General features: G+C 62.6%; 56 protein-coding genes (2 of these 56 only partly in view). 21 read left to right on the top strand and 35 right to left on the bottom strand.

Annotation, left to right across the window (positions count from 1 at the left end):
- From NNA36_RS01065 to trpS, 11 genes are all read right to left on the bottom strand, one after another.
- Nucleotides 1-346, bottom strand: the 5' portion of a protein-coding gene (locus NNA36_RS01065; RefSeq protein WP_255103437.1) for a molecular chaperone GroEL. The gene continues 11 nt to the left of window position 1, outside the view; only the first 346 of its 357 coding nucleotides appear in the window; the start codon lies at nt 344-346; its stop codon lies beyond the left edge, outside the window.
- Nucleotides 347-442: 96 nt separating this feature from the next.
- The gene (locus tag NNA36_RS01060; RefSeq protein WP_255103435.1) at nt 443-1438 is read right to left on the bottom strand and encodes a BMP family protein; all 996 of its coding nucleotides are present in this window, start codon (nt 1436-1438) and stop codon (nt 443-445) included.
- Between the two features lie 160 nt (nt 1439-1598).
- On the bottom strand, nt 1599-2012 hold the full coding sequence (locus NNA36_RS01055) for a GNAT family N-acetyltransferase (RefSeq protein WP_255103433.1): 414 nt from the start codon (nt 2010-2012) through the stop codon (nt 1599-1601).
- The gene (tsaB, locus tag NNA36_RS01050; protein ID WP_255103431.1) at nt 2009-2581 is read right to left on the bottom strand and encodes a tRNA (adenosine(37)-N6)-threonylcarbamoyltransferase complex dimerization subunit type 1 TsaB; all 573 of its coding nucleotides are present in this window, start codon (nt 2579-2581) and stop codon (nt 2009-2011) included. Before tsaB ends, NNA36_RS01055 begins: the two co-directional genes overlap by 4 nt.
- Before the next feature lie 12 nt (nt 2582-2593).
- Entirely contained in the window at nt 2594-2971 is a 378-nt protein-coding gene (locus NNA36_RS01045) for a GFA family protein (protein WP_255103429.1), read from the bottom strand.
- Nucleotides 2972-3035: 64 nt separating this feature from the next.
- Complete coding sequence (locus NNA36_RS01040) at nt 3036-3599, bottom strand: NifU family protein (RefSeq protein ID WP_255103427.1); 564 nt, start codon at nt 3597-3599, stop codon at nt 3036-3038.
- A gap of 76 nt (nt 3600-3675) precedes the next feature.
- Complete coding sequence (locus NNA36_RS01035) at nt 3676-4266, bottom strand: 2-hydroxychromene-2-carboxylate isomerase (RefSeq protein ID WP_255103425.1); 591 nt, start codon at nt 4264-4266, stop codon at nt 3676-3678.
- On the bottom strand, nt 4263-4718 hold the full coding sequence (locus NNA36_RS01030; protein WP_255103423.1) for a universal stress protein: 456 nt from the start codon (nt 4716-4718) through the stop codon (nt 4263-4265). Before NNA36_RS01030 ends, NNA36_RS01035 begins: the two co-directional genes overlap by 4 nt.
- A 91-nt stretch (nt 4719-4809) precedes the next feature.
- Nucleotides 4810-5676 (bottom strand): branched-chain amino acid aminotransferase, encoded by an 867-nt coding sequence (locus NNA36_RS01025; RefSeq protein ID WP_255103421.1) that lies wholly within the window; start codon nt 5674-5676, stop codon nt 4810-4812.
- Nucleotides 5677-5831: 155 nt separating this feature from the next.
- Nucleotides 5832-7715 carry a PhoX family phosphatase gene (locus NNA36_RS01020; protein ID WP_255103420.1) on the bottom strand — a complete coding sequence of 628 codons (1884 nt, stop codon included), beginning with the start codon at nt 7713-7715 and terminating at the stop codon, nt 5832-5834.
- Nucleotides 7716-7940: 225 nt separating this feature from the next.
- Nucleotides 7941-8978, bottom strand: a complete 1038-nt coding sequence (gene trpS / locus NNA36_RS01015; RefSeq protein WP_255103418.1) for a tryptophan--tRNA ligase — start codon at nt 8976-8978, stop codon at nt 7941-7943.
- Between the two features lie 74 nt (nt 8979-9052).
- On the opposite strand from trpS, the gene NNA36_RS01010 reads away from it, so the two are divergent.
- Nucleotides 9053-9739, top strand: coding sequence for a rhomboid family intramembrane serine protease (locus NNA36_RS01010; protein ID WP_255103416.1), 687 nt, complete (start codon nt 9053-9055; stop codon nt 9737-9739).
- Here the strand turns inward: NNA36_RS01010 and murJ are convergent.
- Genes murJ through NNA36_RS00995 form a run of 3 tightly spaced genes read right to left on the bottom strand, consistent with a single transcriptional unit; the run spans nt 9736 to nt 15210 of the window.
- On the bottom strand, nt 9736-11280 hold the full coding sequence (gene murJ / locus NNA36_RS01005) for a murein biosynthesis integral membrane protein MurJ (protein ID WP_255103415.1): 1545 nt from the start codon (nt 11278-11280) through the stop codon (nt 9736-9738). The genes NNA36_RS01010 and murJ overlap by 4 nt on opposite strands.
- Nucleotides 11277-14087 (bottom strand): [protein-PII] uridylyltransferase, encoded by a 2811-nt coding sequence (locus NNA36_RS01000; protein WP_255103412.1) that lies wholly within the window; start codon nt 14085-14087, stop codon nt 11277-11279. The genes murJ and NNA36_RS01000 overlap by 4 nt, the downstream gene beginning before the upstream one ends.
- Nucleotides 14047-15210 (bottom strand): penicillin-binding protein activator, encoded by a 1164-nt coding sequence (locus tag NNA36_RS00995; protein WP_255103410.1) that lies wholly within the window; start codon nt 15208-15210, stop codon nt 14047-14049. The genes NNA36_RS01000 and NNA36_RS00995 overlap by 41 nt, the downstream gene beginning before the upstream one ends.
- An 87-nt stretch (nt 15211-15297) precedes the next feature.
- On the opposite strand from NNA36_RS00995, the gene rsmI reads away from it, so the two are divergent.
- The 4 genes from rsmI (at nt 15298) to NNA36_RS00975 (ending at nt 18495) form a co-directional block, all read left to right on the top strand.
- Nucleotides 15298-16155 carry a 16S rRNA (cytidine(1402)-2'-O)-methyltransferase gene (rsmI, locus tag NNA36_RS00990; RefSeq protein WP_255103408.1) on the top strand — a complete coding sequence of 286 codons (858 nt, stop codon included), beginning with the start codon at nt 15298-15300 and terminating at the stop codon, nt 16153-16155.
- A 12-nt stretch (nt 16156-16167) separates the two neighbouring features.
- A complete protein-coding gene (locus tag NNA36_RS00985) occupies nt 16168-16584 on the top strand; it encodes a YraN family protein (protein WP_255103407.1) in 417 nt (138 codons plus the stop codon).
- Between the two features lie 64 nt (nt 16585-16648).
- Entirely contained in the window at nt 16649-17584 is a 936-nt protein-coding gene (gene gshB, locus NNA36_RS00980) for a glutathione synthase (RefSeq protein WP_255103406.1), read from the top strand.
- A complete protein-coding gene (locus NNA36_RS00975; protein ID WP_255103405.1) occupies nt 17581-18495 on the top strand; it encodes an alpha/beta hydrolase in 915 nt (304 codons plus the stop codon). Before gshB ends, NNA36_RS00975 begins: the two co-directional genes overlap by 4 nt.
- Here the strand turns inward: NNA36_RS00975 and NNA36_RS00970 are convergent.
- The 4 genes from NNA36_RS00970 to cobU all read right to left on the bottom strand — a co-directional run bounded on the left by NNA36_RS00970 (nt 18461) and on the right by cobU (nt 22083).
- Entirely contained in the window at nt 18461-19975 is a 1515-nt protein-coding gene (locus tag NNA36_RS00970) for a YifB family Mg chelatase-like AAA ATPase (protein WP_255103404.1), read from the bottom strand. The two genes, NNA36_RS00975 and NNA36_RS00970, sit on opposite strands and share 35 nt — an antisense overlap.
- An 80-nt stretch (nt 19976-20055) precedes the next feature.
- A complete protein-coding gene (locus NNA36_RS00965; RefSeq protein WP_255103402.1) occupies nt 20056-20931 on the bottom strand; it encodes a glutathione S-transferase in 876 nt (291 codons plus the stop codon).
- A gap of 58 nt (nt 20932-20989) precedes the next feature.
- Nucleotides 20990-21565 carry a histidine phosphatase family protein gene (locus tag NNA36_RS00960; RefSeq protein ID WP_255103400.1) on the bottom strand — a complete coding sequence of 192 codons (576 nt, stop codon included), beginning with the start codon at nt 21563-21565 and terminating at the stop codon, nt 20990-20992.
- Nucleotides 21562-22083 (bottom strand): bifunctional adenosylcobinamide kinase/adenosylcobinamide-phosphate guanylyltransferase, encoded by a 522-nt coding sequence (gene cobU / locus NNA36_RS00955; protein ID WP_255103399.1) that lies wholly within the window; start codon nt 22081-22083, stop codon nt 21562-21564. The genes NNA36_RS00960 and cobU overlap by 4 nt, the downstream gene beginning before the upstream one ends.
- A 79-nt stretch (nt 22084-22162) precedes the next feature.
- Between cobU and NNA36_RS00950 the strand changes: the two genes are divergently transcribed.
- From NNA36_RS00950 to NNA36_RS00930, 5 genes are all read left to right on the top strand, one after another.
- Nucleotides 22163-23041: an RNA polymerase factor sigma-32 gene (locus NNA36_RS00950; RefSeq protein ID WP_255103397.1), complete on the top strand. Its 879-nt coding sequence runs from the start codon at nt 22163-22165 to the stop codon at nt 23039-23041.
- Entirely contained in the window at nt 23038-23856 is an 819-nt protein-coding gene (locus tag NNA36_RS00945; protein WP_255103395.1) for a ChaN family lipoprotein, read from the top strand. Before NNA36_RS00950 ends, NNA36_RS00945 begins: the two co-directional genes overlap by 4 nt.
- Nucleotides 23857-23920: 64 nt before the next feature.
- The gene (coaBC, locus tag NNA36_RS00940; RefSeq protein WP_255103393.1) at nt 23921-25114 is read left to right on the top strand and encodes a bifunctional phosphopantothenoylcysteine decarboxylase/phosphopantothenate--cysteine ligase CoaBC; all 1194 of its coding nucleotides are present in this window, start codon (nt 23921-23923) and stop codon (nt 25112-25114) included.
- Nucleotides 25115-25162: 48 nt separating this feature from the next.
- The gene (dut, locus tag NNA36_RS00935) at nt 25163-25609 is read left to right on the top strand and encodes a dUTP diphosphatase (protein WP_255103391.1); all 447 of its coding nucleotides are present in this window, start codon (nt 25163-25165) and stop codon (nt 25607-25609) included.
- On the top strand, nt 25609-26661 hold the full coding sequence (locus NNA36_RS00930; RefSeq protein WP_255103389.1) for a molybdopterin-synthase adenylyltransferase MoeB: 1053 nt from the start codon (nt 25609-25611) through the stop codon (nt 26659-26661). Before dut ends, NNA36_RS00930 begins: the two co-directional genes overlap by 1 nt.
- Before the next feature lie 63 nt (nt 26662-26724).
- On the opposite strand, the gene NNA36_RS00925 is transcribed toward NNA36_RS00930, so the two are convergent.
- Nucleotides 26725-27936 (bottom strand): PLP-dependent aspartate aminotransferase family protein, encoded by a 1212-nt coding sequence (locus NNA36_RS00925; RefSeq protein ID WP_255103387.1) that lies wholly within the window; start codon nt 27934-27936, stop codon nt 26725-26727.
- 136 nt (nt 27937-28072) lie between these two features.
- On the opposite strand from NNA36_RS00925, the gene NNA36_RS00920 reads away from it, so the two are divergent.
- Complete coding sequence (locus NNA36_RS00920) at nt 28073-30085, top strand: M3 family metallopeptidase (protein ID WP_255103385.1); 2013 nt, start codon at nt 28073-28075, stop codon at nt 30083-30085.
- A gap of 111 nt (nt 30086-30196) precedes the next feature.
- Here the strand turns inward: NNA36_RS00920 and NNA36_RS00915 are convergent, their stop codons facing one another.
- Complete coding sequence (locus tag NNA36_RS00915) at nt 30197-31249, bottom strand: calcium-binding protein (protein ID WP_255103383.1); 1053 nt, start codon at nt 31247-31249, stop codon at nt 30197-30199.
- 296 nt (nt 31250-31545) lie between these two features.
- Between NNA36_RS00915 and NNA36_RS00910 the strand changes: the two genes are divergently transcribed.
- On the top strand, nt 31546-32925 hold the full coding sequence (locus tag NNA36_RS00910; RefSeq protein ID WP_255103381.1) for a DUF3179 domain-containing (seleno)protein: 1380 nt from the start codon (nt 31546-31548) through the stop codon (nt 32923-32925).
- A 3-nt stretch (nt 32926-32928) separates the two neighbouring features.
- Here the strand turns inward: NNA36_RS00910 and NNA36_RS00905 are convergent, their stop codons facing one another.
- The 11 genes from NNA36_RS00905 to NNA36_RS00855 form a co-directional block, all read right to left on the bottom strand.
- The gene (locus NNA36_RS00905; RefSeq protein WP_255103379.1) at nt 32929-34098 is read right to left on the bottom strand and encodes a thiolase family protein; all 1170 of its coding nucleotides are present in this window, start codon (nt 34096-34098) and stop codon (nt 32929-32931) included.
- Entirely contained in the window at nt 34079-35584 is a 1506-nt protein-coding gene (locus NNA36_RS00900) for an AMP-binding protein (RefSeq protein ID WP_255103376.1), read from the bottom strand. The genes NNA36_RS00905 and NNA36_RS00900 overlap by 20 nt, the downstream gene beginning before the upstream one ends.
- 10 nt (nt 35585-35594) lie before the next feature.
- Nucleotides 35595-36131, bottom strand: coding sequence for a biotin transporter BioY (locus NNA36_RS00895; RefSeq protein WP_255103375.1), 537 nt, complete (start codon nt 36129-36131; stop codon nt 35595-35597).
- Between the two features lie 102 nt (nt 36132-36233).
- Nucleotides 36234-36830 carry an energy-coupling factor transporter transmembrane protein EcfT gene (locus NNA36_RS00890; RefSeq protein ID WP_255103372.1) on the bottom strand — a complete coding sequence of 199 codons (597 nt, stop codon included), beginning with the start codon at nt 36828-36830 and terminating at the stop codon, nt 36234-36236.
- On the bottom strand, nt 36830-37504 hold the full coding sequence (locus NNA36_RS00885) for an energy-coupling factor ABC transporter ATP-binding protein (RefSeq protein WP_255103370.1): 675 nt from the start codon (nt 37502-37504) through the stop codon (nt 36830-36832). Before NNA36_RS00885 ends, NNA36_RS00890 begins: the two co-directional genes overlap by 1 nt.
- A gap of 123 nt (nt 37505-37627) precedes the next feature.
- Entirely contained in the window at nt 37628-39055 is a 1428-nt protein-coding gene (locus NNA36_RS00880; RefSeq protein WP_255103368.1) for a TRAP transporter large permease, read from the bottom strand.
- The gene (locus tag NNA36_RS00875; protein WP_255103366.1) at nt 39048-39683 is read right to left on the bottom strand and encodes a TRAP transporter small permease subunit; all 636 of its coding nucleotides are present in this window, start codon (nt 39681-39683) and stop codon (nt 39048-39050) included. Before NNA36_RS00875 ends, NNA36_RS00880 begins: the two co-directional genes overlap by 8 nt.
- Before the next feature lie 70 nt (nt 39684-39753).
- A complete protein-coding gene (locus NNA36_RS00870; RefSeq protein ID WP_255103364.1) occupies nt 39754-40770 on the bottom strand; it encodes a C4-dicarboxylate TRAP transporter substrate-binding protein in 1017 nt (338 codons plus the stop codon).
- A 92-nt stretch (nt 40771-40862) separates the two neighbouring features.
- Nucleotides 40863-41087 carry a hypothetical protein gene (locus NNA36_RS00865; RefSeq protein ID WP_255103363.1) on the bottom strand — a complete coding sequence of 75 codons (225 nt, stop codon included), beginning with the start codon at nt 41085-41087 and terminating at the stop codon, nt 40863-40865.
- A gap of 204 nt (nt 41088-41291) precedes the next feature.
- Complete coding sequence (locus tag NNA36_RS00860) at nt 41292-41966, bottom strand: hypothetical protein (RefSeq protein ID WP_255103361.1); 675 nt, start codon at nt 41964-41966, stop codon at nt 41292-41294.
- A 77-nt stretch (nt 41967-42043) separates the two neighbouring features.
- Nucleotides 42044-42208 (bottom strand): hypothetical protein, encoded by a 165-nt coding sequence (locus NNA36_RS00855; protein WP_255103359.1) that lies wholly within the window; start codon nt 42206-42208, stop codon nt 42044-42046.
- Between the two features lie 258 nt (nt 42209-42466).
- Here NNA36_RS00855 and NNA36_RS00850 point away from each other — a divergent pair, with 258 nt between their 5' ends.
- Together NNA36_RS00850 and rpe are read left to right on the top strand one after the other, a co-directional pair.
- Nucleotides 42467-42637, top strand: a complete 171-nt coding sequence (locus tag NNA36_RS00850) for a hypothetical protein (protein ID WP_255103357.1) — start codon at nt 42467-42469, stop codon at nt 42635-42637.
- Nucleotides 42634-43323, top strand: a complete 690-nt coding sequence (rpe, locus tag NNA36_RS00845) for a ribulose-phosphate 3-epimerase (protein ID WP_255103355.1) — start codon at nt 42634-42636, stop codon at nt 43321-43323. Before NNA36_RS00850 ends, rpe begins: the two co-directional genes overlap by 4 nt.
- A gap of 70 nt (nt 43324-43393) precedes the next feature.
- Here rpe and NNA36_RS00840 read toward each other — a convergent pair whose 3' ends face one another.
- Nucleotides 43394-43894, bottom strand: a complete 501-nt coding sequence (locus NNA36_RS00840) for an SH3 domain-containing protein (RefSeq protein ID WP_255103353.1) — start codon at nt 43892-43894, stop codon at nt 43394-43396.
- A gap of 120 nt (nt 43895-44014) precedes the next feature.
- Here NNA36_RS00840 and NNA36_RS00835 point away from each other — a divergent pair, with 120 nt between their 5' ends.
- The 5 genes from NNA36_RS00835 (at nt 44015) to NNA36_RS00815 (ending at nt 50477) form a co-directional block, all read left to right on the top strand.
- Nucleotides 44015-45001, top strand: a complete 987-nt coding sequence (locus NNA36_RS00835; RefSeq protein ID WP_255103352.1) for a D-glycerate dehydrogenase — start codon at nt 44015-44017, stop codon at nt 44999-45001.
- Nucleotides 45002-45079: 78 nt separating this feature from the next.
- Nucleotides 45080-46852, top strand: a complete 1773-nt coding sequence (gene ggt, locus NNA36_RS00830) for a gamma-glutamyltransferase (RefSeq protein ID WP_255103351.1) — start codon at nt 45080-45082, stop codon at nt 46850-46852.
- A 56-nt stretch (nt 46853-46908) separates the two neighbouring features.
- On the top strand, nt 46909-48315 hold the full coding sequence (locus NNA36_RS00825) for an FAD-binding oxidoreductase (protein ID WP_255103350.1): 1407 nt from the start codon (nt 46909-46911) through the stop codon (nt 48313-48315).
- 18 nt (nt 48316-48333) lie between these two features.
- The gene (locus NNA36_RS00820; RefSeq protein WP_255103348.1) at nt 48334-49737 is read left to right on the top strand and encodes an MATE family efflux transporter; all 1404 of its coding nucleotides are present in this window, start codon (nt 48334-48336) and stop codon (nt 49735-49737) included.
- 71 nt (nt 49738-49808) lie between these two features.
- Entirely contained in the window at nt 49809-50477 is a 669-nt protein-coding gene (locus tag NNA36_RS00815; RefSeq protein ID WP_255103347.1) for a GIY-YIG nuclease family protein, read from the top strand.
- On the opposite strand, the gene panB is transcribed toward NNA36_RS00815, so the two are convergent.
- Nucleotides 50478-51287: a 3-methyl-2-oxobutanoate hydroxymethyltransferase gene (panB, locus tag NNA36_RS00810; RefSeq protein WP_255103346.1), complete on the bottom strand. Its 810-nt coding sequence runs from the start codon at nt 51285-51287 to the stop codon at nt 50478-50480. It lies immediately after the preceding gene.
- On the bottom strand, nt 51284-52129 hold the full coding sequence (gene panC, locus NNA36_RS00805) for a pantoate--beta-alanine ligase (protein WP_255103345.1): 846 nt from the start codon (nt 52127-52129) through the stop codon (nt 51284-51286). The genes panB and panC overlap by 4 nt, the downstream gene beginning before the upstream one ends.
- A gap of 186 nt (nt 52130-52315) precedes the next feature.
- On the opposite strand from panC, the gene NNA36_RS00800 reads away from it, so the two are divergent.
- The gene (locus NNA36_RS00800; protein ID WP_255103343.1) at nt 52316-52459 is read left to right on the top strand and encodes a hypothetical protein; all 144 of its coding nucleotides are present in this window, start codon (nt 52316-52318) and stop codon (nt 52457-52459) included.
- Between the two features lie 145 nt (nt 52460-52604).
- Nucleotides 52605-55112 carry an FAD-dependent oxidoreductase gene (locus NNA36_RS00795; protein ID WP_255103342.1) on the top strand — a complete coding sequence of 836 codons (2508 nt, stop codon included), beginning with the start codon at nt 52605-52607 and terminating at the stop codon, nt 55110-55112.
- Between the two features lie 81 nt (nt 55113-55193).
- Here the strand turns inward: NNA36_RS00795 and NNA36_RS00790 are convergent, their stop codons facing one another.
- Nucleotides 55194-55450 carry the 3' portion of a DUF937 domain-containing protein gene (locus tag NNA36_RS00790; RefSeq protein ID WP_255103341.1) on the bottom strand. 331 nt of this gene lie beyond the right edge of the window, so only the last 257 of its 588 coding nucleotides appear in the window; its start codon lies off the right edge, out of view — the gene reads right to left on this strand; its stop codon occupies nt 55194-55196.

The following is a 55450-nucleotide window of genomic DNA, read 5'->3' as shown; positions in this document are numbered from 1 at the left end:
CTCCCAAACCGACGAAGCCGATCAGGCGCGCGGGGCGGTCTTCGGCATCGCATTCGATGAAGTACTGGCCAAGCTGCACGGTGCCGTCCGCCATGCGGAATTCGACGGTGGCGCGGTGATGGCCTTGGGTTGTGCTTTGGGACACGACCGCAGCGGTCGCGCCGGGGGCGTATTGCGTATACATGCCGACATAGTCAACCAGTGCCGCGAGGGAAGTGATCGGCTCGGGCGTGCGCGGGTCGAGGTAGTGGATGTCGGGGGATAGGCTTTGGCCGAGGGCCGCCGCGCGGGCGTCTGCATCTGTCAGGCCCCAGGCGGAAAAGAAACTGGCAATCGCGTCTGACATCTGTGTCCTTTCGCGGGGTCGCGAGGGCGATGAACCCTTTTGACCGAATGGGCGGCCCGATGAGGCCGCCCACGGTATTTCAACTCATCAGGCTGATCAGAACTGGAGAACCGAGCAGCTTTCGTTGTCTGCGTAGTTCTCGACCTTGATCTCGCCGCTGATGATGCCTGCGGTCGCCATGTCGACGGCCTTGGTCATGTCAGCGGTGACCAGAGGTGCGTTGTTGTCGTCCATTGCAACGCCAACGCCCTGGGCCGCGAGGTTCAAGTTCTGGAAGCCGGGAGCGAGGTCTGCGCCGTCCTTGAGGGCGTTGTAAACCGCGACGTCAACGCGCTTGAGCATCGAAGTCAGGACTTTGCCCGGGTGCAGGTGGTTCTGGTTGCTGTCCACGCCGATCGACAGGATGCCTTCGTCGGCTGCGGTTTGCAGAACACCAACGCCGGTGCCGCCTGCTGCAGCGTAAACCACGTCAGCGCCCTGTGCGATCTGCGCCTTGGTCAGTTCCGAGCCTTTAACCGGGTCGTTCCATGCCGCTGGGGTGGTGCCGGTCATGTTGGCAACGATGGTGGCGTCAGGGTTGACCGATTTCACGCCCTGGGCATAGCCGCAGGCGAATTTGCGGATCAGCGGGATGTCCATGCCGCCGATAAAGCCGACGGTGCCCGACTTGGAAGCCTTGGCGGCCATGACGCCAGCCAGGAACGAGCCTTCATGCTCGGCAAAGGAGATGGTCTGAACGTTGGGCAGGTTGGCCCAGCCGTCGATGTTCACGAACTTGGTGTCCGGGTAATCGGGAGCGACTTCCTCGATCGGGGTGGTCATGGCAAAGCCCATGGTCACGATCGGGTTGGCGCCTGCCTCGGCGAAACGGCGCAGGGCCTGTTCGCGCTGGGCTTCGGACTGAAGCTCGATCTCTAGGTATTTGCCACCGGTTTCATTCGCCCAACGCTCGGCGCCGTTGAAGCCCGCTTCGTTGAAGGATTTGTCGAATTTGCCGCCGAGGTCGAAAATCACCGCCGGTTCGGCCATTGCGGCGCCAGCAGTCAGCGCCATAGCAGCAGCGGCGCCGATGAATTTGTGCATTAGGGTCATGTGTCTCTCCCAAACGTTGAAGTGGCTGGTCATTGCGTTGCCAGCCTTTCGAATTGGACTGATCCTGTCAGATCACATGCCAGTAAGGCCGCAGGGATGCGGGGTGGTCAAGGCGGATTCGACCATTTGGACAAGATTCAGCAACATTTGATGGATGACGCTAGGGAAGCCGCTTGCCCATGACGCGCGCGTCGATCCGGCTGCCGTCGGGGCGCTGGTAGTAGCCGCTGCGGATCGCGCGATCCTCGTAACCTGCGGATTGGTAGAGCGCGATGGCCGGCGCATTGTCAGCGGCCACTTCGAGAAAGGCTTCGGTGGCAGCGAGGGTTTGGGCCTGGGTTTCGAAGGCAGTGAGCCAGTGGCGGCCGCGGCCCTGACGGCGGACGTCGGGGTGGGTGGCGATGGTAAGGAGTTCGGCTTCGCCCGCGATCACGCGGCCCAGAGCAAATCCGGTTGTGTCACCGACCACAAAGCAGAAGGGCGAGGCCAGGAGATCGGCGAATTCCTGTTCTGACCAGGGGCGCGACTGTGTGAAGGCGGCAGCATGCAGGGCTGCGAGCTGGGCCGGGGTCATGGCAGGATGGTTGGCGCCGGATCGCGCGGCGGGGCGGCATCGGCGGCCTTGATGTAAAGCGGGGCCGGACGGGTCGGGGTCTCTGCGTGGCGCAGGAGGGCGACGCGGGCGATATTCTCGGCAAGCAGTGCTGGTGCGGGGGGCATGAGGACGGGTAGGTCGGTCTCAAGCGTCTGAAGCAGGGCCGGGGCGGCATCGGGGAGGATGGCATAGACCTGATCGCGCGGGGCAGGGACGGTGGGGACGTGCGGATCCGGCTGGCCAAACGATGTTGCGTCGAAAGTGGAGACGCCCACGGCGGGGATGTTCAGGGCCAGCGCCAGTCCGCGTGCCGCCGAGACGGAAATACGGATGCCGGTGAAATTGCCGGGGCCGACGCCGACGCCGATTGCGGTGAGGTCTGCCCATTCAAAGCCCGCTTCGGCAAGGGTTTCTTCGAGAAGCGGCATCAGGCGTTCGGCCTGACCGCGCGCCATGTCTTCGGTTTTCTGCGCGACGACGGTCTCGTCTTGCAGGAGCGCGGCCGTGCAATGGGGGCCGGAGGTGTCGAAACCAAGGATCAGCGTCACGGGGGCGGTCTTTCAGTCAGCGGCGTTCAGGGTGTTTCGGCCAGAGGCCGAGACGCGTTCGAGGGTGTCTTCGATGAGCAGCCATGGATAGGTGGAATCGGCGTGGCAATGGATGCGGGGCGGCAGGCGGTCGGCCTGATCAATCAGGCCAAGCGGTACGTAAACCTGATCGGGGAGGTAGTCAAAGGTTGCCATCAGCGGCGAGCCGCAGGACGGGCAGTTCCACCGCGTGACGCCCGCGGTGTGGGAGACGCCGGGGCCCTGGTTCGGGGTGGCGGACAGATCGGCGGCGCGAAAGGCAGCGAAGGCACCGACGGGCGCGCCGGTCCAGCGGCGGCAATCCGAGCAGTGGCAATAGGCCACCGTCAGGGGAGCTGTGTCCGAATGCAAAGAGACGGCGCCGCAATAGCACCGTCCCGTAAAGGCCGTATCGGCCGAAGGCGTCGGGGGGCCGTCAGACGGCAACCGGGCGTACCTCGGTCACTTCGGGGATATAGTGGCGCAGAAGGTTCTCGATCCCCATTTTCAGGGTGAGGGTCGAGGAGGGGCAGCCCGCGCAGGCCCCCTGCATGTGCAGGTAGACAACGCCGCGATCGAAACCGTGGAAGGTGATGTCACCGCCATCCTGTGCCACTGCGGGGCGGACGCGGGTATCAAGAAGTTCCTTGATCTGGACAACGATCTCACCGTCGGGGCCGTCGTGATCGGCGTGGCCGGAAGGGGCGATTGCCTCGCCTGCCATGACCGGCTGACCGGATTGGAAGTGCTCCATGATCGCGCCGAGGATGGCCGGTTTGATGTGGTCCCACTCGACGTTGTCGGCCTTGGTCACGGTGACAAAGTCATTGCCAAAGAAAACGCCGGTCACGCCGTTGACGGCAAACACGCGGCTGGCCAGCGGCGAGGCGCTTGCGCCTTCGGCAGAAGGAAAGTCCGCGGTGCCTGTTTCCAGCACGGTCTGGCCGGGCAGGAACTTGAGTGTTGCGGGGTTCGGTGTGGATTCGGTTTGAATGAACATGTGGGCACCTGCTTTCGAAGTTACATCGGATATGCGCCTTGGGGGGCCGTTAGTCAAGGTTTGGAATGGTTCTAAATCAGTGCCGGAGTGCGTGGTCCAAAGCCTGATCAAGACGGTCGTCGCCCCAGAACAGTTCCTTGCCGACGGTAAAGCTGGGCGCACCGAAGATGCCAAGGGAGATGGCCATATCGGTCTGATCGCGCAGGGCCTGTTTGACCTCGGGGCTTTGGGCCCGTTCGATGAGCGACAGAGGAAGGCCCGCGGTTTCGAGGCATTTCTTCAATGTGGCGGGGGCCGAGATGTCGGCGCCTTCGGCAAATTGCGCGGTGTAGACGGCGCGGCAGAATGCCGGCATGTCAGCGCCCGCGGCAATCGCGAGGCGGGCGGCGTTCAGCCCGTTTTGCGGGAAGGTGTCTGGCCGTTGGAGGGGCAAGCCACGCGCGGCACAGAGGCGTTCCATGTCGCGCCACATGTATCGGCCCTTGGCGGGATAGAGGTTGAAGGGCGAGGTGGTCCAGCCCTGCGCGGCGAAAATCGGGCCAAGCAGGAAGGGCCGCCAGCGCAGGGTGATGCCGCGCTCACGGGCCATGTCTTCGATCCGCATCGTCGTGAGATAGGAATAGGTCGAGGCGAATTCGAACCAGTAGTCCAGCGCGGGCGCGCTCATGTGATGGCTTCGAGCCGTTCCTTTGAGAGATCGCCGGGCACCACGGTGATCGGGATCGGAAGGCTGCCGGAGTTGCGGGACATCTGGGTCACCAGCGGGCCGGGACCTTTCTTGTCGGTCCCTGCGCCAAGCACCAGAACCCCGATGTCTTTGTCTTCTGAAATCTGGTCGAGGATTTCGCGTACCGCCTCGCCTTCGCGAATGACCAGTTCGGGATCAACACCCTGCTTGTCGCGCATCCATTTGGCGAAAACTTCGAAATGCGCGTGAATGCGTTCGCGGGCTTCTTCGCGCATCACCTCGCCAACGCTCATCCAGTGATTGAACTCGTCCGGCGGAATGATCGACAGGATCTGCACACCGCCCTGCGTATGGGCCGCACGCATCGCCGCGAAGCGCATTGCGTTCAGGCATTCGCGACTGTCGTCCAGAACAACGAGGAATTTACGCATCATCAGTCTCCCTTGCGGCGATCATGGCCGATGGTTTGGGCGGTGGCAATGAAAGAAGATAAGTCCAGGCCGGGTTTGCCGTTGCGCGGGATCAGGCGGAATGCGCCCAGTCCCAATAAAGCTCGCGCACACGGCGCGTGACCGGACCCACCTGATACTGGCGATCATCAAAGGCGGTGACAGGGGTGACCTTGGACATGTTGCCGGAAAGGAAAACCTCGTCCGCGTCTTCGAAGTCTTCAAAGGACAGGATGGCCTCGTGGACGGCCATGCCATCGGCCTTCATGTTGGCGATGTGGCGGGCGCGGGTGATGCCGGCAAGGAAAGTGCCGTTGGGGATGGGGGTGAAGACCTCGCCATCTTTGACCATGAAGACATTGGCGGTGGCGGATTCGGCGACATTACCCATGGCATCGGCCACCAGCGCATTGCCAAATCCCTTGGAGCGGGCCTCGACCAGCATCCGGGCATTGTTGGGATAGAGGCAGCCCGCCTTGGCGTTCACCACCGCATTGTCGAGGGTCGGGCGGCGAAAACGGGTGCGGGTGAGCGTTGTGGTCGCCTCGGCCGTGGCCATCGGCACGGCCTCGAGGGAAATGGCAAAGCCGGTGGCATCGGCTGTCGGGGCAATCGCGCTCTTGGTCATGTCGCCATCGATGCCCCAGTACATCGGGCGAATATAGACGGCCTCGTCCGCATGAAATCCTTCGAGACCTTCGCGAGTGATCTCCAGCATCGCCTCGACATCCATCGTGGGGGTCAGCATGAGCGCTTCGGCCGAACGATTCACGCGGGCCAGGTGCGCATCGAGATCAGGTGTGATGCCTTCGAAGAAGCGGGCGCCGTCAAACACCGTGGTGCCCAGCCATGCGCCGTGGTCGGCCGCGTTCATCACAGGAACATCGCCGTCGTGCCAGGTGCCGTTGAAATAGGTTCGGATGGTTTTGCTGATGGCCATGATCTGATCTCCCTCACTCGCTCGGGCGGATGCTAGACCCGGGAGGCGGGAAGGTCCATCCCCGGAAAGCGGCAAATGGAAAGCCCCCGACCGGGGGAGGTCGGGGGCGAAAAGTTTGGTTCTGAAAAGGATCTTTGGGGTAATCCGGGTTGCCCTTAGCCGATCAGGCCACCATCGGTGCGACGGATGGCGAAAACACCCGAACGCGGCACGCTGGTGCCACCGCGCGGGAAGTGGGAATTGCCCTTTTCGCCCGGGTGCTGGATGCCGACAAACATGGTGCGGCGATCCGGCGACCAGCAGATGCCGGTGACTTCGCACTCTTTCGGGCCAACCATGAAGCGGCGGATTTCGCCGGTCACCGTGTCCCCGCAGAGCATCTGGTTGTTGCCCATGCCGGCAAAGTCGCCTTCGTTGGAGTATTTGCCATCGGTCTGGATCCACAGCAGGCCGGTTTCGTCAAAGGCCATGCCGTCGGGCGAGTTGAACATGTTGCCCGCGTTGATGTTTTCAGAGCCGGCATAGGCGTCGTCGTGGACCTCCGGGTTGCCCGCCAGCGCAAACAGGTTCCAGGCAAAGCCGGGGGCGCTGTGGTCTTCGTTGTCGGGCATCCAGCGGGCGATCTGGCCATAGTTGTTGCCAACCCGCGGGTTCGGGCCGTTGGCCGGGGTGTCGTCGCCACCCTTGTTCGGCTTCTTGCCGCGGTTCTTGTTGTTGGTGAGCGCGACATAGGCTTCGGCCTTGGTCGGGTTCACCGCAACCCACTCGGGGCGGTCCATGGTGGTGGCACCGACCTTGGAAGCGGCCTGGCGGGTGTGGATGCGGATTTCCGCGTCGGACATGCCGGTGGTTTCCGGGGTCAGGGCCAGCCATTCGCCGCGCATGTCGTCGTGGAACTTGGCCACGAAGAGATCGCCGCTCTCAAGCAGGTCCGAGTTGTCGCCGGTGGCCGCGTAGGTGCCATGCGAGACGAACCTGTACAGAAACTCGCCACGCTCGTCGTCGCCGAGGTAGACAACCGCCTTGCCGTTTGCCGCGATGACAACGGCGGCGTTCTCGTGTTTGAAACGGCCAAGAGCGGTGCGCTTTTTCGGGGTCGAGGTGGGATCAAAGGGATCGATCTCGACGACATAGCCGGCGCGGTTGGGTTCGTTGGGGTTTTTCGAGACGTCGAAACGCTCGTCAATCTTGGCCCAGCCATAGCCCCAGTCTTTCGACGACACGCCGTAACGCTTGAGTTCGGCGCTGACCTCGTGGGCCTCGTCTGCGGCAGAGAAGTATCCGTTGAAGTTTTCCTCGCAGGTCAGGTAGGTGCCCCAGGGGGTTTCGCCGTTGCCGCAGTTGTTCCAGGTGCCAAGGGTCTTGGTGCCGCTCGGGTCGGCCGCGGTTTTCAGGAGGTCATGGCCAGCGGCGGGGCCTGTCAGGTCCATCTCGGTCCGGGGGGTGATGCGGCGGTTCAACTCGCTGTCGAGGACCACCTGCCAGGCGCCCTTTTCGTCGCGGGCCACTTCGAAGACCGAAACACCATGGGCCATCATGCCCTTTTCGATGTCGTCGCCGGTTTCAGGTTTGCCCTCGGGGCGGTTGCCCCAGATGATCTTGCGGTTGGTGTATTCATTGTTGATGGCCATGACGGTGCGGCCGTTGCGGGTGAAGATCGACATGCCGTCGTTGTTGTCCCCAAAGGCGCGGGCCTGGGTTGCGGCGGTGCCGCGGGTCACATCGTCAAACCCTTCGACGCCGCTCCACAGCGGATCGCCCCATTGCACCACCGGCTCCCATTCGAAGCCTTCCGGCACGGTGATGGTGTCGTCGGTGTTGGCGGCCACCTGGGCAAAGCCGAAACGGTCCCCGGCCTGTGCCTCGCGGGTCAGGGCGGTGGTGCCGACAAGGAAGGTGCCAAGGCCAAAGGTCATGACCCCGCCAAGAAAGCCGCGGCGCGACAGCGCAGTGTCGACGATCCGGTCGAATTCGGTTTCTTCCGGGCGCGGGTTCAGCAGTTCGTCATGTTCGTCAAACGAAAGATCTTCGTGGTCCATCTCTGGCTCCCTGTTCAGGTGGCTATCAGCCTAGTGCGTTCAGAGCGCAAAGCTAGGGGAGGAGAGATACAGATTCGTGACGGAGATATGTCGGCTATGTAACCGGGTGCCGTTAGGCAGGATGCCTCCGGCGGGAGTATTTGGGGTGCATTGAAGAGAGGGGCCTGGCTTCAATGCACCGAAAATACTCTGGGGGGGGCGGGGGGCGAGCCCCCCGCGTTGAGATCAGGCACCGACCATGCCGACGATTTCATAGGTTTTCTTGAGGATCGGTGCGGCGATAGCGCGGGCGCGGGTGGCCCCGGCATCGAGGATCTTGTCGATCTCGTCCTGCTCCTGCATCAGGCGGGCCATCTCGGTCGAGATCGGGGCCAGTTTGTCGACCGCGAGCTCGGACAGCATCGGTTTGAACTCCGAGAACTGCTTGCCGCCAACCTCGGCGAGGACCGCATCGACCGTGGTGTCGGCGAGCGCCGCATAGATGTTGACCAGGTTGCGTGCTTCGGGACGGTCTTCCAGGCCCTTGGCTTCGGAAGGCAGGCCGTCGGGATCGGTCTTGGCCTTGCGGATCTTCTTGGCGATGGTTTCGGCGTCATCGGTCATGTTGATGCGTGAGGCATCCGAAGGATCGGATTTCGACATCTTCTTGGAGCCGTCGCGCAGCGACATCACGCGGGTGGCCGCGCCTTCGATGACCGGTTCGGTTTCCGGGAAGAAATCGACCTTGTAGTCGTGGTTGAACTTGATCGCGATGTCGCGGGTCAGTTCGAGGTGCTGTTTCTGGTCTTCCCCGACCGGCACATGGGTGGCGTGGTAGACAAGGATGTCGGCGGCCATCAGCGCAGGGTAGGCAAACAGGCCCAGCGAGGCGTTCTGCTGGTTCTTGCCGGCCTTGTCCTTCCATTGGGTCATGCGCTGCATCCAGCCCATGCGGGCGACGCAGTTGAAGATCCATGCCAGTTGCGCGTGTTCCGACACCTGGCTCTGGTTGAAGAGGATGGATTTGGCCGGGTCGATGCCCGCCGCGATGAAGCCTGCGCAGAGTTCGCGGGTGGCGTGGCGCAGCTTGTCGGGGTCTTGCCAGACGGTGATCGCGTGCAGGTCGACCATGCAATAGACGGTTTCGAAGTCACCTGCGTCCTGCATGGTGACGAACCGCTTCATGGCGCCGAGGTAATTGCCCAGCGTCAGGCCACCCGAGGGTTGAATCCCGGAAAAGACGCGTGGGGTAAAGTTGGAGGACGTTTGGACCGCCTCGTTCATGATGGATACTCCGTCTGGATTTATGTGTGGTGTTGCCTTACCGATGGGGCAAATTCCCGTCAAGGAGAGGCAGAATGCAGAAGCAGGAGAACCAGAGCCCGATCAACCCGCTGCCGCCGGTGGTGGTGGCGTTGTTCTTTGTCATCATCGGGATCGAGCTGATCTTTACGGCGGGCGCGCGCGGCTATGCCGGTGGGCACGAGGGGGTTGGCTGGCGGCTTGCGGCCTTGCAGCGCTATGCTTTTTCGGACGACATTTTTGAGTGGATGCTGGGCAACGGGATATGGCCGTTTGAACATGTGATCCGCACGGTGACCTATTTGTTTGTGCACCAAAACCTGACACACGCGGCCTTTGCCGGGGTCATGCTTCTGGCGCTGGGCAAGATGGTGGGCGAGGTGTTTTCGCCGGTCGCGACGCTGGCGGTCTTCGTGGTGTCGGGCATCTGCGGGGCGCTGGCCTTTACGGTCCTGCTTGAGGAATCAGCGCCTCTGATCGGGGCCTATCCCGGGGTTTACGGGCTGATCGGGGCCTTTACCTTTCTGTTGTGGACGCGGCTGGGGCAGCTTGGAGAAAACCAGGCGCGGGCCTTCAGCCTGATCGGGCTTCTTGTCGGCATCCAGTTGCTGTTCGGGCTGATCTTTGGCGGCAACCGCGACTGGGTGGCGGATGTGGCCGGGTTCGGAGCCGGGTTCCTGATGTCGTTTGTCTTTGTGCCGGGCGGCTGGCAGCGCATCCTGAGCCGGATGCGCCGGGATTAAACCTCGCGGCGGGCGGCTTTCTTGAAGTCCGACAGGTTGAAAGCGCCGATCAGCTGGCCAACGGCGAAATAGGTGACGGCGCCGGCGAGGATCAGGAGCGCCAGCGCGAGGTAGCGCCAGCCGTCGGTGCCAAGCATCGGGCCGAGGACAAGGGTTGCACCCCAAAGTGCCGCGCCCATGACGCCAGAGGCAACCACGATCCGCGGCATGCGGCGGCGGAAGCGTTCGTCGAAGCGCGCGACATAGCCCATCGGGCGGGCGCCGACGGCCAGCATCAGAACCATCACCCAACCGGCAAGCGTGGTTGCGACGGCGGGGGCGAGCCAGTCGATGACAGGGGCAAGGCCGATGGCGACGATGGCGTTCACGACCATTGCCCAGAGCGCATAGCGGAAGGGGCTTTTGGTGTCTTCGCGGGCAAAGAACAGCGGTTGCAGCACTTTTTGCAGGACGAAAGCGGGCAGGCCAAGGCCGTAGATGGCGACAGCCACGGCGATGGCGGCGCTGTCATCGGCGGTGGCTTGGCCGCGCTCGAACAGGACCGAGACCAGCGGCAGCGGGATCACCACAAGCGCCACGGCGCAGGGGATGGTGAGGGCCAGCGCGATTTCCCCGGCGCGGGAAAAGGCGGTGCGCGATCCGGCTTCGTCGCCGGCCTTGAGGCGGCGGGAGAGATCAGGCAGGAGCACGATGCCGACGGCGATGCCGACCACGCCAAGGGGCAGTTGATAAAGCCGGTCGGCGGTGTAGAGCCAGCCGACGGCGCGGTCAAAGTATGAGGCGACCTGTTGGCCGACAAGCAGGTTGATCTGGACCACGCCACCGGCGAGGGCGGCGGGCAGGGCCACGACCACCAGCCGTTTCATGTCTGGTGACCAGCGCGGGCGTTGCAGGCGCATCGGGAAGCCCGCCCGCGCGGCGGCAATCGCCACCAGCAGCAGCTGGGCGACACCGGCGACGGGGATCATCCAGATCAGGGTGCGGGCGACATCCCCGCCGATCCAAGCGGAAATCGCCAGACCACTGACCAGGAGAACGTTTAGAAGGACCGGTGCGGCGGCGGCGGCGGCAAAGCGTCCGGTGGCGTTCAGCACGCCGGACAGGAGGGCGGCCAGCGAGATGAATAGGATGTAGGGAAAGGCGATGCGGCCGAATTCGACCGAGAGGGCGAACTGGTCCTGACCGGCAAAGCCGGAGGCCAGCCCCCAGACCAGCCAGGGCATGACCGCCTGCGCCAGAAGCGTCAGAAGGATCAGCACGGTGGCGAGGCCGGAAAAGGCCTCGCGGGCAAAGCCGAGGGCGTCTTCGTCGCCTTCCAGCCGCTTGGAGAACATGGGCACAAAGGCCATGTTGAACGCCCCTTCGGCAAAGAAGCGGCGGAACATGTTGGGCAGGCGGAAGGCCACGACATAGGCCTCATACAGTGGGCCGGTGCCGAGAAAGGCGAGAATCATCGCGTCACGCACGAAGCCGAGGACGCGGCTGGCCATTGTCCAGCCGCCAACCGTCAGGAAGCCGCGCATGAGCCGGATCGGCTTCACGACGTGGCCCTTTCAGCGCCGCGCTCGATGGCCTCGCGCAGCTTTGTCTCAAGGGTGCGCTGCTTGCTGTCGGCGTGGAACTTCAGGCCGAACATGTCCTTGACGTAGAAGCTGTCGACCACCTGTTCACCGAAGGTCGCGATCACGGCCGAGGCAATGTAGACATTGCTGTTGGCCAGCGTGCGGGTGAGATCGAACAGAAGGCCGGGGCGGTCGCGGGTGTCGACCTCGATGATGGTGTAGATTTCCGAGCCTTCGTTGTCGAAGGTGATCGTGGTAGGCACCTTGAAGGCGCGTTCGCGTTTCTTGATCACATCGCGCGACTTCATGGCCTCGGTTGCGATCACTTCGCCCTTGAGGGTTTTGTGGATCATCTGCTCAAGACGTTTCAGGCGGCTGGCCTCGTAGGGTTTGCCCTCAGCGTCCTGTACCCAGAAGGCCGCAGTTGCATAGCCGTCTTTCGAGGTGAAGGTGCGGGCATCGACAATATTGGCCCCGACAAGGGCAAGCGCGCCGCACATGCGGCTGAAGATGCCGGGGTGATCGGCCATCGCGAAACAGGCGCGAGTGGCGTCGCGGTCTTCGTCGGGGTGCAGGTCGATGCGGATTTCATCGTCTCCGATGTCGCGCAGCAGGTTGGCAAAGACCACATGGGCCGTGACGTGCAGGCCCTGCCAGTAGGGATCATAGTGACGGCCGGTTTCCTTCTTGAGGTCTTTTGCAGGCCAGTCCGCCAGTTCGGCACGCAGGTTCTTCTTGGCGGCCGCACCGCGGTGTTCGCGGGTCATGGCCTCCATGCCGTTTTCAAGAACCGTCTGGGTCTGGCCGTGCAGCGCCCGCAGCAGCGCGGCTTTCCAGTTGTTCCATGTGTCCGGACCAACGCCCCGAATGTCGCAGACGGTGAGAACGGTCAGCAGGTTCAGGCGGTCGACGGTTTTCACCGCCTTGGCAAAGTCGCGCACGGTGCGTGGGTCAGCGATGTCTCGTTTCTGGGCGGTGTCGGACATCAGCAGGTGATAGCGCACCAGCCATTCCACAGTGTCGCAATCGCTTTTGCTCAGGCCAAGGCGCGGGGCAACCTTGCGGGTGATCTGGGCGCCAAGGATGGAATGGTCGATGTCACGCCCCTTGCCGATGTCATGCAGCAGCATGGCGACCATGAGGATCTTGCGGTTCACACCCTTCTTGATGATCTCGGAGGAGAGCGGCAGTTCGACCTGCAGTTCCTCGCGTTCGATCTGGGCATAGTTCGAGATCACCTGAATGGTGTGTTCGTCCACCGTGTAAGAGTGGTACATGTTGAACTGCATCATCGCCACGATCGGTTCGAATTCGGGGATGAAGGCCGACAGGACACCCAGTTCGTTCATGCGGCGCAGCGCACGCTCGGGGTTGCCGTGTTTCAGGAGCAGATCAAGGAAAATGCGCTGGGCTTCCTTGTTGGCGCGGAAGTCATCGTCGATCAGATGCAGGTTCGCCGTGACCAGACGCATGGCGTCGGGGTGGATGAGCAGACCAGTGCGCAGGCCCTCTTCGAAAAGTCGCAGCAGGTTGAGCTTGTCGGACAGGAAGGTCGTGTCGTCGGCGATGGCCAGACGGTTGTGGATTTCCTTGTAGCCCGCCTTGATGCGGGGGCGGCGGCGGAAGATGCGTTCGTAAAGCGGCGCGGCCTTGCGGTGGTCGGCCTCGAGTTTCGTCAGCAGGATGCGGGTCATGTCGCCGACGCTGGTGGCGTGACGGAAATAGTCCTGCATGAAGTGTTCCACGGCACGCCGGCCACCCTTGTCGGTATAGCCCATGCGTTCGGCCACCTCGACCTGCATGTCAAAGCTGAGTTGTTCGACAGGGCGGTTGGCGATGATGTGGAGATGGGCGCGCACGGCCCAGATGAAATTCTCGGCGCGTTCAAAGCGTTTGTATTCGTCTTCGCGGAACAGGTCCTGATCAAGCAGGTCGCGGGCGCTTTGGACGTGGTAGGCGTATTTGGCGATCCAGAACAGCGATTGCAGGTCGCGCAGACCGCCCTTGCCTTCTTTCACGTTGGGCTCAACGACATAGCGTTCGCCCTGTTTCTTGTGGCGCTCGTCGCGTTCGTTGAGCTTGGCTTCGATGAATTCGCGTTCAGTGCCCTTGAACAGATCATTCTCGAGGCGATTGCCCAGTTCTTCGGACAGGGGTGCGTGGCCGCGCAGGAAGCGGTGTTCAAGGAGCGCGGTGCGGATGGTGAAGTCTTCTTCGCCAAGACGCAGGCAGTCTTTCACCGTGCGGGACGCATGCCCGACCTTCAGGCGCAGGTCCCACAGGATGTAGAGCATGGATTCAATGACGCTCTCGGCCCAGGCGGTGATCTTGTAGGGGGTCAGGAACAGCAGGTCGACATCGGAATGCGGCGCCATCTCACCGCGGCCATAGCCGCCGACGGCAAAGAGCGCAAGACGTTCGCCTTCGGTCGGATTGTTGAGCGGGTGCAGGTGCTCGGTCGCGACGTGGTGCGCGGCGCCGACAAGACAATCGGTGAGCCAGGTATAGGCGCGCGTCATCGGGCGTGCCTCGAAGGGTTTTGCCGTGAAGGCATCCTTGATGGCGGCGTTGCCCGACTTGCGGGCCGCCATCAGGATTTTGACCACCTCGTTGCGGTAGGAACGATCATCTGCGGCCTCTTCGCGGGCGGCGGCGATCGCGTCCAGAACGGCGGTGCGGTCAAAAATGTCGTCTGCCGGGCAAATCAACTCGGCAGTCGGATCGGGAAACGGGGTTGCGGCCTTATCAGAAGCCGAAGCCGCCGAAGCTTTGGGGAGCAGGGTCAAGAGTCACCACTTGTCTGTCGCGGATCGTGACGACTGCCAGTCCGCGTTCGTTCGTTCCGTTGGCTCGCAGGCGGAATATACCATTCACGCCCTGGAAGCCGGCGCCCTGTGTCAGGGCTGTCGTGGTCAATGCGTTGCTTTTGCCCGCTTTGACCAGTGCGCCAATCGCCGCAATACCATCGTAGGCAAGGCCGCTGAGGTTGTGAGGCAGGCCGCCATAGGCCTGTGCGTAGCGGTCAAGGTAGGCGCGGTTCAGCTGCGCGTCGGGGCGGGCAAACCATGCGCCCTGAACGCCGGGCAGCGACAGGGTCTGCGAGGGCAAATCCCAACGGGTCAGGCCGATGTACTGAACCGTCTGCGGATCAAGGCCCGCTTCCGGCAGCATCTGCGAGAACAGGGGCAGCGCACCGGAGGTCGAGGCGGTCATGAAAATCGCGTCGGCGTTGCCGTCGGTGGCGGCGGTCTTGATCTCGTCAATGGCACTGATCACGCCCTGCTGCGAGAACTCGTAGCCGACGGTGCCCGCGCTGATCGCGGTCGAGCCGTTGAGGGCCGCGTTGATGGCGTTGCGGCCGACCTGACCGGGCACGTTGTTGGAGTGCACGACGAGAACGTTGCGCTTGCCCTGGCTGGCGGCGTATTTCACCAGGCGGTTTGCGGTGTTCTCGAAGGTCGAACCGAGAATGAAGACGTTGCCTCCCGCGATGGCGGCGTTGTTGGAGAACGACAGGACGTTGATGCCCTTGCCGGCCACGGCCTTGCCCACGGCGTTGGCGGATTCGGCGTGCAGCGGGCCGAGAATGATCTTGGCACCTTCTGACACGGCCTGTTGGGCGGCTTGGGCGGCGACATCTGCGTTGCCCTTGGTGGCATAGACACGCAGGTCGATTTTCACGCCGTCCAGATCGGCAATGGCCAGACGCGCCGCGTTTTCAAGGCTTTGCGCGATCAGCGCCTCGCCGGAATCGCTCGAGCCAGCGGGGACGAGAAGGGCGACAGGCACCGGGTTGCTTGTGGAAATGGTCGGGCCAGTGCCTTCGATACAGGCCGAAAGGCCAAGCAGGGCGAGGGCCGAAGCGGCCCCTTTCAGAAACCGGCGTGCGGGGTTAAAACGGGTGAACATGAGGTATCCTTACTTCCACGGCGGGTCGGTTTTCGGGGCGTCGCTTACGGGGGCGGATCATAAACGACACAGATAGCGGGTCCAGCGTTGAATCATCAAATCAGCAGATTGCAGCCGGGGTTGTACTTTGTCGCAACACCTATCGGAACAGCGCGGGACATCACCCTTCGGGCGCTGGATGTGCTGGCCTCGGCCGAGGTGATCGCGGCGGAAGATACGCGTTCGATGCGGCGTCTTCTGGAGATCCACGGTATCAAGCTGGGGGATCGTCCGCTGCTCAGCTACCACGACCATTCCGGCGCGAAAGGGCGCGAGAAGCTGCTGGCGCTGCTGGCCGAGGGCAAGTCGGTTGCCTATGGATCGGAAGCGGGCACGCCGCTGATTGCCGACCCCGGGTATCATCTTGCGCGCGAGGCGATGGAAGCCGGGCACAGTGTCACTGCGGCGCCCGGACCGTCGGCGATCATCACGGCGCTGACGCTGGCTGGCCTGCCGACAGATGCGTTTTTCTTTGCCGGGTTCCTGCCCAATGCAAAGGGCGCGCGACGGGCGGCGCTCGAGGCGGTGCGCGAGGTTCCGGGGACGTTGGTGTTCTACGAGTCTCCGAAGCGTACGGGCGAGATGCTGCGGGATGCGGCGATGGTGCTGGGTGGCGGGCGGCAGGCGGTGATCTGCCGCGAGTTGACCAAGAAGTTCGAAGAAGTGCGCCGTGGCACGCTTGAGGACCTGGCCGCAGGTATCGACGGGGCGTTGAAGGGCGAGGTTGTCGTTCTGATTGATCGCGCCGGGGCGAGCGAGGTTGCCGAAGGCGATGTCGAGGCAGCGCTGTCAGAGGCGTTGGAAAACATGTCGGTACGCGATGCGGCGGACAGTGTGGCCAAGGCTTTTGGTGTAAATAAACGGAAAATTTATCAATTGGCGCTCAAGCTTTCGAAAGGATCGTAAAGCGGGGTTCAGATGGCAGACAGGCAGGCAGAGTTGTTTGACTGGGTGCCGCCTGTTGATCCCGCGCGCGCCCTGAAGGAACAGCGTGGCAGCCGCGCTTGGCATTCCGGTGCCGCCGCCGAAGACATGGTCGAGCGGGCCTATCTGCGGCGCGGCTTGCGGCTTGTGGCACGGCGATGGCGCAAGGGGGGCGGCGAGATCGACCTCGTGATGCGCGAGGGTGAGATGCTGGTGTTTGTCGAGGTCAAGAAGGCGCGGGATTTCGATCGCGCGGCAGACCGGATTTCCGAGCGGCAGATCGCCCGTCTTCACAAGGGAGCAGAGGTGTTCCTGGCGCACCAGCCGATGGGCGAGTTGACGGCCTGTCGTTTCGATGCGGCGCTGGTGAACGAACGGGGCGAGATTCACATTATCGAAAACGCCTTTTGAGGGGGCATTGCAAGGACGCCCCTCATGCGCCATGTAATGGGCAACCATAGCAAAAGGATTGCCCATGAAAATCGCCTTCCAGATGGACCCGATCCAGTCGGTCGACATCAACGCCGACAGCTCTTTCCGGATTGCCGAAGAGGCGCAGGCGCGCGGCCATGAGCTCTTTTACTATTCGCCGGACAAGCTGGCGTATGAAGAGGGGAAGATCACGGCGCGTGGGCATTTCATGACCCTGCGCCGCGAACAGGGCAACCACGCCGACCTGAGCGAAGAAACCTATGTGAACCTTGAGGATTTCGACGTGGTCTGGCTGCGGCAGGACCCGCCGTTCGACATGCATTATATCACCTCGACGCATCTTCTTGACCGCCTGAAGGGCAAGGCGCTGGTGGTGAACGATCCGTTCTGGGTGCGCAACTACCCTGAAAAGCTGCTGGTTCTGGATTTCCCGGACCTGACGCCGCCGACGACGATTGCGCGTGATCTGGACACCATCAAGGCCTTCAAGGAAAAGCACGGTGACGTGATCCTCAAGCCGCTTTATGGCAACGGCGGTGCGGGTGTGTTCCGTCTCGATGCCAATGACCGCAACCTGACCTCGCTGCACGAACTGTTCACCGGTTTTAGCCGCGAGCCGCTGATCGTGCAGAAGTTCCTGCCGGACGTCAGCAATGGCGACAAACGCGTGATCCTTGTGGACGGGGAACCGGTTGGCGCGATCAACCGCGTGCCGGCAGCGGGTGAGACACGGTCGAACATGCACGTCGGTGGCCGCCCCGAGAAGATCGGGCTGAGCGAACGGGATCTGGAAATCTGTGCCGCCATCGGCCCGCTTCTGAAGGAAAAGGGGCAGGTGTTTGTGGGGATCGACGTGATCGGGGATTACCTGACCGAGATCAACGTGACCTCTCCGACTGGTATTCAGGAGCTGGAGCGGTTTGACGGCGTGAACATTGCCGAGAAGATCTGGGAAGCCATCGAGGCCAAGCTGGGATGAGCTGGCGTCGGGCGCTGCTGAACACCTCGCTGCGCTGGTTTGAGAAACCGCACCTGGCGCGCGCTGCAACGCCCGAAGTCTTGCGCAAATCTTTCGAAATGAAGGCGCGGGTCTGGTTTCATCCGCCGCGCGGAACGCATGTGCGCCGCGACAGGGTGGGGCAGGTGCCTGCCACATGGGTCGCTGCGCGCGAGGCCCGGGAAGACCGTGTGATCCTCTACTTTCACGGCGGCGGCTATGTGTTTGGCTCGTCGCGGACCCATCAGGGGATGCTGGGGCATCTGTCGGCACATGCCCGGGCTGTGGCCTGCCTGCCGGATTACCGGTTGGCGCCCGAACATCCCTTTCCGGCGGCGATCGAAGATGCGCGGGCGGCCTGGGATGGATTGCGAGGCGAAGGGTTCGCGCCGGGGCAGATCGTGATTGGCGGCGACAGCGCGGGCGGTGGTTTGGCGCTGGCCCTGCTGGGCGATCTGATTGCACGCGGTGAGGCGGTGCCTACGGCGGTTTTCGCCCTGTCCCCGCTGACGGACATGACCTTTTCGGGCGAGAGCATGCGAGGCAATGCCCTGAGCGATGTGGTTCTGCCCGCGTCGCGGGCGCAGGAGGCGGCCGAGATGTATCTGGGCACACAGGATGCGCGTGATCCGCTGGCATCGCCGCTCTATGCGGATTTTGCGGGCGCTCCGCCTGTCTATATCACGGCCGGCACGACGGAGATCCTGTTGGATGATACGCGCCGCATGGCAGAGAGAATGCGCGAGCAGGGTGTCGACGTGCATGAGGTGATCCTTGAGGATGTACCGCATGTCTGGCCCTTGTTTCAGGGGCTTATCCCCGAGGCGCGGCAAACACTGTGCGAGATTGGCCAGTGGCTCAGCCCTCTTTGGCAGACAAAAGCCGATAGCTGATGGCCTCGGCGAGGTGGGGTTTGCGCACCTCTTCTTCGCCCTCCAGATCGGCGATGGTGCGGGCCACACGCAGGACGCGGTGATAGCCGCGCGCGGAGAGGCCGAAGCGCTCGGCAATGTCTTGCAGGAAGGCGCGGCCTTCACTGTCGGGGGCGGCCATTTCTTCGAGCAGTGCGCCGGAGGCATCGGCGTTGACGCGCATGTCGGGATGGTCGGCGAAGCGGTTGTTCTGGCGGGTGCGGGCGTCGGCAACGCGGGCGGCGACGGTGGCCGAGGTTTCCCCCGAAGGCGGCAGATCTAGATCGCGAAAGGCCACGGGCGGGACTTCGAGGCGAATGTCCATGCGATCCATCATCGGGCCGGAGATGCGGCCAAGGTAATCTTCGCCACATTGCGGGGCACGTGAACAGGCCTTGGCCGGATCAAACATCTCGCCACAGCGGCAGGGGTTGGCGGCGGCCACGAGCATGAAGCGGCAGGGATAGGTCACATGGGCATTGGCGCGGGCGACCATGACCTCGCCGGTTTCGATGGGCTGGCGCAGGGTTTCAAGGACAGGGCGCGAGAATTCGGGAAATTCGTCAAGGAACAGAACACCGTTGTGGGCGAGGCTGATCTCGCCGGGGCTGGCGCGGCGGCCACCGCCGACAATGGCGGCCATGCTGGCGGTGTGGTGCGGTTCGCGGAACGGGCGCGCACGGGAGATGCCGCCCTGATCGAGGATGCCGGCGATGGAGTGGATCATCGAGGTTTCCAGAGCTTCCTGCGGAGAGAGGGGCGGCAGGATCGTGGGAAGACGGGCGGCGAGCATGGATTTGCCCGAACCGGGGCTGCCGACCATAAAGACATGGTGGCGGCCTGCGGCGGCGATTTCGAGGGCGCGTTTGGCGCGTTCCTGTCCCTTCACATCGCGCAGGTCTTTTGTGCCGGGGGCGTCGGTGATTTCTCCGGGTTCCGCCGGGGGCAGCGGTGACTGGCCGGTGTAGTGGCGCACCACGTCGGCAAGCGAGTTGGCGCCGATGACCTGAGCCGCGCCGACCCATGCGGCTTCGGGGCCGGAGGCGGCGGGGCACAGGAGGCTGCGGTTGTCTTCGGCGGCGGACATGGCGGCGGGGAGGGCGCCGGTGACCGGGATCAGGGTGCCATCGAGCGAGAGTTCACCAAGCGCGACGCAGCCTTCGGAGGCGTCTTCGGGAATGATCTGGAGCGCGGCGAGAAGGGCAACGGCGAGGGGCAGGTCGAAATGGCTGCCTTCCTTGGGCAGGTCGGCGGGGGAAAGGTTGATGGTGATGCGCTTGGAGGGCAGGGCGATGGCCATCGCGTTGAGGGCCGCGCGCACCCTGTCGCGCGCCTCGGAGACGGCTTTGTCAGGCAGGCCGACAATCGAGAAGGCAGGCAGGCCGTTGGTGATGGCGCATTGCACCTCGACCGGGTGCGCCTCGACCCCTTCGAACGCCACGGTGTAGGCCCGCGCCACCATTTTCACCCCTCCAAGACCTTTCACCATCAATGGTTAACGGCGGAGTCTTAGCGATTGGTAAACGGCGGCGCGGGGGTGTTTCAGCCTTTGATCATCGCCATGAAGGCAGGCCAAGCCTCGGGGTCGGCAGCGGTCTTGTCGCGGCAGAAGGCGTTGCAGAAGCCCCAGCGCCGACCGTCGAGTTCAAGGACATGGGTGACGGGTTTGCCCGAGTAGGGGCATGCGCTGTTTTCGGAGTCTTGTCCTTCAACAGGTTTCGCGGCAAGAGGCGCGGGGCCGGGCCAGTCGCGTGTGACATAGGGTTTGGCGTACCAGGGCAGGGTTTCGCCCCGCACCAGCCCCATCGCGCGCCAGCGGCGGAAGGCGGGATCGGACAGGTGGGCCGCGACATAGGCCTTGGCGACGTCGCCGATGGGCAGGTTGTAGCCTGCAATGCGGGCCGCGACGGGCGCGAACATCACGTCGGCGATCGAGTAGCTGCCGCAGAGCCAGGGGCCATCGCCGCCGCAGGTTTCGCGGGCATGGGTCCAGATCTGTTCGATCCGGGCCACGTCGGCCAGCACGTCATCCGAGGGCGCGGCATCGACATAGGCCGTGCGCAGGTTCATCGGGCAATCGGAGCGCAGGGCGCCATAGCTCGAGTGCATTTCGTTGGCCAAGGCGCGGGCGGTGGCACGGGCATAGGGATCGGACGGCCAGAGCCCCGCATCAGGGTGGCGGGAGGCCAGTTCCTCGCCGATGGCGAGTGAGTCCGAGACGACAGCGCCTTCGGGTGTGATCATGGTGGGAACGGTGCGCGCCGGTGCGTAGTCCGCCAGCATCTCTGCCATCGAGGCATCACTGGAGAAATCAACCATCCGCGTCTTCACGGGGATGTCGAAGTTTTCAAACAAGAGCCAGCCGCGCAGCGACCAGGACGAATAGGCGTAATCGCCGAGAATCAAATCATAGGTCATGAGGGCAGGATAGCGCGGTATCTTCCATCACGAAAATGAAAGAATTTGACGAAATTCATCACAAATTTTGATTAATCGACTGTGCGCCCCATTTGGGCCGTGTCTGGATCGTGGTGAGGGACAGGTTGTCGATCTTGTGGCCAAAGGCTTCGTAGCCGGAAAGGCCTTCGGCGCGGGCGACTTGAGTCAGGATCGCTCCGAAATGGGCCACGACCACAAGATCACGGCCCGCGTGGGCGGTCAAGAGACGGTCGATGGAGGCATCAACGCGGGCGCAGACCTGGTTCCAGCTTTCGCCACCTGGCGCAGCGATGTCGCCGGGAGTCTCCCAGAAGGCGCGGGTGTGTTCGGGATCGGGTTTGCTGGCTTCCATGAAGGTTTTCAGCTCCCAGTCGCCAAAGTGGATTTCGCGCAGGCCGGCGTCATGGGACAGGCGCTGGCGGTCGCCCTGGATCGCGTCGGCGGTGTGAACCGCGCGGATCAAATCGGAACTGATCACCAGTGCGTCCTGTGGCAGGTGGTCCGAGAGGCGCGCAAGGGCGGCGGTATCCGAGAGATCGGCAGGCAGGTCGGACCAGCCGACCATGGTTTTGGCATGGGTCGGTCCGTGGCGCACGAGGAACAGGCGGCTCATGGGAGTTGTCCTTTCAGAACCATCGGCAGGCCCGCGACGACAAAGACCGACAGGTCAGAGGCGGCGGCAAGGCGTTGGTTGAGTTTGCCCTGCAGGTCGCGGAAGCGGCGGGCCAATGCGTTGTCGGGCACGACGCCCATGCCGACCTCGTTCGAGACGATCACGACGCGGCCCTTGCAGGCATGGAATGCATCGATCAGGGCGTCTGTTTCCCTGGCAAGATCGCTTTCGGCGAAGATGTGATTGCTGAGCCACATGGTGGCACAGTCGAAGAGCGCCACCTGATCGGGCTGAACCTGTGCCAGCGCGGCAGGGGCATTGAGGGGCTCTTCGAGGGTTGTCCAGTCGGGGCCGCGCATGTCGAGGTGGGCGTCGATCTTGGCCTGCATCTCGTCATCGAACACCTGCGAGGTTGCGATGTAGACGCGCGGCGCACCGGTGTTCACCACGAGGGATTCCGCGAAGGCGGATTTGCCCGAAGAGGCGCCTCCTAGAACAAACGTGAGTTTCGGCAACATCTTTTTTCATCCGCGAGTGATCCAATCCGACGCAGGGTGCGTAATTCCCATGACAAGCGCAAGCAGGAAGGACACCGCGATGACGATCCAGACTTCGGAAGCGACGACCATGATCCGGCAGGCTATGAAGGCAGAGATGCTGGATGTGGAGACCGAACAGGCCCTTGCTCGGGCGTGGCGGGATGAACGAGATCACCAGGCACTGCACCGGTTGATCCGGGCCTATATGCGTCTGGCGGTTTCGATGGCCGGCAAGTTCAAGCGTGCCGGCGTGAGCCAAAGTGACCTGATACAAGAAGCGATGCTGGGCCTGATGAAGGCGGCGGATCGGTTTGATCCGGATCGCGGTGTGCGCTTTTCGACCTATGCGGTCTGGTGGATCAAGGCGGGCCTGCAGGATCACGTCATGCGGAACTGGTCAATTGTGCGGACGGGCTCGACAACCTCGCAAAAATCGCTGTTCTTCAACCTGAACCGGGTAAAGGCGCAGATCGAACGCGAAGCGATGGCACATGGCGAAGAGATGGACAGCTATCAGGTGGCGGAAAAGATCGCGTCTGAGATCGGTGTTTCGCTGAGTGATGCGCAGATGATGATGGGGCGGATGTCGGGGTCTGACATGTCGCTGAATGCGCGTCAGAGCCAGGAAGAGGAAGGCCGCGAGTGGCAGGATCTTCTTGAGGATGAAAATGCCGAAGGGGCCGAGGTGGTCGAGAAGCGCCGGTCGCAATCCTTCCTGCGCAAGGAGATTGTGGAGGCGATGAAAGACCTGAGCTTCCGCGAACGCTATATCCTGTCCGAACGCAGCCTTGCCGAGGCACCGCGCACCCTTGCCAGCCTTGGCGAGGAGATCGGGCTGTCTAAAGAGCGTGTTCGCCAGTTGGAGGCCGCGGCATTTCAGAAAATGCGCCGTACCCTTGAAGCGCGTGGTGTGGGGGTTCATGACTTGGTGTCATGAAGAGATTGATTCTGGCTCTGGCCCTGTGCGCCAGCCCCGCAATTGCCGAACAGATCGAGGTCGCAGACATTGCCGCCCTGCCGCCCGTTGATGTGTGGTTCCTTGGAGAGACGCACGACAACCCGTGGCATCACGAGACACAGGCCGAATTGGTGGCGGCGATAAAGCCGGGGGCCGTGGTGTTCGAAATGCTGACGGCGGATCAGATTGCCGCGCTTGAGGCGGCTTTGGCTGCGAATGCCGATCTTTTTACCGATAAGGCAGCGCTTGAGGCCGTGCTTGGGTGGAACCAGAGCGGGTGGCCGGATTTCGACATGTACTATCCGATCTTTCAGGCGGCGGGGGATGCGCGCATCTATGGGGCGCAGGTCTCGCGCGAAGATGTGCGCGCGGCGTTCGCGGGCGGTGATGTGGCCGCTGTGTTCGGTGAGGGCGCGGCGGATTTCGGGCTTTTGGAGGCGCTGCCGCCGGAGCAACAGGCAGAGCGGGAAGCCAAGCAGTTGGCCGCACATTGCAATGCGCTGCCGGAAGAGATGCTGCCCGCCATGGTGATGGGCCAGCGTCTGCGCGATGCGCGGCTTGCCCAGGTGGTGGAACAGGCTGGGCTGGATGGCCGCGAGCCGATCGTCGTGATCACCGGAAATGGCCATGCGCGCACCGATTGGGGCGCACCTGCGTTGGTGACGGATGTGTTGAGCCAGCGCAGTATTGCGCAGTTCGAGCAGGTTCCGGACGGGGATGTGCCGTTTGATTTCTGGGTGAAGACCCCCGAAGCCGAACGCGAAGACCCTTGTGCGGCCTTCGGGAAATCCTAGGTCTGCTTGTCTAAGTCCCACTCTGCGCATAAGTTCGGGGCGACCAATCTGAACGGGCGGCAAGATGCTGACAGACAAACGCATTCTACTGATCATCGGGGGCGGGATCGCTGCCTATAAATCGCTGGACCTGATCCGGCGTCTGCGCGAGCGCGGGGCATGGGTGACGCCGGTGCTGACCAACGCCGCGAGCGAATTCGTGACGCCGCTGTCGGTCTCGGCCCTGTCGGGCGAGAAGGTGTTTCGTGACCTGTTCGATCTGACCGACGAGGCCGAGATGGGGCATATCCAGCTGTCGCGTTCCGCCGACCTTGTGGTGGTTGCGCCGGGAACGGCGGATTTGCTTGGGAAGATGGCCAATGGGTTGGCCAATGATCTTGCCTCGACCCTGTTGATGGCGACGGACACGCCGGTTCTTGTGGCGCCTGCGATGAATGTGCGCATGTGGGAGCACCCGGCGACACGGCGCAATGTCTCGACGCTGCGGGGCGACGGGGTGATGTTCGTGGGGCCGAACGAGGGCGACATGGCCTGCGGCGAATACGGGCCGGGGCGGATGTCGGAACCTCTTGAAATCGTGGCAGCCATCGAGACGGCGCTGAAGGAGGGGCCGCTGACGGGGCGGCGCATCCTTGTGACCTCGGGGCCGACGCATGAGCCGATTGATCCGGTGCGTTACATCGCCAACCGCTCGAGCGGGGCGCAGGGCAGTGCGATTGCCCGCGCGCTGACGGTGATGGGGGCAGAGGTTGTCTTTGTGACCGGCCCTGCGGATGCGGAGCGCCCGGAAGGCGCGCATGTTGTCGAGGTTGAAACCGCGGCAGAGATGCTGGACGCCGTTAAGGCGGTGCTGCCGGTGGATGCAGCCATTTTCGCGGCGGCGGTGGCGGATTGGAAAGTGGCCAGTGCGTCGGACAGCAAGATCAAGAAACAGGCGGGCAAGCTGCCGTCGCTGGAGTTCTCGGAAAACCCTGACATTCTTGCCACCATCAGCCAGATGGGTGACGGGCGTCCGGGGCTGGTGGTGGGCTTTGCCGCCGAAACCGATGACGTGATCGACAATGCCACGGCCAAGCGGTTGCGCAAGGGCTGTGACTGGATCGTTGCCAATGATGTGAGCCCGGAGACGGGGATCATGGGCGGCAGTGAGAATGCCGTGACCCTGATTTCGGATGCAGGCGCCGAGCATTGGCCGCGTATGGGCAAAGATGAAGTGGCGCACCAATTGGCCGAGCGGATTGCCGCTGCGCTGAACTAGGGGTCTTGAACAACAGACGGGAAGGGATGCGCCGTGGTGCAGATCCGAATGACGTGGCTTGAGGATGTAGACCAGGACGTGGCCTTGCCCTCTTATGAAACCGCCGGGGCCGCGGGTGCGGATGTGCGCGCGAACTTTCCGGCGGATCAACGGGCCGGTGTTACCCTTGAACCGGGGATGCGTGCCCTGATCCCGACCGGACTTCGCGTCGAAATTCCAGAGGGTTACGAGATTCAGGTGCGGCCTCGGTCCGGGCTGGCGTTGAAACACGGGATCACCCTGCCCAATACGCCGGGCACCATCGACAGCGATTATCGCGGGCCGCTGGGTATCATCGTGATGAACGCGGGGCAGGAGGCCTTTCACATCGACCACGGCAGCCGGATTGCCCAGTTGGTGGTGGCCCCCGTGGTGCAGGGACAATTCGAGATGGCCGAGGACCTGAGCGAGACGGCGCGCGGGTCTGGCGGGTTCGGATCAACCGGGGTGCGCTGATGCTTTTGGTTTTTGTAATCGCCGCCGTTCTCTGGGGCATCGGGATGCTGATGGGCGCGCCGGTGCGGGCGCGGTGGACGATGATCGGCGTGCTCTGGGTGGCTGTTCTGGGCGCGCATCTGGCGTTGCCTGATGACAACCCGTTGCGCCTTGCGACCGGCGAGAGCCCGGTGCTCTGGGCCATGATCGGCGGTGCGGCTGTCTTGGTGGCGGCCTATCGGGCTGGTCTGAACTGGCTTCGGGCAAGGGCGCAGGCGCCGGACGAAGAGGTGTCGGACGCGCTGTTTTCCGAGACCGAACTGAACCGTTATGCGCGTCATATTGTGCTGCGGGAAGTGGGCGGTCTTGGTCAGAAAAAGATGAAGGATGCCAAGGTGTTGGTCGTGGGGGCGGGGGGTCTTGGCTCGCCCGCGCTATTGTACCTCGCGGCGGCGGGTGTTGGCACCATCGGCGTGGTTGACGATGACGTTGTCGACAATTCAAATCTGCAACGGCAGGTGATCCATCGCGATGACATGATCGGGACGGGGAAGGTGTTTTCGGCCGAGATGGCGATGAAGGCGCAGAACCCGTTTGTCGTGGTGAAGCCCTATAACCGCCGCCTGAGCCAAGAGGATGCGGCGCAGTTGGTGGCGGAATATGATCTTGTGCTGGACGGGACGGACAATTTCACCACGCGATACCTGGTGAATCAGGCCTGTGTGGCGGCGGGGGTTCCGTTGATTTCGGGGGCCTTGTCGCAATGGGAAGGACAGCTGAGCGTCTTCCATCCCGAAAGCGGAAGCCCCTGTTATCAGTGCGTTTTCCCCGAAGCGCCGGCGGCTGGCCTTGCACCAAGCTGTGCCGAGGCCGGGGTGATCGGGCCATTGCCGGGGGTGATTGGTACGATGATGGCCGTCGAGGCCGTGAAGGTGATCACCGGTGCGGGCGAAGCGCTGAAAGGCGAGATGCTGATCTATGACGCGCTTTATGGCGAGAGCCGGAAAATCACCCTGAAACGTCGTGATGACTGCCCCGTTTGCGGGGGCGAAAAGGGCGAAAAACCGGCGTAGGTATTACGTCGGTATTGCGGAGGTGCGCGCGCCGACCGTAGGACGGCCGGCGACACGTTGGGATTACAGGACCTGAGACAGGTCCGCGATCAGGTCTACCGCATCCTCGAGCCCGACCGACATCCGGAACACGCCATCGCCGGCATAGGCGCGGTAGCTTTCCAGTTGCGCCCCTTCCAGACGGAAGGAGGTGTCCATCAGGGCATCGGTGCCCATCCAGAAGATCAGGCTGCGATGGTGGCCCAGCGACACCGCATAGTGGATGGTCTGCAGTTTCTCGATCATCTGCTGGGCCAGCGCCTCGCCGGTTGCGGCGTCCCCCACCTGGAACGAGATCATGCCGGAGTAGTTGTCCATCTGGAGCTGGGCAAGGTCATGCTGGGGGTGGGATTTCAGGCCGGGATAGATGACTCGGGTCACGGAGGATTGCGCCTCGAGCCATTCGGCGACGGCTTGCGCCCCTTCGGCGTGGGCGCGCATCCGCAAAGGCAGGGTCGCCGCGCCGCGTGCGATCATCCATGCGTTGAAGGGCGACATGATCCCGCCGTGGTGGATGGCGGCTTCGGCGCGGATCTGGGCGATCAGCTCTGCCCGTCCGGCCACGGCACCGCCCACGGCATCGCCATGACCGCCGATGTACTTGGTGACCGAGTGCATGATGAGATCGACACCAAGGGCCGCGGTTTTCTGGCCAATCGGCGAGGCAAAGGTGGCATCGCAGGAGACCAGCGCGCCCGCGTCATGGGCAAGGCGGGCGACCGCGGCGAGATCGGTCAGGCGGCCAATCGGGTTTACCGGTGACTCGGTGTGAACAAGTTTGGTGTTGGGGCGGATGGCGGCGGCCACGGCGTTGAGATCGGACATATCGACCAGTGTGACCTCGATCCCCCATCGCGGCAGGGTATCGCGGGCCAGTTCCGCCACGCCTGCATAGGAGACGTCGGACATGACCGCGTGATCCCCCGCCGACAGGAAGGTAAAGAAGATGGCAGAGGCTGCCGCCATGCCCGATGCGGTACAGAGGCACGCATCGACGCCTTCCATCGCGGCGATCTTTTTCTCGAGCATGTCGACGGTGGGGTTGCCCCAGCGGGCATAGAGATAGGCGCTGTTGTCTTCTTCGAGATCATGTGCCGAAAAGCCCGCAACCTGATCTGTCACGAAGGTGGAGGACATGTGCAGGGCCGGGGCCGAGGCGCCGGTGGCCGTGTCGGGGGCTTCGCCTGCGTGGATGGCGGTGGTCATCGGGCCGCGCGGGCCGTTGCGGTGGGTCATGGAACTCTCCCTCGTTCGTTGCCGGCAGGGTGCGGGGCGATGCGGCGCAGTTCAAGCCAGAAAGCGACATGTGATGCGATCGGGCGTTGCGGATTTCGTTCGGCGGCTTAGGTTGTGTTCCAAAGGAGAAACCCGCATGACCAACCCGCTTTTGTCCGATTGGGACACCCCGTTTCAGCTTGCCCCTTTCGACCGCATTTCCGACGCGGATTTCGCGCCTGCCTTTGAAGAGGCGTTGAAGGCCCATAGCGCGGAAATCAAGGCGATTGCAGAGAGTGACGAGACCCCGAGCTTTGCCAATACGATCGAGGCGATGGAAGCGGCGGGCGGGGCACTGGACAAGGTTCTGTCGGTGTTCTTTTCGGTGGCCGGTGCGGACAGCAATCCGGATCGGGAGGCATTGCAACGTGAATTTTCCCCCAAGCTGGCGGCGCATTTCTCGGCGATTTCATCGAACAAGGCGCTTTTCCGACGCATTGCCCATGTCTGGGAGCATCGCGACGCGGCGGACCTCAGCGACGAGCAGGCGCGGGTTCTGATGTTGAGCCATCGCGGGTTCGTGCGTTCCGGCGCGGCGCTTGAAGGGGCAGACGGCGAGCGGATGACCGCGATCATGGGGCGGTTGGCCGAACTTGGCACGGGCTTTACCCAGAACCTTCTTGCGGATGAGCGCGAATGGTTCATGGAGCTTGAGGAAGGCGACCTTGAGGGATTGCCGGGCTTCGTGGTGGATGCGGCGCGGGCTGCGGGCGAGGAAAAGGGTGTTGCGGGGCCGGTTGTGACCCTGTCGCGCTCGATCATCACGCCGTTCCTGCAATTTTCGCCACGGCGCGACCTGCGCGAAAAGGCCTTTGCGGCATGGGCGGCGCGGGGTGCCAACGGTGGCGAGACCGACAACCGCGAGATTGCTGCGGAAATTCTGGCGTTGCGGGAAGAGCGGGCCAAGCTTTTGGGATATGGATCGTTTGCCGACTACAAGCTGGAAACCGAGATGGCCAAGACGCCCGATGCGGTGCGTGATCTGCTGATGGCGGTCTGGGCGCCTGCCAAGGCGCAGGCCGAGGCGGATGCGGCGGTGTTGACCGAGTTGATGCATGCCGACGGCGTGAATGGCGATCTGGAAGCCTGGGACTGGCGTTACTATGCCGAGAAGCGGCGCAAGGCCGAGCATGATCTGGATGAGGCGGCGCTGAAGCCCTACCTGCAACTGGAGCGGATGATCGAGGCCTCGTTTGCCTGTGCCAACCGCTTGTTCGGACTGGAGTTCACGCCGCTGGACGTGCCGCTTTATCACCCCGATTGCCGGGCCTGGGAGGTGACCCGTAATGGCGCGCATGTCGCGGTCTTTATCGGCGATTACTTTGCGCGTGGATCGAAACGGTCTGGCGCGTGGTGTTCGGCGATGCGGGGGCAGGCGAAGTTCCCGGAGGTGCAGGCGCCAGTGGTGATCAACGTCTGCAACTTTGCCAAGGGCGATCCGGCGCTGTTGTCTTATGACGATGCCCGCACCCTGTTCCACGAGTTTGGCCATGCGCTGCACCAGATGCTGTCGAACGTGACCTATGAAAGCGTTTCCGGCACTTCGGTGGCGCGCGACTTTGTGGAATTGCCGTCACAGCTTTACGAGCATTGGCTGGAGGTGCCGGAGGTTCTGGCCGAGTTTGCCACCCATGCCGACACGGGCGAGGCGATGCCGGAAGCGATGTTGCAGAAGGTTCTGGGCGCGGCGAATTTCGACATGGGGTTCCAGACGGTGGAATACGTGGCCTCGGCGCTGGTGGACCTTGCCTTTCACGAGGGGGCGGCCCCGGCAGATCCGATGGCGAAACAGGCCGAGGTTCTCGAGGGGATCGGCCTGCCGAAGGCGATCATCATGCGCCACGCCACGCCGCATTTCGCGCATGTGTTTTCGGGCGACGGCTATAGTTCGGGGTATTACAGCTATATGTGGTCGGAGGTGATGGATGCGGATGCGTTCGAGGCCTTTGAAGAGGCGGGCAGCGCCTTTGATGGCGAGACGGCCCGCGCGCTGGAGGCCAATATCCTGTCGACGGGTGGTTCGGTCGAGGCGGATGAATTGTACCGGCGTTTCCGGGGACGTCTGCCGGGGGTCGAGGCGCTTTTGAAGGGGCGCGGACTGGCGGCCTAGAGGGGCGTTGCCCCTCTGGCCCCTGTCGGGGCCATTCACCCCAGGGTATTTGGACCAAGAAGAAGGCAGGACGCCATGCCCGGTTGTCGGGCGTGGCCTTTGCGGGGTGGATCAGAGATCAAAGTCGTCGATGGTGATCTGGCGGGGGGTGATGCCTTCCAGTGTGATTTCGATGCCTTCGTGTGAAATTTGGGTGCCGCCGCCACCGGTTTGCGAGATGGTGACGCGGTCGGCAAAATTTTCAGCCGTCAGGCCAGAGATGTCGATCAGGTCGATACCGTCATCGAAGTCTTTCCAAAGCACGTTGCTGGTGCGAAGGGGGGCGTCGGGGTCGAAGGGGTTGATGGGGTAGGTGTAGAGGTCGATGGTGTCGGCGCCGGCACCGCCGTAGACCGTGTCCTGTCCTCCGTCGGTGGCGGGTCCGGGCTGGATGCGGTCATCGCCGTCGCCCCCGATCACCAGATCGTCTCCGATGGCGCCGAAGATGCGGTCATCCCCGTCTCCGCCAAGCAGGGTGTCATTGCCAAAGCCGCCAGTCAGCCAGTCGTTGCCGTCGTTGCCAATCAGAAGATCGTCACCGTCCTTGCCAAAGAGGTCGTCAAAGCCGCTGGTGCCGACAATCTTGTCGTCAAAGACATCGGTGCCGACAACTTTGCCGCCCCAGGCGTTGATCTCGTTGAATGTGGGGGTATTGAAGATGAAGTCGTCGCTGCTGATCGAGGTCGGATCAATGCCGCGCAGGATGATCTTGCTTTCGCCGAAGGTGACCACGGTCTTGGTGGCGATGCCGAAACCTGTTTCGATGCGGACCAGAGTGTCAAAGACCTCTCGTGGGATATCCAGGGCGATTTTATCTTCGCCGGTGGTGAAATCCTTCCAGATTGTCACGCCTTTTTGCCCTGCAACGGCGAGCGTGTCCGCGCCGTCGCCCGTCACCAGGATGTCACGACCGGCACTGTGCAGGATAAAATCATCGCCACCGCCGGATTTAAGGCGGTCATTGCCGTCTCCGCCGTCGAGTGTATCCGCGCCTGCGCCCCCATAGAGGGTGTCGTTTCCGAGACCGCCGGAAAGCAGGTCGTCTCCGGCCCTGGCACCTAGGATGTCGGCCAGTTCTGTGCCTGAAAGCGTATCCGCGTTTCGGTTTCCGGTAATTCTTGTCATTATGGCTCCAGTATCATTTTGATTTTAAACGGTTTTTGAAAATTTGGCAGAATCATTCGCCGTGTCGGTGCGATCGCACAATCGCTCGGAAATGTGGCGCAAGAAGGGCGTTCGGAGCGGTGTTTTGCCGTTCGGCAGAACTTTGGAATTCTGCGCGGGTAGCACGCTTCCGACGGGTGGATCAGCGCAAGGTGAAGGAGTTGTGATTTGCCCGCGAGCGGGTGGATGCCGCATCAATGGAGGGTGACGAGCCATTTTGCGCGTTGCGATGTTTTCCGTCTACGAAAGGGCCGATCATGAAAATCGTAGGTTCCAGTTTTTCCCGCTGTCTGCTGGCCGTGACTGCTGTCTCATTCTTCCTGGGCGCTCCGGTTAAGGCACAAGAGGCGGACGGGGTGACGGATTATGCGATTGCGCAGTTCGGCGCGCCGCCCGTCGTTCTGGAGGGTCCTTTGCCGGATGCGCTGGAGGCGGCGGTGCAGGTGGCCTTTGTCGAAAGTGTCACCCGTGGCGGATGGGGAGAGGCGCAGAACGTGGCCCTTGCGGAGATCGCGGTCTCGGGCGATGCGCGGCTTGCGTGGATGGTGGCGGATCTGTTGCGCTTTGTCTCGAGCCCGGAGCTGGCCTCGGCGCTGGGGGTGGCGGCTGCGCAGCTGCTGGAGGTTGATCCGCCGCGACAGAACGAGTGGGGTGTGATCACCGACTATCTGATTGCCTGGGACATTCCGGCACCGCCCGGATACCTTGACGTCAAGCGCACGATCTTTACCGCCATTGTGCCCGGCTGGGAGCGGATTTTCGTGGAAGGTGATATCGACTGGCGGCAGGTGTCCTGGGGCGGTGTTCTGATTGATGATCGCCCTTTCGATACGACCGACGAGTCCTGCAACTGTATTCCCGCGGCCGATAATCCGGAGGTGATCGCGGCGGCGGAGGCCAGCTGGCTTGACGAGGGAGACGTGGTGTTCGGGGTTGAGGTGAACGGCGAATACCGTGCCTATCCGCGCCAGATCATGGAAGTGCGGGAGATGGTGAACGACACCCTTGGCGGACGGTCGATCGGGATGCCCTATTGCACGCTTTGCGGCGCGGCGCAGGCCTATTTCACGGACCAGTTGCCGGACGGGATCGAACGGCCGGTTTTGCGGACGTCGGGGCTTTTGATCCGGTCGAACAAGGTGATGTACGACGTGAACAGCTATTCGGTGTTCGATACCTTCCTTGGCAAGGCGGTCACCGGGCCGTTGGCCGAAAGGGGCGTGCAGCTGGAGCAGGCGACCGTGGTCACGACGACCTGGGGCGCGTGGAAAGCGGCGCATCCCGAAACCACCGTTCTTGTCGAGGCGCTGGCGCTGGGGCGGGATTTCGATTTCCGCAACGGACGGGATGCCAACGGGCCGATTTTCCCCGTGGGCGATGTCGACCCGCGGCTGCCGGTGCATGAGGATGTGATTGGCGTTGTGACGGCGTCGGGCCTGCCGGTGGCCTTTCAGCGCAGTGCGGCCATTGCGGCGCTGACGCGGGGCGAGGAGATCGGCGTGGAGAACGTGCGGCTCAGGATGGATGCTGGCGGGGTGCGGGCCGTGGATGCGGACGGTGGCGACCTTGGCAGCCATCAGGCGTTCTGGTTTGCATGGTCGCAGTTCCATCCGGGCACCGCGCTTTGGCCGCAGTGATCTTTAGAACCGAAGCGGGCTGAAGGCAGCGGTCAGGCCCATCCCGCCGCCGATGCCGATCATCGCCATGGCAAGGGCGGTGTCGTGGCTGGGCTGTCTTATCAGCTGCGTGAACAGGCGGGTGGCGAGGATCGCGCCGGAGGCCCCGAACGGGTGGCCGAGGGCGATGGCGCCGCCTTGCTGATTGGGAAGGTCTGCGGGCAGGTCAAGCTGGTCGAGGGAGGCCAGCACCTGCGCGGCGAAGGCCTCGTTGAATTCCAGATGTGTGAGCGCGTCGAGCGTGATGTCGGGGCGGCGGTGCAGCAGTTTGCGGGTCGAGGCGACGGGGCCGATGCCGAGAAGGTTGGGATCGACCCCGGCCGTTGCGGCGTCAAGGAAGGCGAGGCCACGGGACAGGCCTGCCGCACGGGCGTGTTCGGCTGAGGTGATGACAAGGGCGCTGGCCCCGTCGTTCAGGGGGCAGGCGTTGGCCACGGTCACCGAGCCGTCCTTGCCGAAGGCGGGGCGCAGGCGGGCGATGCGGGGAAGGGTGAGATCGTCGCGCGGGCATTCATCGGTGATGCAGCCCTCGATGGGGACGATTTCGGCATCGAAGGCGCCGCTGGTCTGGGCGGCTTTGGCGCGGGCGTGGGATTGCAGGGCAAAGGCGTCCTGCCGCTCTCTTGAGATGTCATAGGCGCGCGCTACGTTGTCGGCGGCGGTGCCCATGTCGGGGTCGCCGATCTCGTCAGGGGAAAAGCGGGCGCGGGTGTAGAATGTGGGATCGCTGCCATCGCGGCCGGGCAGGGCGCGCAGGGGTTTACGGCTCTGGCTTTCGACACCGCCTGCGACAAAGACCTCTCCGGCACCGGCCTGTATCAGGCGGCAGGCGTGGATGACGGCTTCGAGGCCCGCGCCGCACTGGCGATCGGTGGTGACGCCGGGCACGGTGATATCTCCCCAGGCGGTGAGAGCGGAGAGGCGGGCGACATTGCCACCGGGGCCAGCCGCGTTGCCAAGGATCACATCGTCGATGTCAGAGGGGGAAAACGGGGTGTCGGCAAGGGCGGCCTGCAGGACCGGGGCGGCCAGATCCTGAACGTCGAGATCCCGGAACATCCCGCCGGCGCGTCCGATGGCGCTGCGGCGGGCGGCGATGATGACCGGTTGGCGATCAGGCGGTAACAGCTGCAAGGCGGGCATCCTTTGTCTCGGCCCAGGTCAGCAGCGCGGCGCGGTCGGCCTTGCCGCTGCTGGTGAGGGGCCATGCCTCTACCCGATAGAACCGGCGGGGCAGTTTGTAGCGGGGCAGGCGGATGGCCAGCTGCGACTTGATCTCGGCCAGCGGCACTGCGCCGCCGACGATGGCGATGATCTCCTGCCCGCGCGAGGGGTGGGACTGGCCAAGGACCACGGCCCCCTCGACGCCGGGGATTTCGGCCAGCGCGGTTTCGATTTCCTGTGGGTAGACGTTGTGGCCCGAGGTGATCACCATGCCGCCCTCGCGCCCTAGGAGCGAGAGGCTGCCGTCATTGTTCAGCCTGCCGATGTCGCCCACCGTGGCCCAGGGGCCCTCGCGGCGAAAGCCGCTGTTGCGCCCGCCCCAGAGGTAGCCGTCGATGGCGAGATCGCCGCGCACGAAGATGGTTCCGGGGCTGCCCTGTGGCACTTCCTGACCATTCTGGCGGATCGAAAGCGAGACGTGCGGGAAGGGACGTCCGACGCTGTTGGCGGGGGCCGAGGAGCTTAGAAGACCATGGGTGTTGAGGCTGACGAAACCGAGTTCGGAGGCGCCGTAGTATTCGTGGATGCGTGCGTTCGGAAAGGTGGTGCGGGCCTTGCCAAGGATGGTGGTGTCGAGCTTGGCCCCTGCGGTGGTGATTTCGCGGATGTGCTCTTGCGCACTGCCATGCGAGATGGCGCTGAGGAGGGTGGGGACGGCAACGATCCGTCGGGCCGCGCTCAGGGCGCGGTGGGCGGCGGCGGGTTCAAAGTGGGTCAGGCCGTGGAAGGCCGCGCCAAGGTCGAGGGTTTCGGCAAAGGCGTAGAGCGTGATGCCATGTGCCAGCGGGCCGGGCGCGAAAGTGTGGGTCTGATCGGTCAGGGCAAAGGCTTCGCGGCTGGCGTCCAGCGAGATGCGCCAGGACTGGCGGGAGCGGGCAAAAGCCTTGGGTTGTGACGTGGTGCCGGAGGTAAAGCCGACGAGGAAGGTATCGGATGGCACGGTCCAGGGGATGTCGGCGGGGGCTGCGAGGAAGGCGTCGAAATCACTGGTGTCCACGCGGACGGCGGGAATGCCGAGGTGATCGGCGGCGGCCAAGAGGGTGGTTTGCGTCGACAGGCAGAAGATGACGTCGGGGGGCAGCTTGGCCAGTGTCTGCTGATGCAGGGCGTCTGGCCAGTGCGGATCCAGCAGTTGCACCGCATGCGGGGTGGCCAGCGCCGCGGCCAGCAGGGTTGCGGCGGAAGGGTGGTTGCCAGCGGCAAAGGCAAAGAGGCGGGCGTCTTCGGGGAGCAGCACATCCGCGCGGGGATGTCTGGGCAGTGCCACAAGCGCGCCGTGCAGGCGCGCGATGTTGTGGTGCAACTCACCGTAGGTCAGGGGGCTGCCGGAAATGGATACCGCCAGCGCGTCGGGGCGCTGGCGGGCATGAATGGCTATCGCGTTGCAAAGGGGCAATGCGTCTCCTTCAGAGGTTCGGGTAGGCCCTGCGCAGTCCGCGGGCGATGATGGTTGCCACAACCACCTTTACTAGATCGCCGGGGACATATGCCACCATGATCGTGATCGACTTGGACAGGCCGAGTTTTCCAACGAAGGCCATCCACGGAATGCCGATGGCATACATCAGCACGATACCGCCAAGCGCGACATAGATCGCCGTGGTCAGGAAGCTGGCACCGGGGTTCTTGGCGACAAGGTAGCCGATGAGGGCTGCGGAAAGGGGCCATGCCAGAAGGAAGCCGCCCGAGGTGCCGAAGAACAGGCCAAGGCCACCGCGACCACCGGCAAGCAACGGCAGGCCGACGGCGACAAGTGCGATGAACAACAGAAGGGCAAGGCCACCACGGCGTGCGCCGGCAACGGCACCGGCCAGCATGACGCCCAGCGACTGTGCGGTGATCGGCGGCAGGCCGAGGCCGGCAAAGCTGATCGGGGGCATGAGGCCGAGGGCTGCGGTCAGCGCGGCGAAAAGAGCGATGTAAACGATGCTCTTGGTGTCCATAATCGTATTCCTTCGTTCGTGAGTGGTGACCCGAGGGTTGGCGCGGGTCCTAGGAAAACGGGGGACAGCCCGACAAGGGGTCTTGCCGCAGCGCAGCGGATTTTAGGGACGATATCCTCGGGATTCGATCGCATCAGAAATATCGTCCGCCATCTTGATCGTGCGGATGGCGACGGGCATGGCGACGGCAATCACCGAGCGTTCGAGGCCGCGCGCCTTTTGTGCCTCGCGGACATCCTGCGTGATCTGGGCCAGGACGGGGATGAACCGCAGGGCAAGGGAAATCGCAAGCCCCACCTTGGCGGGGTTCACGCCAAGGGGTTTGAGGAAGCGCAGGCCGCTGGTCATGGTGTCGATCATATCGCTTGATCGGGTGGTCAGGGTCACAAGGCTTGCCAGCAGGATCAGTGCAGCGAGGCGCAGCACGACATAGGCGGCGAGGATTAGACCGGAGAAATACCATTGCAGGGCAAAGAACAGGGCGAAGATCCACAGGAGCGGGCGGATCTGGTTCCATGCCTGTCTGAGGGTCAGGCCGGCCACGAAATAGAGCGCAAGCACAAGGACGGTTGCGGCCACCGTGAGCGGCAGGCTTTCGTTCAGGAACAGAAGCGTCGCGCCGATCATCAGCGCCAGCATCTTGGGTGCGGGCCGCATACGGTGCAGCAGGGATGTGCCGGGCGAATAGAGATCAAGCATCAGGACATCCGGTCCACGTAGAGCGGGATGGCTTTGTCGGGCGTGTCATCGGCGATCACGCGGCCTTCGTCGAAGACAACCACCCGGTCGAAATCATGCAGCAGGTCGAGATCGTGGCTGACGAAGATGACGGTCTGGTCAATCGCGTCCACCGCCCGCGCGACACGCCGCTTGTTGCGCAGGTCAAGCAGGGTGGTGGGTTCGTCCATCACCACATAGGCGGGCTCCATCACGAGGACGCCGGAGATCGCCAGAAGCTGTTTCTGGCCACCGGACAAAAGGTGCGCGGGGTGTTCGCGCAGGTCGGACATGTCATAGCGCGCGAGGATTTCATCCGTCTTGCGGGCGATGTCTTCCTTGGAAAAGCCGAGGTTCTTCATGCCAAAGGCGAGGTCTTCCTCGACCACGGGGAAGACGATCTGGTTGTCGGGGTTCTGAAACACGAAGCCGACTTTCTGGCGGATGTCCTTGCCGTGGGTGCGGGTGTTCTGGCCGTCGATCAGCACATCGCCCGAGGTGGGCAGCACGAGGCCATTCAGAAGCCGCGCAAAAGAAGATTTGCCCGAGCCGTTGGCCCCGATGATCGCAATGCGCCGTTCGCTTAAGCTCAGCGATATGTCATGCAGGACCCTGCGGTCTCCGTAAGAAAGCGTGACGTTCTGGACTTCGATCATAGTGGCCCCGTGGCTGTGATTGCGCGCTCATAACGCAATTGGGGCGCTTGTTGAAGGTGTGGATGCCTCCGGCGGGAGTATTTGCGGTGCATTGAAGGGGCGGGCGTGCCGCCCCCATCAGGGTCAGGCCATGGAAGGCAGCCAGAGCACGATCCACGGGAAGGCGACCAGAAGGGCGATGGTGATGGCGTCGGCGATGAAGAAGGGGGTGACGCCCTTGAAGACATCCTGAACGCTGAGATCATCGCGGACCCCGGCAACAACAAAGCAGTTGAGGCCGATGGGGGGCGTGATCAGGCAGAATTCGGCCATCTTCACCACCAGGATACCAAACCAGATCGCGCACATGGTCCCGCTCATGCCGAAGGTCGACTCTGCCGCGGTCACCGCTTCGCCGCCATTCAGGGCCATGACCGCCGGGTAGACCACGGGCAGTGTCAGCAAGAGCATGCCGATGGCGTCCATGAACATGCCGAGCACCGCGTAGGCCAGCAGGATGCAGACGAGGATCAGCCAGGGCGACATGGTCAGGCTGGTGATCCAGTCGGAGAAGGCGCCGGGCAGGTCGGCGAAGCCAAGGAAACGCACGTAGATCAGGACACCCCAGATGATGGTGAAGATCATCACGGTGAGTTTCGCGGTTTCCAGAAGGGCCGACTTCAGCTCTTTCCAGCGCATGCCACGGTAGAGCGCCATCAGGAAGACGATGAAGGCGCCGACGGCACCGCCTTCGGTTGGTGTGCCCCAGGCATCGCCGAAGGGGTTGTAGACAAAGAAGATGATGATCACGACCACCAGCACGATGGGCAGGGCGGGCGGCAGGGAGACCAGCCGTTCGCGCCATGTGAAGCCTGTGACCGGTGGACCGACGGTTTTGAAGATCATCGCGATGCCGACGATCATCAGCCCGTAGACCAGCGCCGAGAAGGCACCGGGGATGAAGCCCGCGAGCAGGAGTTTGCCCACGTCCTGTTCGACGATGATGGCGTAGATCACGAGGATGGCCGACGGCGGGATCAGCGAGGCCAGCGTGCCACCTGCCGCAACGACGCCGGCGGCGAATTGTTTGTTGTAGCCGGACTTGAGCATCTCGGGGATGGCGATCCGCGCGAAGACGGCGGCGGTGGCCACCGAGGCGCCCGAGACGGCGGCGAAACCTGCGGTGGCAAAGACGGTTGATACCGCAAGGCCGCCCGGCACCCAGGCGATCCAGCGTTTTGCCGCCTCGAACAGGGCGGTGGTCAGCTTCGCGTAATAGGCGAGGTAGCCGATGAGAATGAAGGTCGGGATCAGGCTTAGGGCCTGGCTTGAGACCTTGGAGTGAGGCACAGAGCCTGCGACCTGGATGGATTTGCCGAGGGCGCCATCCCAGATTTCACGGCGTTCGTTCCAGTAGAGGAATTTCTCGGGCGCGTAGCCCATCTTGGACCAGAAGATCCAGACAATGCCGATGAAGCCGGCCAAGGCGGCAGCAAAGGCGACGCGCATCCCCAGAACGACAAGCAGAAGCATGCCGCCGGTAACCCAGAGGCCGATGGTGATATTATCCATTGTCGGTGCCTCCCAGGGCGTCGGCTTCGGCGCGGGCCTGTTCCTCGATGCTTTGCACAAGCGGCACGGCAACCGGGGTCGGCAGGCCAAGGACCAGTGCGCGGCCGTAGCCCCAGACCTGAATCATCAGGCGCAGGCAGAGGACCGAGAAGGCCACGGGGACGATGAGTTTGGACGGCCAGATCGGCAGGCCGATGTCGATGGAGCTGTCGCGCGAACACAAGGGGCGTGCGCAGTCGAACGACCGGTCGAAATGGGCCCAGGAGCCCATGACAAGCGCGATGATCAGCAGGAGGATCAGGGTCACCGAGAGCAGTTCGGCGGCCCAGAGGGCGCGGCCCTTGAGGCGGCCGATCACCAAATCCATGCGGATGTGGCTGCCGTCGCGCTGGACATAGGCGATGCCCATGAAGGCGATGAGGGGCATCAGGGCTTCGATCCAGTCCACGTAGCCCGCCAGTGGCGAAGCAAAGAACTTGCGTCCGCCGACCGAATAGGCGGCAAGGAACATCAAGCTGAAGACGGCAAGGCCGCTCAGGAGTGCAAAGAACTGTTCTAGCTTGAGAAGCTGCTTGTCGAGACGGCTGAGCAAGCTGCCGTCTTCGAGCACGGCGGAGGAACCGGCCATGTCCATCCCCTTTTTACGTCAAAATGCAGACGACCCCGGCAAGCGCCGGGGCCGTCGAAGTCATGCTGGATCAGTTGCCCGCGCGGTGGTCGGACAGGGTTTTCACGACGAGGTCATAAAGCTCCTGACCGGGCAGGCCCTGGGCTTCCATGTCGGAAATCCAAGCATCACGGATCGGGTCAGCAGCCTTGGCGCGGAACTCGGCGATGACATCATCGGAGATCTCGACTTTCTGGACGTTTTTCTCGGCCAGAACGCCATCCCACTTTTCAAGCAGGGTGCCGTAGTTGGCGAGATAGTGGTCGAGGGCTTCGGGGATCGAGCTGTCGAGCGCGGCGCGTTCGGAGTCCGAGAGGGCCTCATAGGCGTCGATGTTGACAACAACCGGGCAGTTCACGGTGCCGGGGTTGAGGTTTGCCGTCCACCAGTCTGCCTGGTTGATGGTGCCAAAGGCGAGGTGGGCGTGTTGGGCAAAGGCCACGGTATCAACAACGCCGGATTCCATTGCTTGGTAGGCTTCGGTCGCGGTGACCGAGGTCGGCACGCCGCCAACGGCTTCGAAGGCTTTACCAAGGCCGCCGGTTGCGCGCACGCGCATGCCGTCGAATTCCGCCAGCGTATCACGCGGATCGCCGGTGCCGACCAGGTTGTACTGTGGCATGGGCGAGGTCATCAGCAGCTTGGCGTTCCACTGTTCCATTTCTTCGGCAGCCGCAGGGTGACCGTAGACAGCCATCGAGACGGCGACTTCCTCTTCGAGGTTGGAGACGCCAAGGAACGGCAGTTCCAGAACGGTGATGACGCGGTTCTTGTCGCGGTGATAGCCGGCGCAGAACTGGGCCATTTCGAAGGCACCGATCGAGATGCCATCGAGATTCTCGCGGTTTTTCGACAGGCCACCGTAGCTGATGTTCATGGTGAACTCGCCGTTGGTCTTGGCCGAGACCAGTTCGGCGAGTTTTTCCACATGTTCGGTAAAGGCGCGGCGTTTGCCCCAGACCGATACGTTCCATTCGGTCGCGGCCGCTTCGGACGCGAGACCAAATGCACAGGCCACCAAGGTGGCTTTACCCAAAAATCGTTTCATAATTTTCCTCCCAGTGTGCCGATCTTTTGTCGGCACTCGCAGCAAGTTAGCGCGCGGGGGGGAAGGTGGGTATCCGTATTTCTGGGTAGGGATCAGACGTAGTAGATGTCCTTGAAGACGTGACGAACGATGTCTTCGCGCTTGATGCCGCGTGCGGCCAGTTCTGCATCGCTCATTTGCTGCAGGCGATTGGCTTTCTCGGCACGCGAGTTGGCTTCGCCAATTGCGATCAGAAAGTTGCCAACGGCAACGAAGGGCGCAGCAAGAACGCGCAGGATGGAGTTATGTGCCGGAGCATTTACTGAGATATGTGCCATTTGGACCCTCGAATTTCTAACGTTGGTCCTCCCTTGCGCTGAAGGTAGGTCACACTTGTTGACGTTACCAGTGACAGTTCGACATGGCCGCCTTGCACCTGCTGCAAGTTGCTGAATCACTGGGCAAATTGTGAACCAAAGTCCGAAACGGAAAACGCCCGCGAGTGTCGCGGGCGTCTAGCCTTTTGGCGTGGCCTGTTAGGGTTATTTCTTGGTCGCGCTGGTCGGCTTTGGCATCGCCGGCGGTTTCGAGGGCGCGCGGGTCCGCTTGCGGGCGGGTTGCGGAGTTTCGGGGGGCATTGTCTCGGCTGTCTTTTTTGTCGTCGCCTTGGAGGCAGTTGCCGCCTTGGTTTCGACGGGCTTTGCCTTGGGCGCGGCAGATGCCTTGGCTTCGACAGGTTGTGTTTTGGGCGCGGGTTTTGGAGTTGCCTCTTTGGACGGAGCCTTTGCCGGTGCCGGTTCCGCTTTTTTTGCAACCGGTGCCTTGGGAGCTGGCGTTTCCTTGGCGGTGGGGGCGGGTTTTGCAGGGGCGGCTTTGGCCTTGGCCGGGGCTTTCGGCTTTGCGACCGGTTTTTGCGGCGCAGGTGCGGCCTTGGCCGCCGGTTTGGCTTTTGGTGCCGGAGCGGGTTCCGCGGCGGGGGAGGGTTTCGGGGCCGTCTTTCTGACCGTGGTCTTGGGCCTGGCGGCCGGCTTTGCGACCGGTGCCGCCGGAGTGGATTCGATGTCTTTTAGCGCTTCGCGGGTGATCAGAAGCGGGTGCGCCTCGAGCATTGCGCGGCCCACGGCATAGGAGAACCGCATCTGGCGCTCCATCAGATTTGCGACCACGAACATGTTGTTCATGGCACCGGTGTATTGAGAGGTGAGAAAGTTCGTCATAGTTGGTCTCCAGTCATTGGACGGACCGGGCAAAGATCCGGGAGAGTGGGTTGGTCCACGCGAAGTTTTGAAAAAAGTCACCGGCGCACCCAGGCCAGTCGCGCGACGGAGGCCACCACCAGGCCGCCAACCAGATAGGGGAGCCAGGCCGGAGCGTCTGGACCCGTCGAGTGAATCACGAAGGCATCTGCGGCGGCGGGTGTGGCCAGCAGCACGGCAGGGAACAGGGCAAGCGGTTTCATCTAGGCTCTCCTTGGCAGGGTGCCAATTGGGGGATGCGTTTGCGACAGCGGTGGCAAAGAAAACGGAGTTCTTTGGTCAAAGAAGTCATGGGAGAAACCCCGCTCGAGCGCTGCCGGGGGCAAGCAGGCAAAGCGGGGACCGCGCGTGATATCTGCGCCAAAGGATGAATGGCGACCTCCTTGGTTTGGTTTATTTTGCATGTGCAGCATGACAGAATTGAAACGGGATGAGCTGTTTTTGCCGTTTTGGGCGGATTTTTGCTTGATTTTGATGGCCGTTTTGTAGGTTTGGTGAAAAAACAGGCAGGAATATTGCTGCGTTGCGGCATGGCTGATGTGAAGACCGGATTGCACTTTCTGCCGCCAAACTCCATTTTCCCGCTCAAATCGAATCGTTTTCGCCTGTCGGGCGCTGGGGGCCTCACATGACTTTCGACCGTTCCATCAAAATCGCACCATCTATCCTGTCGGCGGATTTCGCCAACTTCGGACAGGAGATCCAAGCCATCGAGGCGCAGGGTGCGGACTGGGTGCATGTGGATGTGATGGATGGCCACTTTGTGCCGAACCTGACCTTTGGTCCGCCGGCGGTGAAAGCGTTCCGTCCGCATGTGAAGACCTTCATGGACGTGCATCTGATGATTGCGCCCGTTGATCCCTATATCGAGGCCTATGCCGAGGCAGGTGCGGACATGATCACTGCTCATGTCGAAGCCGGCCCGCATATTCACCGCACGCTTCAGGCGATCAAGGCGCAGGGCGTCAAGGCGGGGGTGTCGCTGAACCCCGGCACGCCGCTTGAGAGCATCGAACACGTGATGGACCTTGTCGACATGGTGCTGATCATGACGGTGAACCCGGGCTTTGGCGGTCAGAAATTCATCCATTCGGGTGTCGAAAAGACCCGTCGCTGTCGTGAGATGATCGGCGACCGTCCGATCCATATCCAGATTGACGGAGGTGTCACGACAGAGACCGCACCTCTGGTTGCCGCTGCCGGGGCTGATGTGCTTGTGGCCGGGTCAGCCGTGTTCAAGGGTGGCAGCGTGGAGAAGGCGGATGTCTACGGCGAGAACATCCGGGCCATCCGCGCCGCAGCGCAGGCGGCACAGTAACAGCGTTTCCTGTCGATCTATCTCTTGTGAAGGCCCGTCGTTCCCCGGCGGGCTTTTCTACGTTCCGGGGTCATTCGCGCAATTCGTTGTCGAACACGCCCCAAAGCGCGGTCTTGGGGGCCCAGCCCTTGTAGCCGCCCGAGGTGAGCTTGCACCATTCCTTGAGGCATTCGCCAAGGCGGGCGACGACGCCCATTTCCAGCAGCGCGGTTTCAGGCGACTGGGGGTCGGGGCGTTGGGTCAGGGGCAGCATGTCCTGTTCGACGATCACCGTGCGGACGCCGGACAACAGCGAGTAGTGCACCCAGCCCCCTGCGCCCTCGATATCCTGAACGCGACGCCAGTGGCCGTATTCGGCGGTGATCTGGAGCGGCATGGACCGACGGGTGAAAACCCAGTCTATGCGGTGGGTCAGGGAGGGGCCGCGACGGACATTGGCCTTGCTGGCTTTCAGCGAAACATAGCGCGGCAAAGGCAGGTTCGTGACCGGACCGCGAACTTCCTCAGCGAGAAGTCCGTTCGAAAACAACACTATGCCTGCCAAAAGGGTCAAGCCGAGCCGCTGTGTCATTCTGTCCGCCATGTCTTGTGTGTTTTCTGCCGTTTATTCCGCCGCAGGTTCTTGTGCCCCGTCGACGTGTGAGGCAGTGTGTCATCAACTGGATGATTTGGAAAGGATTGGGAGGTCCGTATGCCAAAGGAACGTCTGAGTGTTGTTGTTACGCGACGCTTGCCGGACGCTGTCGAAACCCGGCTTTCCGAGCTTTTCGATGTACGGCTGCGCGATGACGACGCTCCCATGTCTCGGGGCGAACTGGTGGACGCGATGCGCGACGCCGATGTTCTTGTTCCCACACTGACCGACAATATCGACGCCAACATGATTGCCGCTGCGGGCGACCGTCTGAAGCTGATCGCGAACTATGGGGCCGGTGTTGACCACATTGATGTCGAGACTGCGCGCCAGCGCGGCGTTCTTGTCTCCAACACTCCGGGTGTCGCGGCTGACGACACGGCCGACATGACCATGGCGATGATCGTTGGTGTGACTCGTCGCATCCCGGAAGGCCTGCGGATGATGGCCTCTGGCGACTGGCATGGCTGGGCGCCGAATGCGATGCTGGGTGGCCGGATTGGTGGCCGTCGTCTGGGTATTCTGGGCATGGGGCGCATTGGTCAGGCGGTTGCCCGTCGCGCCAAGGCCTTTGGCATGCAGGTGCATTATCACAATCGGCGCCGTCTGCGTCCGGAGATCGAGCAGGAGCTTGAAGCGACTTACTGGGAGAGCCTTGACCAGATGGTCGCGCGGATGGATGTGCTGACCATTCATTGCCCGCATACGCCGGGGACGTTCCACCTGATGAACGCGCGACGCCTGAAGCTGATGAAAGAGGGCGCTTACCTGATCAACACCTCGCGTGGTGAGGTGGTTGATGAGAACGCGCTGGTGCGCGAGTTGAAAAGCGGCGAGATCGCGGGGGCTGCGCTGGATGTCTATGAACACGGCGTTGAGGCCAATCCGGATCTGATTGCCATGCCCAACGTGCACCTTTTGCCGCACATGGGGTCGGCCACGATCGAGAGCCGTCTCGAGATGGGCGAAAAGGTGATCATCAACATCAAGACCTTCGATGATGGGCACCGTCCGCCGGATCTCGTGGTTCCGGCCATGCTGTGATGCAGGCATAAGTTTTTCCGGTCGTGCGCGATGCGTGCGGCCGGTTTTCTTTTTGGGGTCGTGAATGGAGGGGAGGCCATGACCGGATTTCTGAAGGCAATTTCAGTCTTTGCGGCGCTTGCAGCGTCAGGGGCTGTCGCACAGGAGGCGGCGGATGCCGTGGTACCGGAAGTCGCGACCGCGCTGGTGCGCGAGGTGTCACCGGAGTTACAGGCGTCTTTGCAGGCCAAACAGGCCGGTAAGCCCGTGGAGGCCGAGAACTGGATGGTTGCGGCGGCCCATCCGCTGGCTGTCGAGGCCGGAGCACGTGTGTTGCGCGAAGGGGGCACGGCCGCGGATGCGATGGTTGCCGTTCAGGCGGTTCTGGGATTGGTGGAGCCGCAGAGTTCGGGCCTTGGGGGCGGTGCCTTCCTTGTCTGGTATGATGCCGCGAGTGGTGAGATCACCACGCTGGACGGGCGGGAAACCGCGCCTCTTGCCGCGACGCCGCGCATGTTGCTGGATGCTGACGGCAAACCGCAGAAGTTTTTCGAGGCCGTGGTTGGCGGATTGTCGGTGGGGACACCGGGCACACCGCGCCTGATGGAAGTGGCGCATCGCAAATGGGGGCGGGCCAACTGGGCCTCTTTGTTTGACGAGGCGATTTCCCATGCCGAAGACGGCTTTGCAGTGTCGCCGCGCATGGCGGCCTCTGTCGCGCGTGATGCGGGGCGTTTGGCGGTGCATCCTGAGACCGCCGCCTATTTCCTGCCTGACGGGACGCCGCTTGCCGAGGGGCAGATCCTGCGCAATCCGGCCTATGCGGCCAGTGTGCGGGCTTTGGCCGAGAAGGGCGCCGAGCCGTTCTATACCGGTGACATTGCCGCCGAGATCCTGACGGCGGTGCGGTCCGCGCCCAAGCCGGGGCTTCTCAGCGACGTTGATCTCGCGCTTTACGAGGTCAAAGAACGTCCGGCCGCCTGTGCCAGCTATCGGGGCTTTGACGTCTGCGGCATGGGGCCGCCGTCGTCCGGTGGTATCGCGGTGGGCCAAATTCTTGGCATTCTCGAACCCTTCGACATGACGGGGCTGGGGCCGGATGATCCGGTGACCTGGCGGCTGATCGGGGATGCCATGCGGTTGGCCTTTGCGGACCGTGGGAAATACGTGGCGGATGATGATTTCGTGCCGGTTCCGACCAAGGGGATGCTGACGCAGGAGTATCTGACCGGTCGCGCAGAGCTTTTGCGCAGGGATACCGCGCTTGATGTTGTTGCGCCCGGCACGCCGGAGTTCGATCATGCGTTGAACTGGGCACCGGACGAAGAGCGCGCGGCGCCTTCGACGTCGCATATCTCGATCGTGGATGCCTATGGAAACGCCCTGTCGATGACGACGACCATCGAGAACGGCTTTGGCAGCCGCGTGATGGCGAACGGCTATCTGCTGAACAATGAATTGACGGATTTTTCCTTCCGGTCGCATCGCGATGGCGTACCGGTTGCCAATCGCGTGGAACCCGGCAAGCGGCCAAGGTCGTCCATGGCGCCGACGATTGTGTTGTGGAAGGGCAAGCCGGTTCTGGTTGTCGGCTCGCCCGGGGGCAGCCGTATCATTCCCTATGTGGCCAAGACCATCATCGCCCATATCGATTGGGAAATGGACGTGCAGCAGGCCGTTGCCATGCCGCATCTGGCCAACCGTTTCGGAACCTTCGAGATGGAAGAACCCCGGATGCAGGCGGACTTGCAGGCCATGGGGTTTGAAACCAAGGTGCGCGATCTTAATTCGGGGCTGCACGCGATTTCGATCGGAGACCGGTTGCAGGGCGGTGCCGATCCACGCCGCGAGGGGCTGGCGGTTGGCCAATAGCCTGTTGGTCCGCCCGGACATGCCCTTAGACATTCGCAAGACATGAGGAGAGAGTGATGGTTGATGCTGTGGATTTGCCGCGCAACGAGGTTGGGATCGCGGCGGCGCTGGGCGTTTTGAAACAGAAGTTTGGCGAGAAGTTCCAGACAGGTGAGGCGATCCGCGAACAGCACGGCCATACGACCACCTGGATTCGCAACCAGGCGCCCGATGCGGTGGTCTATCCCCGGTCCTCGCAGGAGGTGGCAGAGATCGTGCAGGTCTGTGCCGCGCACAAGGTGCCGGTGATCGGCTTCGGGACGGGCACCTCGCTTGAGGGGCATGTGAATGCGCCTGCGGGGGGCGTCTGTGTCGACATGACCGAGATGAACGAGATCGTTGCGGTGCACGCCGAAGACCTTGATTGCGTGGTGCAGCCCGGTGTGACGCGCGAGCAGCTGAACGTGTACCTGCGCGACCAGGGGTTGTTCTTTCCGATTGATCCGGGGGCGAATGCCTCGCTTGGGGGGATGGCGGCCACCCGTGCCAGCGGCACCAACGCGGTGCGTTATGGCACGATGAAAGACAACGTTCTCGCGCTTGAGGTGGTGACGCCCAAGGGCGAGATCATCCGCACCGCGAGCCGGGCCAAGAAATCGAGCGCGGGTTATGATCTGACGCGGCTGATGGTGGGCTCGGAGGGCACGCTGGGCCTGATTACCGAGATCACCCTCAAGCTTCAGGGCATTCCCGAGGCGATGTCGTCGGCGCGCGTGACCTTTGACAGCATCGATGCGGCCTGTCAGGCGGTTATGATGACGATCCAATACGGTATTCCCGTGGCGCGGATCGAACTTCTGGACGCGCTGACCGTGCGGGCCGTGAACACCTATTCCAAGCTGGACCTGCCGGAATCCCCGTTGTTGCTGTTGGAGTTCCATGGCTCGGAAAACAGCGTCGAGGAGCAGGCCGAGCTTTTTGGCGGGATTGCCGAGGAGTTTGGTGGCCAGGGATTTGAATGGACGTCGAGCGCGGAAGAACGCAACAAGCTGTGGCAGGCGCGCCATGATGCCTATTGGGCCTCTGTTGCCTTACGTCCCGGGGCGAAAGGCATTTCGACGGACGTTTGCGTGCCGATTTCCCGTTTGGCGGAATGTGTGACGGCGGCGCAGGAAAAGCTCGATGCGCTGGGCTTTATTGCACCGATTGTGGGCCATGTGGGAGACGGCAATTTCCATACGCTGCCCCTGATCGACATGGACAACGCCGAGGAAGTGGCCAAGGCGGACGAATTTGTCGGCTGGTTGAATGACCTCGCGATTTCGATGGGCGGCACCTGTACCGGGGAACATGGGATCGGGCAGGGCAAGAAGCCTTACCTCGTCAAGGAACTGGGCGGGGCGGTTGACATGATGGCGTCGATCAAGGCGGCGCTTGATCCCGACAACATCATGAACCCGGGCAAGATCGTGCCGGGTGCATGAGACATGCGAGGTGACTGAGTGAGCAATCCACAGGCCAAGTTTCTGAGCGGTAGCCTGTTGCGCCATGTCACGGTGATGTCCCTGACATCATCGGTGGGGTTGATGGCGGTGTTTGCCGTCGACTTTGTGGACATGATCTTCATCTCCATGCTGGGCAAGGATGAGTTGGCGGCGGCGGTGGGCTATGCCGGGGCGATCCTGTTTTTCACCACGTCGTTCAATATCGGCGTTGCCATTGCGGCGGGTGCGCTCGTGGCACGAGCCTTGGGGGAAGGCAGTCGGGACAGAGCCCGGCAGCAGGCCTCGAGCGCCTTGCTGGCGGGGGTGATCTTTTCGTCGATCTTCGCGGCTGGCGTTCTTTACATGCTCGATCCGCTGGTGTCCCTGATCGGAGCCACGGGCAATACCCATGATCTGGCCGTTCACTATCTCACGATCATCGTGCCAACGCTCCCGTTCCTGTTGCTTGGGATGGCGGGCGGCGCGATCCTGCGGGCGCATGGTGATGCGCGGCGGGCCATGTGGGCGACGGTGATTGGCGGGCTGGTCAATGCCGGCCTTGATCCGATCCTGATCTTCGGGCTGAACATGGAACTGACCGGTGCCGCGTTGGCCAGTGCAGCCTCGCGGATCACGATTGCGGTTTTTGCTTTGGGGCCGATCTTTCGCCATCACGGTGGTCTGGCGTGGCCCAGGGTGCCGGATTTCCTGCGCGACCTGCCGCCGATCGTGGCGATCTCTTTCCCCGCGATCCTGACGCAACTGGCAACGCCGGTAGGGCAGGCCTGGGTGACGCGGTCGATGGCCGAGTTCGGCGAGGAAGCGGTTGCGGGGATGGCCATCGTGGCGCGTATGACGCCGCTGGCCTTTGGTACGATCTTTGCCCTGTCCGGCGCGGTGGGGCCGATCATCGGACAGAACTATGGGGCAGGTCAGTTTCATCGGGTGCGGGGCACGCTTCGGGCGTCGCTTCTGTTCACGGCGCTGGTCGTGGTAGCGGCGGCGTCGATCCTGTTTGTGATGCGGGGGCCGATTGCGGCGCTGTTCGAGGCGGAAGGGCTGGCGATGAGCCTGATCTTCCTGTTCTGCGGTCCGCTGGCGCTGGCGTTCTTCTTCAACGGGGCGCTGTTCGTATCGAACGCCTGTTTCAACAACCTTGGGCGTCCGTTCTATTCGACCTGGCTGAACTGGGGGCGGCACACGATTGGCACGATCCCCTTTGTCTGGCTCGGCGCCATGCTGTTCGGCGCACCGGGCGTGTTGATCGGGCAGGCCGTTGGCGGCGTGGTGTTTGGCGTGGTTGCAGTGGTTCTGGTGCGGCGGGTGATTTCCGACGTGGAAACCGGGCAGGAGGCCGCCAAAGGTCCGGGCCTGTTCCAGCGTCAGGCCCGGCAGGTTGCCCTGTTCTTCTCGCGGCGGTGACGGCCTGACAGCCAAGCCGATTTCTGGCAGGATCAAACCATTGGACGTTAAAGAAATTGAAGGAGGTCGCTATGAAGCGTCGCCCTGGGGCCGGCACCAAGACCGGGCGTATTTGGGACATTGCGGATGAAGTTTCCAAGATCAAAGGGAGACGGGCCTTGCGGCGGGAAGTTGTTGAACGCGCGACCGGCGAAGGGATCAATCCTGCAACAGCGAGTACTCAGTTCGGACATTGGCAACGAGCTGTCCCGCTAAGTGCTCTGGGCGATGCGCCCTCAGGATACAGGGAAATACCGGAGAACGAGGCGGTCCACACATCGGGACCAATCAAAGAACAGGTCGCACCCGATCGACACTGGGCGGGGTTTTTGAAATGTGGGTTTTCTTATGGTGCCGACTGGGGCCTAGACAATGAAGGTAACTTGTTTCTGGACAGGAGTGCACCGGACAAGCCCGGTGTGTATGTCTTTGTGCAAGAGGACGAGGTCGTTTACATCGGCGTCACGGACAGAACGCTTCATCAACGGATGGCGGACTATCGGCGTGGGCCGGTTGGCCAAAGAACCAGCCGTCGGATTCATTCGCTCCTCAAGAAACAGCTTGAGGAAGGGAAAGCCATGCGCGTTCTCTTTGCGACGCCAGAGGCAACAGAGTGGAATGGTCTGCCAGTCAATGTTGCCGCTGGCTTGGAGAAGGGGCTGATCGCCGTGTACAGTCCGTTGTGGAACCTTCGCCGTTGATCAGCGATAGACCTGATCTTCGCCGGGGAAGCTGCGGTCCTTGACCTCATCGGCGTATTTCTCGACGGCGCGTTCGATGGCGGGGCCGAGATCGCCGTAGACCTTGACGAATTTCGGGGTCCATTCGTTCAGGCCCAGCATGTCTTCAAGGACGAGGATCTGGCCGTCGCAATCTGCCGAGGCACCGATGCCGATGGTCGGGATGTCGATTTCCTTGGTGATCTTTGCGGCCAGTGGTTCGACCATGCCTTCAAGCACGACCGAGAAGGCACCAGCTTCGGAAACCGCCTTGGCGTCTTCGAGGTGCGCGGCCCAGCTGTCTTCTTCGCGGCCTTGTGTTTTGAAGCCGCCCATGACGTGGCTGGACTGTGGGGTCAGGCCGATATGGGCCATGACCGGGATGCCGCGTTCGACGAGGAAGGTGATGGTCTCGGCCATGCGCTTGCCGCCCTCGAGTTTGACCGCGCCACAGCCGGTTTCCTTCATGATCTTGGCGGCGTTGCGGAAGGCCACGGCGGGGCTTTCCTCGTAGGTGCCAAAGGGCATGTCGACCACGATCAGCGCCTTTTCGGTGCCGCGGACCACGGCCTTGCCGTGCATGATCATCAGATCAAGCGGCACGCCGACGGTGCTTTCCATGCCGTGCATGACCATGCCGAGGCTGTCACCGACGAGGATGAAATCCGCGTATTTGTCGACGATGGCCGCCGTATGCGCGTGGTAGGAGGTGAGCGAAACGATGGGTTCGCCCCCTTTGCGCGCGGCGATCTGTGGCACGGTGTTGCGGCGGATTTTGACTTGCTTGCTCATGGTGTGACGACCCTCTGATCAATCAGGAGAATGCCGCCGAACTCGACCGAGATCATGATGGCGGCGGGGCTGGCAAGGGGGCCGGTGAGATCGGAGAGATCTTCGGCACCCACGATGTCGAGCCCCCGCAGGGTGGCGCGGGGTTCGGCATGGATGGTGTTGGCGATGACTTCGCGCAGGGCCTCGATGGTGGTGCCTGCGGCGGCGGCCTCTTCGGCGGCTTTCAGCGATTGTGACAGGACCAGTGCGGCCTGACGGTCTTGGGCCGTGAGCCTGACGTTGCGCGAGGACATGGCAAGGCCATCGGCCTCTCGTACGGTTGGCACGCCACGAATGTCGATGGGAAAGGCGAGGTCACGGGTCATGCGTTTGATGACCTGGAGTTGCTGGTAGTCCTTTTCGCCGAAACAGGCGATGTCGGGCTGGACGAAATTGAACAGCCGCGCGACCACCGTTGTTACGCCGCGAAAGTGGCCCGGACGGACGAGACCATGCAGCATGTTGGCCATGCGGGTGGTTTCGACGATGGTTTCATCGCCGTCGGGGTAAACCTCTTGCACGGGTGGGATCAGAACCAGATCGACGCCGGCGGCTTCGAGCATGGCGAGGTCGCGTTCCTCGTCACGCGGATAGCTGTCGAGATCGGCGGCTTCGCCGAACTGGGTCGGGTTCACGAAGATCGTGACGACGGTGCGGTCAGCGGCCTCTTTGGCGGCGGCCACGAGTGACATGTGGCCCTCGTGCAGAAAGCCCATGGTGGGCACGAGGCCGACAGTTTCCCCTGCGGCGCGGAAGGATGCCACGGTGGTGCGGCAGTCTGCGATAGTGCGGCAGATTTTCATTTGTTGCGCAATTCCCAGTCAGTTTGTGTGTTTTCTTAGCAGGTCGTGCTGCGCTGCGGCAAGGACTATGCCACCTTTCCAGTATTGTTACGGTGCGTTGTCCAGCATTTGACGCATTTCCTGCAAACCAACGGTACATTCCGGTGTTACCCTTGGGGTGTGGGGGCAGAGATGATGGAGGATGCCATGCAGAAGATCCTTCTGATCCTGCTGATCGCCGTTTTGCTGGCAGGCCAGGCGGCATTGAACGCGACGATGAATGGCGGGCAAACTGCTTATGTTCAGATCTCTGCGGTCAGTGCGATTGCCGTTGAAACACTGGACGAATGACGCGCCGCGCGATTCCCGCGTGTCAGAATGCGACGTGAGGTGCGCGAAGGGTCGGTTTTGAACGTTTTTGGGTCGGCTGGACCCGCCGCGAGTGGTATTGTTTTGCCAGTTTACGGCAAGAAGATATTCACGGAGTCGTTCTGACATGAAAACCCAAGTCAAAGCACTTGTTGTCGGCGGTGGTGCTGTCGGCACCTCGATTGCCTATCACCTCGCCAAGGCGGGCTGGGAAGACGTCATGCTTATTGAGCGTGACGAGCTGACCTCCGGCTCGACCTGGCACGCGGCGGGCCTCTTGCCGCTGTTCAACATGTCCTATGCGACGACCCACATCCACAAGTACTCGGTCGATTTCTACAAGACCCTGGAAGAGGAAACCGGCCTGAACGCTGGTTTTGCCGTTGTGGGCAACCTGCGCATGGCGCAGACCCAGGAGCGTATGGACGAGTACATGCTGTACGCGTCGACCGCAGAGACCTGCGACGTGGCCTATGAGTGGCTGACCCCCGAGCAGATCAAGGAACGCTGGCCGCTGATCGAGACCGGCGACCTGAAAGGCGCGATCTATCACACCGAGGACGGCTATATTAACCCGGCCGACGTGACCCAGGCGATGGCCAAGGGCGCCCGTCAGCGTGGTGTTGAAATCGTCCGTAAGATGCAGGCCGACGCCTTCCACTGGACCGGCACCCACTGGGAAGTGACCTGCACCAAGATGGTCGAAAAAGGCGGCAACCTGGTTGCCTCTGATGAGCAGGTTGTCATCACTGCCGAGCACGTTGTGACCGCGTCGGGCAACCACGCGCAGCGCACCGCCAAGATGCTGGGCATCAAGATGCCGGCGATCCCGGTCGAGCACACCTTTATCGTCATGGACAAAGACCCCGAGCTGGTCAAATGGCGTGAAGCGGGCAACCCCGAGCACCCGGTTGTGCGTGACGCCGACAATGAGTCCTATGCCCGTGAAGAGCGCGGTGGCTGGATCCTCGGCATCTACGAGCACGGCGCGCCTGCGCAGTTCGAACACGGCGTTCCGGACAGCTTCCGTGCCGACCTGTTCCCGCTGGATCTCGACCGGATTGCCGAGCAATACATGGCGATGGCCGAGCGTGTGCCCTCCTGTGCGGAGAGCGGTCTGAAAGACGATTTCAACGGCCCGATCTGCTATACCCCCGACGGCAACCCGCTGGTTGGTCCGGCGCCGGGTCTGCGCAACATGTGGCTGGCTGAAGGTTTCTCGTTCGGGATCACCGCCGCAGGCGGCACCGGCTACTACCTCGCCCAAATGATGGTCGACGGCGAAGCCGAGATCGACATGGCGTCGCTCGACCCCAAGCGTTACAGCAGCAACTGGATGACCACCGAGTTCGCGGCACGCAAGAACGAAGAGTGCTATGAGCACGTCTATATCCTGCACCACCCGGATGAAGAGCGTGAAGCCTGCCGTCCGCTGCGGACCGCACCGGCTTACGACCGTCAGAAAGCTCGCGGCGCGCAATTCGGCTGGGTCAACGGCTGGGAGCGTCCGAACTATTTCGGTCCGCTCGATGCGCCTGAGACCTTTGACAAGGACGCCCGTTCGTTCCGTCGTGGCGGCTGGTGGCAGCACGCTGTCGACGAAGCCAAGGCGATCCGTGAAGGTGTTGGCCTGATCGATGCGACCGCCTTCACCAAACACGTTGTCAAAGGCCCCGGCGCGACCGCGTTCCTTGACTGGTTCACCTGTAACAAGCTGCCGAAGGTGGGTCGCATCAACCTGACCTATGCGCTGACCGCCTTCGGGACGACCCGCACGGAATACACCATCGTGCGCAATGGCGAGAACAACTACTATCTGGTATCGGCCGGTGCATGGTCCGAGTATGACGCGGACTTCCTGCGCAAGGCTGCCGAAGACAAGATGGAAGAGTTCGGCTATATCGAGATCCAGGATGTCACCACCCAGTGGGGTGTGTTTGCCATCGCCGGTCCGAAGTCGCGTGACGTTCTGAAAGAGGTCATCGTGGATGCCGATCCGGCAACCGCGCTGTCGAACAAGCGGTTCCCGTGGCTGTCGGCCAAGCAGATCGAACTGGGCATGTGCCCGGTGAACGCGATCCGTGTTGCCTATACCGGTGAACTGGGTTGGGAACTTCACCACCCGATCGAAATGCAGAACTATCTCTTTGATCTGCTTGAGAAAGCTGGTGAGAAACACGGCATGAAGCTGGTTGGTGCGCGGGCACAGAACTGGCTGCGTCAGGAGAAATCCTATCGTGCGTTCGGCAACGAACTGGGCCGCGACGCGACCCCGCTGGAAGCCGATCTGCCGCGTTTCGTGGACCTGTCGAAAGAGTTCCACGGCAAGGCCAAGCTGGAAGAGACCGGCGTGCGCGTGAAGTGCTGTACCCTTCTCATCGACGGTCCGGCCGATGCGGATCCGTGGGGCCGCGAGGCCCTGTACACCCCGGAAGGTGAGCGTGTTGGTCGTCTGACCTCGGGCGGTTACTCGGTCGCGTTCGAGAAATCGATCGGCATGGGCTATGTCAAACCGGAAATGGCCGTGGAAGGCACCAAGCTCCAGGTCAAGATCCAGGACAAGCTCTGGGATGCGGTTGTGACCTGCGACAGCCCGTACGATCCGAAAAACGAAGTTATCCGCAAGGATGGCTAAACCCTAACCCGCAAGGGTTTCCAAATCATGAAGAGGCCGCGACGGTGTATCGTCGCGGCCTTTTTCGTTTTGAAAGCGGGGTTATTTCAGGAACTTGCCCATGATGTCGTCAAGTACCGAACCGTCGTCATCGGCGTCCAGAAGGTTGGTCAGCATCGACAGGTCGGGGCCTTTCGAGTCTGCTCCAAGGAACTTGGTGGCGAGGCTGACGAGGCCACCTGCTGGCGAGCTGCCCGTCATGGTGTCGATGGAGGCATCGGGCAGGTTCTTCTGCAGACCGCCCTGTGCCATTGCGGCCAATGCGGGCAGGAACTGTTGCACGATCGAGGTATCAACGC

It is taken from the genome of Shimia sp. CNT1-13L.2 (genome assembly GCF_024331145.1).
GTDB lineage: Bacteria > Pseudomonadota > Alphaproteobacteria > Rhodobacterales > Rhodobacteraceae > Shimia.
The sequence above is the reverse complement of the archived record's forward strand: the minus strand, read 5'-3'. Positions and strand labels throughout refer to the sequence as shown.

Excerpts from the sequence above, each read along its gene's own strand:
- NNA36_RS01060 (WP_255103435.1), bottom strand. The coding sequence starts at position 1,438 with ATGACCCTAATGCACAAATTCATCGGCGCCGCTGCTGCTATGGCGCTG.
- NNA36_RS01055 (WP_255103433.1), bottom strand. The coding sequence starts at position 2,012 with ATGACCCCGGCCCAGCTCGCAGCCCTGCATGCTGCCGCCTTCACACAG.
- NNA36_RS01040 (WP_255103427.1), bottom strand. The coding sequence starts at position 3,599 with ATGTTCATTCAAACCGAATCCACACCGAACCCCGCAACACTCAAGTTC.
- NNA36_RS01035 (WP_255103425.1), bottom strand. The coding sequence starts at position 4,266 with ATGAGCGCGCCCGCGCTGGACTACTGGTTCGAATTCGCCTCGACCTAT.
- NNA36_RS01030 (WP_255103423.1), bottom strand. The coding sequence starts at position 4,718 with ATGCGTAAATTCCTCGTTGTTCTGGACGACAGTCGCGAATGCCTGAAC.
- NNA36_RS01025 (WP_255103421.1), bottom strand. The coding sequence starts at position 5,676 with ATGGCCATCAGCAAAACCATCCGAACCTATTTCAACGGCACCTGGCAC.
- NNA36_RS01020 (WP_255103420.1), bottom strand. The coding sequence starts at position 7,715 with ATGGACCACGAAGATCTTTCGTTTGACGAACATGACGAACTGCTGAAC.
- trpS (WP_255103418.1), bottom strand. The coding sequence starts at position 8,978 with ATGAACGAGGCGGTCCAAACGTCCTCCAACTTTACCCCACGCGTCTTT.
- NNA36_RS01010 (WP_255103416.1), top strand. The coding sequence starts at position 9,053 with ATGCAGAAGCAGGAGAACCAGAGCCCGATCAACCCGCTGCCGCCGGTG.
- NNA36_RS00995 (WP_255103410.1), bottom strand. The coding sequence starts at position 15,210 with ATGTTCACCCGTTTTAACCCCGCACGCCGGTTTCTGAAAGGGGCCGCT.
- NNA36_RS00985 (WP_255103407.1), top strand. The coding sequence starts at position 16,168 with ATGGCAGACAGGCAGGCAGAGTTGTTTGACTGGGTGCCGCCTGTTGAT.
- gshB (WP_255103406.1), top strand. The coding sequence starts at position 16,649 with ATGAAAATCGCCTTCCAGATGGACCCGATCCAGTCGGTCGACATCAAC.
- NNA36_RS00975 (WP_255103405.1), top strand. The coding sequence starts at position 17,581 with ATGAGCTGGCGTCGGGCGCTGCTGAACACCTCGCTGCGCTGGTTTGAG.
- NNA36_RS00970 (WP_255103404.1), bottom strand. The coding sequence starts at position 19,975 with ATGGTGGCGCGGGCCTACACCGTGGCGTTCGAAGGGGTCGAGGCGCAC.
- NNA36_RS00965 (WP_255103402.1), bottom strand. The coding sequence starts at position 20,931 with ATGACCTATGATTTGATTCTCGGCGATTACGCCTATTCGTCCTGGTCG.
- NNA36_RS00960 (WP_255103400.1), bottom strand. The coding sequence starts at position 21,565 with ATGAGCCGCCTGTTCCTCGTGCGCCACGGACCGACCCATGCCAAAACC.
- cobU (WP_255103399.1), bottom strand. The coding sequence starts at position 22,083 with ATGTTGCCGAAACTCACGTTTGTTCTAGGAGGCGCCTCTTCGGGCAAA.
- NNA36_RS00950 (WP_255103397.1), top strand. The coding sequence starts at position 22,163 with ATGACGATCCAGACTTCGGAAGCGACGACCATGATCCGGCAGGCTATG.
- NNA36_RS00945 (WP_255103395.1), top strand. The coding sequence starts at position 23,038 with ATGAAGAGATTGATTCTGGCTCTGGCCCTGTGCGCCAGCCCCGCAATT.
- coaBC (WP_255103393.1), top strand. The coding sequence starts at position 23,921 with ATGCTGACAGACAAACGCATTCTACTGATCATCGGGGGCGGGATCGCT.
- dut (WP_255103391.1), top strand. The coding sequence starts at position 25,163 with ATGACGTGGCTTGAGGATGTAGACCAGGACGTGGCCTTGCCCTCTTAT.
- NNA36_RS00930 (WP_255103389.1), top strand. The coding sequence starts at position 25,609 with ATGCTTTTGGTTTTTGTAATCGCCGCCGTTCTCTGGGGCATCGGGATG.
- NNA36_RS00925 (WP_255103387.1), bottom strand. The coding sequence starts at position 27,936 with ATGACCCACCGCAACGGCCCGCGCGGCCCGATGACCACCGCCATCCAC.
- NNA36_RS00920 (WP_255103385.1), top strand. The coding sequence starts at position 28,073 with ATGACCAACCCGCTTTTGTCCGATTGGGACACCCCGTTTCAGCTTGCC.
- NNA36_RS00915 (WP_255103383.1), bottom strand. The coding sequence starts at position 31,249 with ATGACAAGAATTACCGGAAACCGAAACGCGGATACGCTTTCAGGCACA.
- NNA36_RS00910 (WP_255103381.1), top strand. The coding sequence starts at position 31,546 with ATGAAAATCGTAGGTTCCAGTTTTTCCCGCTGTCTGCTGGCCGTGACT.
- NNA36_RS00895 (WP_255103375.1), bottom strand. The coding sequence starts at position 36,131 with ATGGACACCAAGAGCATCGTTTACATCGCTCTTTTCGCCGCGCTGACC.
- NNA36_RS00890 (WP_255103372.1), bottom strand. The coding sequence starts at position 36,830 with ATGCTTGATCTCTATTCGCCCGGCACATCCCTGCTGCACCGTATGCGG.
- NNA36_RS00885 (WP_255103370.1), bottom strand. The coding sequence starts at position 37,504 with ATGATCGAAGTCCAGAACGTCACGCTTTCTTACGGAGACCGCAGGGTC.
- NNA36_RS00880 (WP_255103368.1), bottom strand. The coding sequence starts at position 39,055 with ATGGATAATATCACCATCGGCCTCTGGGTTACCGGCGGCATGCTTCTG.
- NNA36_RS00875 (WP_255103366.1), bottom strand. The coding sequence starts at position 39,683 with ATGGCCGGTTCCTCCGCCGTGCTCGAAGACGGCAGCTTGCTCAGCCGT.
- NNA36_RS00870 (WP_255103364.1), bottom strand. The coding sequence starts at position 40,770 with ATGAAACGATTTTTGGGTAAAGCCACCTTGGTGGCCTGTGCATTTGGT.
- NNA36_RS00865 (WP_255103363.1), bottom strand. The coding sequence starts at position 41,087 with ATGGCACATATCTCAGTAAATGCTCCGGCACATAACTCCATCCTGCGC.
- NNA36_RS00860 (WP_255103361.1), bottom strand. The coding sequence starts at position 41,966 with ATGACGAACTTTCTCACCTCTCAATACACCGGTGCCATGAACAACATG.
- NNA36_RS00855 (WP_255103359.1), bottom strand. The coding sequence starts at position 42,208 with ATGAAACCGCTTGCCCTGTTCCCTGCCGTGCTGCTGGCCACACCCGCC.
- rpe (WP_255103355.1), top strand. The coding sequence starts at position 42,634 with ATGACTTTCGACCGTTCCATCAAAATCGCACCATCTATCCTGTCGGCG.
- NNA36_RS00840 (WP_255103353.1), bottom strand. The coding sequence starts at position 43,894 with ATGACACAGCGGCTCGGCTTGACCCTTTTGGCAGGCATAGTGTTGTTT.
- NNA36_RS00835 (WP_255103352.1), top strand. The coding sequence starts at position 44,015 with ATGCCAAAGGAACGTCTGAGTGTTGTTGTTACGCGACGCTTGCCGGAC.
- ggt (WP_255103351.1), top strand. The coding sequence starts at position 45,080 with ATGACCGGATTTCTGAAGGCAATTTCAGTCTTTGCGGCGCTTGCAGCG.
- NNA36_RS00825 (WP_255103350.1), top strand. The coding sequence starts at position 46,909 with ATGGTTGATGCTGTGGATTTGCCGCGCAACGAGGTTGGGATCGCGGCG.
- NNA36_RS00815 (WP_255103347.1), top strand. The coding sequence starts at position 49,809 with ATGAAGCGTCGCCCTGGGGCCGGCACCAAGACCGGGCGTATTTGGGAC.
- panB (WP_255103346.1), bottom strand. The coding sequence starts at position 51,287 with ATGAGCAAGCAAGTCAAAATCCGCCGCAACACCGTGCCACAGATCGCC.
- panC (WP_255103345.1), bottom strand. The coding sequence starts at position 52,129 with ATGAAAATCTGCCGCACTATCGCAGACTGCCGCACCACCGTGGCATCC.
- NNA36_RS00800 (WP_255103343.1), top strand. The coding sequence starts at position 52,316 with ATGCAGAAGATCCTTCTGATCCTGCTGATCGCCGTTTTGCTGGCAGGC.
- NNA36_RS00795 (WP_255103342.1), top strand. The coding sequence starts at position 52,605 with ATGAAAACCCAAGTCAAAGCACTTGTTGTCGGCGGTGGTGCTGTCGGC.